52 protein-coding genes, 2 tRNA genes and 1 pseudogene (1 of these 55 running past the window's edge) are annotated in these 56487 nt (G+C 66.4%); 12 read left to right on the top strand and 43 right to left on the bottom strand.

All coding sequences use genetic code 11. The annotated features are described in order from the left end of the window. The 4 genes from V1318_RS04495 to V1318_RS04510 form a co-directional block, all read right to left on the bottom strand. Window positions 1-1724, bottom strand: partial view of a calcium-binding protein gene (locus tag V1318_RS04495; RefSeq protein WP_332938046.1) — the 5' portion only. The gene continues 7444 nt to the left of window position 1, outside the view; the window shows 1724 of its 9168 coding nt (coding positions 1-1724); its start codon is at window positions 1722-1724; the stop codon falls past the left edge of the window. 626 nt (window positions 1725-2350) lie between these two features. Next, on the bottom strand, window positions 2351-3772 hold the full coding sequence (locus V1318_RS04500; RefSeq protein ID WP_332938047.1) for an HlyD family type I secretion periplasmic adaptor subunit: 1422 nt from the start codon (window positions 3770-3772) through the stop codon (window positions 2351-2353). Further along, the gene (locus V1318_RS04505; protein ID WP_332938049.1) at window positions 3769-5931 is read right to left on the bottom strand and encodes a type I secretion system permease/ATPase; all 2163 of its coding nucleotides are present in this window, start codon (window positions 5929-5931) and stop codon (window positions 3769-3771) included. The genes V1318_RS04500 and V1318_RS04505 overlap by 4 nt, the downstream gene beginning before the upstream one ends. 361 nt (window positions 5932-6292) lie before the next feature. Beyond that, window positions 6293-8737, bottom strand: coding sequence for an XVIPCD domain-containing protein (locus V1318_RS04510; protein ID WP_332938051.1), 2445 nt, complete (start codon window positions 8735-8737; stop codon window positions 6293-6295). 116 nt (window positions 8738-8853) lie between these two features. Here V1318_RS04510 and V1318_RS04515 point away from each other — a divergent pair, with 116 nt between their 5' ends. After that, complete coding sequence (locus V1318_RS04515) at window positions 8854-9846, top strand: ankyrin repeat domain-containing protein (RefSeq protein WP_332938053.1); 993 nt, start codon at window positions 8854-8856, stop codon at window positions 9844-9846. A gap of 26 nt (window positions 9847-9872) precedes the next feature. Here the strand turns inward: V1318_RS04515 and radA are convergent, their stop codons facing one another. From radA to V1318_RS04550, 7 genes are all read right to left on the bottom strand, one after another. Then, the gene (radA, locus tag V1318_RS04520; protein ID WP_332938055.1) at window positions 9873-11282 is read right to left on the bottom strand and encodes a DNA repair protein RadA; all 1410 of its coding nucleotides are present in this window, start codon (window positions 11280-11282) and stop codon (window positions 9873-9875) included. A 137-nt stretch (window positions 11283-11419) separates the two neighbouring features. Continuing rightward, entirely contained in the window at window positions 11420-11707 is a 288-nt protein-coding gene (locus V1318_RS04525) for a hypothetical protein (RefSeq protein ID WP_332938057.1), read from the bottom strand. A 173-nt stretch (window positions 11708-11880) separates the two neighbouring features. Further along, on the bottom strand, window positions 11881-12186 hold the full coding sequence (locus tag V1318_RS04530; protein ID WP_332938059.1) for a hypothetical protein: 306 nt from the start codon (window positions 12184-12186) through the stop codon (window positions 11881-11883). A gap of 283 nt (window positions 12187-12469) precedes the next feature. Further along, window positions 12470-12883, bottom strand: coding sequence for a hypothetical protein (locus tag V1318_RS04535; RefSeq protein ID WP_332938061.1), 414 nt, complete (start codon window positions 12881-12883; stop codon window positions 12470-12472). A gap of 135 nt (window positions 12884-13018) precedes the next feature. Further along, window positions 13019-13234, bottom strand: a complete 216-nt coding sequence (locus V1318_RS04540) for a hypothetical protein (RefSeq protein WP_332938063.1) — start codon at window positions 13232-13234, stop codon at window positions 13019-13021. Between the two features lie 320 nt (window positions 13235-13554). After that, complete coding sequence (locus V1318_RS04545; RefSeq protein ID WP_332938064.1) at window positions 13555-14676, bottom strand: hypothetical protein; 1122 nt, start codon at window positions 14674-14676, stop codon at window positions 13555-13557. A 57-nt stretch (window positions 14677-14733) separates the two neighbouring features. Then, complete coding sequence (locus tag V1318_RS04550) at window positions 14734-15021, bottom strand: hypothetical protein (RefSeq protein ID WP_332938066.1); 288 nt, start codon at window positions 15019-15021, stop codon at window positions 14734-14736. A gap of 417 nt (window positions 15022-15438) precedes the next feature. Here V1318_RS04550 and V1318_RS04555 point away from each other — a divergent pair, with 417 nt between their 5' ends. Next, window positions 15439-16047, top strand: coding sequence for a hypothetical protein (locus tag V1318_RS04555; protein WP_332938068.1), 609 nt, complete (start codon window positions 15439-15441; stop codon window positions 16045-16047). A gap of 91 nt (window positions 16048-16138) precedes the next feature. On the opposite strand, the gene V1318_RS04560 is transcribed toward V1318_RS04555, so the two are convergent. The 3 genes from V1318_RS04560 to V1318_RS04570 form a co-directional block, all read right to left on the bottom strand. Beyond that, window positions 16139-16792, bottom strand: a complete 654-nt coding sequence (locus tag V1318_RS04560) for a glutathione S-transferase family protein (RefSeq protein WP_332938069.1) — start codon at window positions 16790-16792, stop codon at window positions 16139-16141. An 81-nt stretch (window positions 16793-16873) separates the two neighbouring features. Then, window positions 16874-17218, bottom strand: coding sequence for a 5-carboxymethyl-2-hydroxymuconate Delta-isomerase (locus V1318_RS04565; protein ID WP_332938072.1), 345 nt, complete (start codon window positions 17216-17218; stop codon window positions 16874-16876). A gap of 63 nt (window positions 17219-17281) precedes the next feature. Then, window positions 17282-17776: a lipocalin-like domain-containing protein gene (locus V1318_RS04570; RefSeq protein WP_332938074.1), complete on the bottom strand. Its 495-nt coding sequence runs from the start codon at window positions 17774-17776 to the stop codon at window positions 17282-17284. A gap of 106 nt (window positions 17777-17882) precedes the next feature. Here V1318_RS04570 and V1318_RS04575 point away from each other — a divergent pair, with 106 nt between their 5' ends. Next, entirely contained in the window at window positions 17883-18722 is an 840-nt protein-coding gene (locus V1318_RS04575) for a LysR substrate-binding domain-containing protein (protein ID WP_332938076.1), read from the top strand. A 55-nt stretch (window positions 18723-18777) separates the two neighbouring features. Here V1318_RS04575 and V1318_RS04580 read toward each other — a convergent pair whose 3' ends face one another. After that, window positions 18778-19707, bottom strand: a complete 930-nt coding sequence (locus tag V1318_RS04580) for a LysR family transcriptional regulator (protein WP_332938078.1) — start codon at window positions 19705-19707, stop codon at window positions 18778-18780. Window positions 19708-19821: 114 nt separating this feature from the next. Between V1318_RS04580 and V1318_RS04585 the strand changes: the two genes are divergently transcribed. Beyond that, complete coding sequence (locus tag V1318_RS04585; protein WP_332938080.1) at window positions 19822-20586, top strand: 3-oxoacyl-ACP reductase family protein; 765 nt, start codon at window positions 19822-19824, stop codon at window positions 20584-20586. A 29-nt stretch (window positions 20587-20615) separates the two neighbouring features. Further along, entirely contained in the window at window positions 20616-21218 is a 603-nt protein-coding gene (locus V1318_RS04590; RefSeq protein ID WP_332938082.1) for an NAD(P)-binding domain-containing protein, read from the top strand. A 62-nt stretch (window positions 21219-21280) separates the two neighbouring features. On the opposite strand, the gene V1318_RS04595 is transcribed toward V1318_RS04590, so the two are convergent. From V1318_RS04595 to V1318_RS04615, 5 genes are all read right to left on the bottom strand, one after another. Further along, window positions 21281-22489 (bottom strand): nuclear transport factor 2 family protein, encoded by a 1209-nt coding sequence (locus V1318_RS04595; protein WP_332938084.1) that lies wholly within the window; start codon window positions 22487-22489, stop codon window positions 21281-21283. Between the two features lie 244 nt (window positions 22490-22733). Next, window positions 22734-23870, bottom strand: a complete 1137-nt coding sequence (locus V1318_RS04600) for a HAMP domain-containing sensor histidine kinase (RefSeq protein WP_332938087.1) — start codon at window positions 23868-23870, stop codon at window positions 22734-22736. Window positions 23871-24017: 147 nt separating this feature from the next. Further along, window positions 24018-24845 (bottom strand): N-acyl homoserine lactonase family protein, encoded by an 828-nt coding sequence (locus V1318_RS04605; RefSeq protein WP_332938089.1) that lies wholly within the window; start codon window positions 24843-24845, stop codon window positions 24018-24020. Between the two features lie 61 nt (window positions 24846-24906). Further along, window positions 24907-25506 carry a TetR/AcrR family transcriptional regulator gene (locus V1318_RS04610; RefSeq protein WP_332938091.1) on the bottom strand — a complete coding sequence of 200 codons (600 nt, stop codon included), beginning with the start codon at window positions 25504-25506 and terminating at the stop codon, window positions 24907-24909. A 131-nt stretch (window positions 25507-25637) separates the two neighbouring features. Continuing rightward, a complete protein-coding gene (locus V1318_RS04615) occupies window positions 25638-26531 on the bottom strand; it encodes a LysR family transcriptional regulator (RefSeq protein ID WP_332938093.1) in 894 nt (297 codons plus the stop codon). A gap of 93 nt (window positions 26532-26624) precedes the next feature. Between V1318_RS04615 and V1318_RS04620 the strand changes: the two genes are divergently transcribed. Both V1318_RS04620 and V1318_RS04625 read left to right on the top strand, forming a co-directional pair. Beyond that, entirely contained in the window at window positions 26625-27098 is a 474-nt protein-coding gene (locus V1318_RS04620; RefSeq protein ID WP_332938094.1) for a hypothetical protein, read from the top strand. Between the two features lie 282 nt (window positions 27099-27380). Continuing rightward, window positions 27381-27830: a hypothetical protein gene (locus V1318_RS04625; RefSeq protein ID WP_332938097.1), complete on the top strand. Its 450-nt coding sequence runs from the start codon at window positions 27381-27383 to the stop codon at window positions 27828-27830. Between the two features lie 322 nt (window positions 27831-28152). Here V1318_RS04625 and V1318_RS04630 read toward each other — a convergent pair whose 3' ends face one another. Beyond that, window positions 28153-29430 carry a hypothetical protein gene (locus V1318_RS04630; protein WP_332938098.1) on the bottom strand — a complete coding sequence of 426 codons (1278 nt, stop codon included), beginning with the start codon at window positions 29428-29430 and terminating at the stop codon, window positions 28153-28155. Between the two features lie 243 nt (window positions 29431-29673). Between V1318_RS04630 and V1318_RS04635 the strand changes: the two genes are divergently transcribed. After that, window positions 29674-29805, top strand: a complete 132-nt coding sequence (locus tag V1318_RS04635) for a hypothetical protein (RefSeq protein WP_332938100.1) — start codon at window positions 29674-29676, stop codon at window positions 29803-29805. A gap of 137 nt (window positions 29806-29942) precedes the next feature. Here V1318_RS04635 and V1318_RS04640 read toward each other — a convergent pair whose 3' ends face one another. From V1318_RS04640 to V1318_RS04660, 5 genes are all read right to left on the bottom strand, one after another. Further along, a complete protein-coding gene (locus V1318_RS04640) occupies window positions 29943-30734 on the bottom strand; it encodes an SDR family oxidoreductase (protein ID WP_332938102.1) in 792 nt (263 codons plus the stop codon). Window positions 30735-30785: 51 nt separating this feature from the next. Beyond that, on the bottom strand, window positions 30786-31634 hold the full coding sequence (locus V1318_RS04645) for an SDR family oxidoreductase (RefSeq protein ID WP_332938104.1): 849 nt from the start codon (window positions 31632-31634) through the stop codon (window positions 30786-30788). Window positions 31635-31715: 81 nt separating this feature from the next. Next, complete coding sequence (locus V1318_RS04650) at window positions 31716-34784, bottom strand: efflux RND transporter permease subunit (RefSeq protein WP_332938106.1); 3069 nt, start codon at window positions 34782-34784, stop codon at window positions 31716-31718. Next, window positions 34781-35890 (bottom strand): efflux RND transporter periplasmic adaptor subunit, encoded by a 1110-nt coding sequence (locus V1318_RS04655; protein ID WP_332938108.1) that lies wholly within the window; start codon window positions 35888-35890, stop codon window positions 34781-34783. The genes V1318_RS04650 and V1318_RS04655 overlap by 4 nt, the downstream gene beginning before the upstream one ends. An 82-nt stretch (window positions 35891-35972) precedes the next feature. Further along, window positions 35973-36590, bottom strand: coding sequence for a TetR/AcrR family transcriptional regulator (locus V1318_RS04660; protein ID WP_332938110.1), 618 nt, complete (start codon window positions 36588-36590; stop codon window positions 35973-35975). A 294-nt stretch (window positions 36591-36884) separates the two neighbouring features. On the opposite strand from V1318_RS04660, the gene V1318_RS04665 reads away from it, so the two are divergent. Then, window positions 36885-37490, top strand: a complete 606-nt coding sequence (locus V1318_RS04665; protein ID WP_332938111.1) for a hypothetical protein — start codon at window positions 36885-36887, stop codon at window positions 37488-37490. An 83-nt stretch (window positions 37491-37573) separates the two neighbouring features. On the opposite strand, the gene V1318_RS04670 is transcribed toward V1318_RS04665, so the two are convergent. The 3 genes from V1318_RS04670 to V1318_RS04680 all read right to left on the bottom strand — a co-directional run bounded on the left by V1318_RS04670 (window position 37574) and on the right by V1318_RS04680 (window position 40125). Continuing rightward, complete coding sequence (locus V1318_RS04670) at window positions 37574-37948, bottom strand: hypothetical protein (protein ID WP_332938113.1); 375 nt, start codon at window positions 37946-37948, stop codon at window positions 37574-37576. A gap of 615 nt (window positions 37949-38563) precedes the next feature. Then, window positions 38564-38836 carry a hypothetical protein gene (locus V1318_RS04675; RefSeq protein WP_332938115.1) on the bottom strand — a complete coding sequence of 91 codons (273 nt, stop codon included), beginning with the start codon at window positions 38834-38836 and terminating at the stop codon, window positions 38564-38566. Window positions 38837-39219: 383 nt separating this feature from the next. Continuing rightward, on the bottom strand, window positions 39220-40125 hold the full coding sequence (locus V1318_RS04680) for an alpha/beta hydrolase (RefSeq protein ID WP_332938118.1): 906 nt from the start codon (window positions 40123-40125) through the stop codon (window positions 39220-39222). Between the two features lie 276 nt (window positions 40126-40401). On the opposite strand from V1318_RS04680, the gene V1318_RS04685 reads away from it, so the two are divergent. Next, a complete protein-coding gene (locus V1318_RS04685; RefSeq protein ID WP_332938120.1) occupies window positions 40402-41280 on the top strand; it encodes an AbfB domain-containing protein in 879 nt (292 codons plus the stop codon). Window positions 41281-41600: 320 nt separating this feature from the next. Here the strand turns inward: V1318_RS04685 and V1318_RS04690 are convergent, their stop codons facing one another. The 11 genes and pseudogenes from V1318_RS04690 to murJ form a co-directional block, all read right to left on the bottom strand. Then, a complete protein-coding gene (locus V1318_RS04690; protein WP_332938124.1) occupies window positions 41601-41828 on the bottom strand; it encodes a hypothetical protein in 228 nt (75 codons plus the stop codon). Continuing rightward, window positions 41825-42814, bottom strand: a complete 990-nt coding sequence (locus tag V1318_RS04695; protein ID WP_332938126.1) for a hypothetical protein — start codon at window positions 42812-42814, stop codon at window positions 41825-41827. The genes V1318_RS04690 and V1318_RS04695 overlap by 4 nt, the downstream gene beginning before the upstream one ends. A 32-nt stretch (window positions 42815-42846) precedes the next feature. Further along, entirely contained in the window at window positions 42847-43329 is a 483-nt protein-coding gene (locus tag V1318_RS04700) for a hypothetical protein (protein WP_332938129.1), read from the bottom strand. Window positions 43330-43667: 338 nt separating this feature from the next. Beyond that, window positions 43668-43742: transfer RNA gene (locus V1318_RS04705), tRNA-Thr, on the bottom strand. 53 nt (window positions 43743-43795) lie between these two features. Then, a complete protein-coding gene (locus V1318_RS04710) occupies window positions 43796-45070 on the bottom strand; it encodes a VCBS repeat-containing protein (RefSeq protein ID WP_332938132.1) in 1275 nt (424 codons plus the stop codon). Between the two features lie 396 nt (window positions 45071-45466). After that, a tRNA-Thr gene (locus tag V1318_RS04715) sits at window positions 45467-45542 on the bottom strand. Window positions 45543-45671: 129 nt separating this feature from the next. Then, a complete protein-coding gene (ispH, locus tag V1318_RS04720; protein ID WP_332938134.1) occupies window positions 45672-46622 on the bottom strand; it encodes a 4-hydroxy-3-methylbut-2-enyl diphosphate reductase in 951 nt (316 codons plus the stop codon). A 20-nt stretch (window positions 46623-46642) separates the two neighbouring features. Continuing rightward, entirely contained in the window at window positions 46643-47146 is a 504-nt protein-coding gene (gene lspA / locus V1318_RS04725) for a signal peptidase II (RefSeq protein WP_332938136.1), read from the bottom strand. 118 nt (window positions 47147-47264) lie between these two features. After that, window positions 47265-50135, bottom strand: a complete 2871-nt coding sequence (gene ileS / locus V1318_RS04730; RefSeq protein WP_332938350.1) for an isoleucine--tRNA ligase — start codon at window positions 50133-50135, stop codon at window positions 47265-47267. Window positions 50136-50335: 200 nt separating this feature from the next. Then, a pseudogene (locus tag V1318_RS04735) lies at window positions 50336-51265 on the bottom strand (bifunctional riboflavin kinase/FAD synthetase); the annotation flags it as partial. A 96-nt stretch (window positions 51266-51361) separates the two neighbouring features. Beyond that, a complete protein-coding gene (gene murJ / locus V1318_RS04740; protein WP_332938139.1) occupies window positions 51362-52993 on the bottom strand; it encodes a murein biosynthesis integral membrane protein MurJ in 1632 nt (543 codons plus the stop codon). 149 nt (window positions 52994-53142) lie between these two features. Between murJ and rpsT the strand changes: the two genes are divergently transcribed. Next, window positions 53143-53412 carry a 30S ribosomal protein S20 gene (rpsT, locus tag V1318_RS04745; protein ID WP_332938141.1) on the top strand — a complete coding sequence of 90 codons (270 nt, stop codon included), beginning with the start codon at window positions 53143-53145 and terminating at the stop codon, window positions 53410-53412. Window positions 53413-53716: 304 nt separating this feature from the next. On the opposite strand, the gene cgtA is transcribed toward rpsT, so the two are convergent. From cgtA to rplU, 3 genes are all read right to left on the bottom strand, one after another. Next, a complete protein-coding gene (gene cgtA / locus V1318_RS04750; protein WP_332938143.1) occupies window positions 53717-54784 on the bottom strand; it encodes an Obg family GTPase CgtA in 1068 nt (355 codons plus the stop codon). Between the two features lie 193 nt (window positions 54785-54977). After that, window positions 54978-55232 (bottom strand): 50S ribosomal protein L27, encoded by a 255-nt coding sequence (rpmA, locus tag V1318_RS04755; protein ID WP_056175940.1) that lies wholly within the window; start codon window positions 55230-55232, stop codon window positions 54978-54980. A 12-nt stretch (window positions 55233-55244) separates the two neighbouring features. Continuing rightward, window positions 55245-55565 carry a 50S ribosomal protein L21 gene (gene rplU / locus V1318_RS04760; protein WP_036113830.1) on the bottom strand — a complete coding sequence of 107 codons (321 nt, stop codon included), beginning with the start codon at window positions 55563-55565 and terminating at the stop codon, window positions 55245-55247. A gap of 223 nt (window positions 55566-55788) precedes the next feature. Here rplU and V1318_RS04765 point away from each other — a divergent pair, with 223 nt between their 5' ends. After that, window positions 55789-56415 (top strand): YidB family protein, encoded by a 627-nt coding sequence (locus V1318_RS04765; protein WP_332938157.1) that lies wholly within the window; start codon window positions 55789-55791, stop codon window positions 56413-56415. Window positions 56416-56487: the final 72 nt, after the last annotated feature.

The following is a 56487-nucleotide window of genomic DNA, read 5'->3' on the forward strand; positions in this document are numbered from 1 at the left end:
GTCGCGGCCGCGCCGTCCTCGCGATAGACGAACCAGTTCTTTCCTCGCGCGATCACCGATGCGCCGCGCTGCGCAACTTCCTCGTCGAAGCGCTGCTGCTCGCTCTTGCCGCTGGCGTCGACGTCGGTGCGCAGGGCGCGCATGTTCTGCAGCTCCGAGCCATCCAGGATGATGTCGCTGCCGTCGCCGCCCATGATTCTGTCGTTGCCGCTACCGCCGAAGATCAGATCCGCTCCCGCCCCGCCGTCAAGCACATCGCCGCTGTCGCCGCCCTCGATGCCATCGTTGCCGCCTTTGGCCGCGATGGAGTCGACGCCGGCATTGCTGCCCGACTCGCCGAACAGGTCGTCGCCCTCACCCAAACCCAGGGTCGCGCCTACTTCGTCGTAACCCGGCAGGGAAATGCCCAGATCACCGTTGCGCCAGTTCTTGACCAGAATCTGCCCGCCGGACCGCCCGTCGGCGAGCTTGCGCACGATCAGCAGCGATTGGGTGGGCGTGCCCGCGCCGACCACGAGCAGTCGGAACTCGCCGTTCGCGGTATCCCAGGTACCGATGGCATTGCTGCGGATATTGTCGAAGCCGATGCCCGTGCCCGACAAATCCACACCGTTGAAGGTAATTCGGCCCGATCCGTCGCTGTCGGTGATCGTGTCGCGGGTACCGGCATTCTTCAGGTCGTCGGTCGAGAAACTGTAGGTATCGAAACCCGCACCGCCCTCGAGCCGATCGGTGGCCATGCCACCGTCGAGCAGGTCGTCTCCACTGCCGCCCAACAGGATGTCGGCGCCGTAGCCTCCGTGCAGCGTGTCGTTGTCGGCACCGCCGCTGAGGCGGTCGTCCCAGGAGCCGCCGAGCAGGATGTCGTCGCCGCCGTCGCCGATCAGCACGCTGCCGGGGTTCAGGGCGCTTGCCGGGTAATTGGGGGTAAGCGTGTCGGCCGCGTTCGTTCCGAAAGCCACGTAGTCGCCCAGCGTCGGCAACTCGGAGCCGCCAACGAGCCCTACCATGCTTGAAATCAATCGATGGGCGCGACTGCGCACGTCGCCCGGCTCTTGATCGAACTCAAGCAACTCCTCGACGAAGGAATCGATCTCGCTGCCTCCAACGACCATCGCGGCGACTCCAACCACGACAACCACGGCCGCCGTCAGCGGCCCACCCGTTATGCCGAGCCCGACAACGACGGCGTCAGCAAGCGCCGCCACCGCCGAGCCAATGAGCGCGCCGCCGAGAACGCCAATGAAGGCCGATACGTCGCCGTGCACCGTCTTCTCAATCAGTTCGGAAATCAACAAGCCCTTAGCCAATCCTTTGACGATCTTCTCAGCCGTAGCACCGAACGCGATATGGTGCGCTTGAGTCTCCAGCATATGGAAGGTACTCGAGGTCAACGTCAGGATGATCTCCAATGCCGGAGGCCCTCCCTCGACCATACGGAAGACCGAGGATTGCTCTTCGAAACGATGCTGCATATCGCGGCATATCGTCGCCAGCTTGGTCTCGCCCCGGGCTTCGAAGCGGTCCGCATAGGCGGCCGCGAGCTCGGCGTTTTGCCGGAACGCATCCCCGGCCACCGAAACCAGCTGCTCCAGGGGAGCGTCCTCCGCGCTGATATCGATCCCTGCGTTCGCCAGGCCTCGCGATACGTTCCCCTGGAACGCGGCGGAGAGCTCCGTCATCATCATCGCAAACTGCTGTTCTTCTGCATTGGCCTCGGACATACACCACTCCTTAAAATTATCGGCCGTTATGGCCATCGCGTTCTGGCCTGCGCGTCCGGCAGGCGAGGAATGGCGAACGGAAACAGGCGCTATGCGCGTCGCCGCGCTGGTCGTACGAAAAGCGGAGCGCAGCCGGCCGCCGCGGCGCTAACGCAGCCCGCGTTCGATCCCGAAAACATCCCCCTTTACGCGGATCAGGCGCGTCCCTGATCCGATCCCAGCGATCTCGCTGTCCTGTTCCGTCCGGCGCAACACGCGCCGTGCCATGTGGTCATTGTCTTCGCGATGACGCGCCATGTGTCGTCGCTTCGGCGCACTGCCGCCACGATTCGGCGCACTGCATTTGCATGAATGCGCAGCGCATCGCTCACGTCTTCGATGGCAGAAATGTGTGTCAAGTAAATGATTGCGAACGCTGATTGGTCACGCGCAAGCACATCGGCTTGGCATCGCGGCATCGGCGATAAATCCCGACGAACGGGTCGCCGGCCACCATGATCTCGTGCTGCCGTCTCCCGTCCGTCGAGCGGATCGCCGGCCGCAACCACCGCTGGGAATTTGCGCCGGAACTCGCGGCTCAGATCAGTCTCGGCGGAGCCCCGCCACTTTACGACCCGCGCGATACGCTACCGCTCGCGCATCGCCTCGTCGCCGTGCTGCTTCAGCGGACTCAGCAAGTAGTCGATCACGCGTCGCTTTCCGGTCTTGATCTCGACGCTCAACGACATGCCGGGGGTCAGGGCGACCTTCACGCCGTCCACGATCAGGTACGCGTCGCTCAGGCGCACGCGCGCGGGAAACACCAGGCCCAACTTCTCGTCCTGCGCGGCGTCGTGGGAGACGCTTTCCACCGTGCCTTCCAGGTAGCCGTAGCGGGTGTAGGGGAAACTCTCGATCTTCACCGTCGCGCGCTGCCCGGGGCGGACGAAACCTATGTCCTTGTTGAGGACGGTGGCCTCCACTTCCAGGGCTTCTTCGCTGGGCACCACCGCCAGCAGCGGCTGCGCCGGAGTCACCACGCCGCCGACGGTATGCACCGCCAGCTGCTGGACCGTGCCGGACACCGGCGCGCGCAGCTGCATCAGCCGGTCGCGTTGCCCGGCCTTGGCCCGCTCCGGCGTCGATTGCTGTACCTGTTCGCGCGCCTGCCGCAGGCCGTCCAGGGTCTGCTCGCGGGTGTCGGCGACCAGCACGCGCAGCTCCTCCTCCGCGCCGTCCAGCGAGGCGGATATCTCCTGGAGGCGGTTGCGCTGCGCGGCCAGGTCGCGCTCGGCGGCGATATGCTCCTGCTTGCGCAGCAGGTACTCATGACGCGCTACGTACTTGGCGTCGACCAGCTCGGCGTAGTCGTCGACGCGGCTCTTGGCGATGGCGGCGGCCTCCTGCATCGGCCCGACCATGGCCGAGCCGGTGCGCAGTTCGGCGCGCCGTTGCGCGGCGACCGCGCGCAGATTGTCGCGACGCGCGCGAAAGGCCTGGAACTGGCTGCTCGCGAGCAACTGCTCGGCATCGCGACGGGCTTCGGGCAAGCTGGGGTCGACCGCCAGCCGCGGTGGAAGGTCGCGATCCAGCGCTACGACCATCGCACTCAAGCGCAGCTCGGCCAGCCGCGCGTTCAGCAGGGCTTCGTCGGCCTTGGCGTAGTCGGCACCGGTGCCGGTGGCGTCCAGTTCGATCAACAGCTGACCCTTGCGCACGGCCTGACCGTCGCGCACCAGGATGCGCCTCACCACGGCGGTTTCCGCCGGCTGCACCACCTTGGTACGCGAACCGGCCACCGTCTTGCCGTTGGCCACGGCGACGATATCGAGCTGACCCAGCACCGCCCACAACAGCGCCACGCAGAACAAAGCCACGATGACGCGCATGGCCCAGCGCGCGGTCGGCGAGACCGGTGTGTCGGTCAGCTCCAGGTGCGCCGGCAGGAAGGCCAGTTCGTCGGCGTCGCGGCGCGGCGGTTCCAGGCGCTTGCGCTCGGCCCAGGCCAGTTTGAAGACCTGCGCATAGCGCGACAGAAATTCCGACAGCGCCGACAGCAGATGCTTCATGCGGCCCCCTGCTGCAGTTGGAGCAGGCGCGCGTAGTGGCCGTCGGCGAGGCCCGCCAACGTTTCATGGCGTCCGCTTTCGACGATCCGCCCCTTCTCCATCACGATGATGCGATCGGCCGTGCGCACGGTGGACAAGCGGTGGGCGATGATGAGTACGGTGCGATTGCGGCAGATTGCACGCATGTTGCGCATCACCGCGTGCTCGGACTCGTAGTCCAGCGCGCTGGTGGCCTCATCGAAGATCAGGATGCGCGGGTCGGCGATCAGCGCGCGTGCGATCGCCAGCCGCTGGCGTTGCCCACCCGACAAGGAGGCGCCCTGCTCGCCGACCACCGTGTCGTAGCCCTGCGGCAACTCCAGGATGAAGTCGTGCGCCCCGGCCAGCTGCGCGACCTCGATCACCCGCTGCAAGGGGGCACCGGGGTCGCTGAGGGCTATGTTCTCGCGCACGCTGCGGTTGAACAGGAAGTTCTCCTGCAGCACCACGCCCAGCTGACGCCGCAGCCACGCCGGATCGGCCAGCGCGAGGTCGTGTCCGTCGACCAGCACCCGCCCGCGCTCCGGCACGTACAAGCGCTGCACCAGCTTGGTCAGCGTGCTCTTGCCGGAGCCGGAACGGCCGACGATGCCGATGACCTCGCCGGCGGCGATGTCCAGGTCGATGCCGCCGAGAATCTCCGCGCTGTCGGGCCGATAGCGGAACACCACCTTGTCGAAGCCGATTCGGCCCTGGATAGGCGGCAGCGCCATGCGGCTGCCCGGCAACTCGGTGCGGGTATTGAGGATATCGCCCAGCCGCTCGACCGAGATGCCGACCTGCTGGAACTCCTGCCACAACTGGGCCAGGCGCACGATCGGCGCCGACACCTGGCCGGACAACATATTGAACGCGATCAACTGGCCCAGGCTCAGGTCGCCGGCGATGACCAACTTGGCGCCGAAGAACAGAATGCAGATAGAGACCAGCTTCTGCACCAGCTGGATGCCCTGCTGGCCCACGTTGGCCAGGCGCGAGACCCGGAACGAGGCCTCGACGTAGCCGGCCAGCTGGTTGTCCCAGGTGCGGGTAACCCGCGGATCCACCGCGGTGGCCTTGACGGTGCCGATACCGTTGACGGTCTCGACCAGGAAGGATTGATTGTCGGCGCCGCGCGCGAATTTCTCGTTCAGGCGCTTGCGCAGAACCGGCGTGATCGAGGCCGACCACAACGCGTACACCGGCAGGGAGATCAGCACGATCAGGGTGAGCCAGCCGCTGTAATAGATCATCACCGCCAGGAATACGGCGGTGAACAGCAGATCCAGCACCGAGGTCAGGGCCTGGCCGGTGAGGAAGTTGCGGATGTTCTCCAGCTCGCGCACTCGCGCGATGGTGTCGCCCACCCGACGCGACTCGAAGTAGCTCAGCGGCAGCGCCAGAATATGGCGGAACAACCGCGCCCCCAACTCGACGTCGATCTTGCTGGTGGTGTGGGAGAAAGTGTAAGCGCGCAGCCCGGCGAGCACCACGTCGAACACGGCAATCGCGATCAGGCCGACCACGACCACTTCCAGGGTGGTCAGGCTGCGGTGCACCAGCACCTTGTCCATGACGACCTGGAAGAACAACGGCGTGACCAGGGCGAACAACTGCAGGAACAGCGACACCACCAACACTTCGACCAGCAGGCGACGGTATTTGACGACCGCCGGCACGAACCAGCGGAAGTCGAACTTGGCCAGTTGGCCCAGGACCGAGGCGCGCGAAGTCACCTGCAACAGACGGCCGTGGTAGCGCTGCGCGAACGCATCGCGCGTCATTACCTTGGCCCGGCCTTCCTGGAGCTCGTGCACCAGCAGCGTGTCGTTCCCGGCCTTCGCGATCACGAAATGGCGCCCATCTTCGGTCAGCGCCAACGCCGGCAAGGCGGCCATGGCGACGCGATCGGGCGCAGTGCGGGTGATGCGGGCTTTCAAACCCAGCTGTTTGGCGACCAGGAGCAGCGAGGCGTCGTCGAAGGCCTCGCCGCTGCGACCGAACTGGTGCGTCAGTTGCGCCGGATCGGCGGCGACGCCGTGGAACTGGGCCAGCATCGCCAGTCCCAGCAAGGCAAGGTCGTGCGAAGGCGCGGCGGTCTCGCCAGGCGCAAGCCTGGGGGCAAGGGAATCCGGGGCCATCGTCTTTTCACATCCCAGCGCAAGCGTCGCAGCAATCGGTTCGAACTTCCGCCGCGGACGCGCGAGCGCACGCGGCAGCGAACGGCCGCACGCCGGTCGACTTCCCGCATTCGTTCAGGGCAATTCCGTTCGCGCACCCGACGGCACGCAGCGAAAGCGCAGGCGTTCGGCCTGCGCGTGCATTGTCGGCGCAAAGCCGCGCCGCGCCAGCTCGGCTCGCCGCAGCGCGAACACGGTTGGGCGCAGTACCGCTTCGAACGTGCAGGATTCGGCCGTACAGCCTGCGTCGGCAAGGGCCGGCAGCGCTTGCCGGCGCGACCGCAGGACCGGTCTAAGCCGACCGCGTCAGGGTGATACGCCGTCAGGCGCGACGCATCGCGCGATCGTTGTCCTGGGCCTGGTCCTGGCTCTGCTGCTGCGCCGTCGGCGCGCGCGCGCTTTCGATCTCATTGGCGCGCTGGGTACTCTCGCGCAAGGGCGTGTCCATGCCGCGCGCGGTTTCGACGCTGGCGTTGACGCGCGCCGGGTCGTCCAGCCGCCCCTGCACCGCGAACACGCGGCTGGCGTCGCGACTGAGTTCGACGTGATTGATTTCCTGCATGCCGCTGCGCAGGGCCGCAACCGCGAGCGAGCCGGCGAGCTGGTCGCTGCGCGGATCGGGCGTGCGGTCGAAGCGCGCGTCCAGGGCGTACACGCCCTCGGCCGCGCCGCGGTACAGCGGGTACTGTGAATGGCGCGGGTCATTGAGCAGCACGCCGTCGCCGCCCGGGTTCGCGCCGGCGCCGCGCGCGCCCGGTGCGGTTTGCGGCAGCACCGGGGCGTCCGGCGCCGGCGGCGCGACGGTCTGCGGCAGGCGTTGCGCCGCCGCGCGTTCCATCTCGCGGGTGCGGAAGTCCAGGCTGGGCAGCACGGTATCGACCATGCCGTGGCGCTGCACCGCCTCGCCCGCGGCCTGGCCGATGTTGTCGAACAGGACCTTGGTCTGGACGATGTTGCGAAAGCCGCCGGGATGGGTCGGGTCGAAGGTGACCGCGGCGCCGCCGACGCCGGCCACCGTCGCGCCGGTCAGGGCCAGGCCCAGCGGCGCGTAGCTGGTGGCGCGGCGGATCTGGTAGCCGCTGGCGTCGAGCGTGGCGTCGATGGAATGCCCCGCGCCGTCGGCGCCGCGGCGCAGGTTGCCGCCGACCGCGTCGGCGGTCCGCTCGATCGCGCGCGCGCCCTGGTTGGCGCCCGCACGCGTGTTGTCTGCGGCCTGCTGCGAACCGGTCAAGGCCGCGCGCGCTTCGCCGCGCTGGCTCTCGCAGTACTGCGCGGTGGCGCGGTCGCGCTGGTCGGCGATGTCGTTGAGCATCGGCACCCAACGCCCGGCGCCGCGCAGGAAGGTGTTGGTGGCGCTGTTGCTCCACTTGGCGCCTTCGCACTGGACCATGTCGACGGCGGCCGCGGCGCGGCCCGACACCAGTTGCACCTGGGCCACGGCTTCGCCGCCGGTGCGCACCTGCCAGCCGGCGATCTGGCCGACGGTATGGCTGCCGGCCTGGGCGGCCCGGCCGCTCATCTGCAGGCCCACGCGCGCGCCGTCGCCGGCCAGGTCCAAGCCGCGATCGGCCACGCGCCCCCCGCCGGCGACCACTTCGCCGGCCTGGCGCCCGACCTGGGCGCCGGCCAGGGATACCGTGGCCACGCGCAGCAGCGGCCCGGCGAACTCGCCGGCCTGGCCCAGCGACATCGCCTGCGGGCGGTCGATCAGGCTGCCCTGCGCATCGCGCGTCTTCGGCGTCAGCAGGGGCTGCACCTGACCCGCCGCCAGCGGCATGTCGCGCAATGCGCGGTTGCCCGACTGGGTCGCCAAGGCATCGACCAGGCCGCGCGCGTCGGCTTGCGCCTCGCGGCTGTACGGCAGGTGCTGCGCGAGCTGCTGGCCCAGCAGTTCTTTCGCGCCTGGCAGGCGCATCAGTTCCGAAGTCTGGTTGGCGACGCGGCCGAGTTCGGCGCGGCGCAGGCCGTTCATGCGGTCGATGCTGGTCTGCACGTCGGTCAGCACTTCGCCGGTGACCTGGTAGGCGACGACGGTCTGATTGGTGTTGTGGACGCTTAAGCCGTTCTGGTCGGCGTAGCGTTGCGCCGTGGCCTGATGCAGGCCGGCGGAATTGAAAGTGGTGGCGGGCACGCCGGTGATGGCGGAGCCGGCCGAAGCCATGCCACCGCCCAGGGAGTGGCCGACGATTTCGAAGTTGCCGCCGATGCCCGACTGATTGACCGCCGTGGCCAGGGTCATCGCCCGAGTGTAGTAATCGCTTTCCAGGCCCAGGCCCTGGCGGCCGTTATTCATCCAGTCTTCCGGCGCCGATTCGCGAGTAACCTGCTTGCCGCCCTCGTCGAATACGACCGGACCGTTGGAGCCCTTGTAACTGAGCACCGGCCTGGCGTCGGGGCCGAGCACCTTGGGATCGGGCAGATAAATTTCGGCGCGGAATGCGGAATCGTCGGGCTGCAGATAACGATCGATTTCGCCGTCGCTCATATCGAATCCGGCCTTGCGCAGCAGCTCAGGATGCTCGCTGCCGCGCAGCCATCCCGGCGGCGGTTGGCCGCTGTGTTCGGCAGCGCGATAGACGTCGGCGGCCAGGCCGGCCATTTCACGAGCGTGGTACTGACGCTGCAGAGCGTCGGCCTGGGTGCTCAGTTCACGATCGCCGCCGGCCCGCATCGACGCCAGCAGCGCCTGCTGCTCGCGCAGCTGAGCGATTTTTTCCTCGGCCGTGCGCGGGGTTTGCGACGGGAGGTCCTGCTCGGGCGTGGACATGGCGGTTCTATCCCTGAACGGCGCTAAGCTCGGCCCGAAACTGCCACTTCGACCCGCCCCTGTCAAACGTCGGCTTTGTTACATTCGGACCGCCCCAGCCAAGGACGACCGCCGCCATGACGCCGCCGCCTCCGCCCCCACCGCTGCGCCGCCAGCTGCTTGCCGGGCTGATGCTGGCCGGCCTGATGCTGTGCGCCCTGACCGCCTGCTGGGCGATGCCGCCCCCCAGTGGCGACCGGCTGCCCTGGGACCCGGGCGATTACTTCGAGGGCCCGGCCCTGCAACTGGCGGTGGCCAGCGACCGCCGCAAGGCCGAGCAGATCCGCTGGATGATCCATGAAAAAGGCATCAATCCTGATCATTTATTCGACAAGGGTGACATGCCGCTGGTGGCCTGGCCGGTCTTCAACGAGAACCCGGAAGGCCTGCGCCTGCTGCTGGAAAACGGCGCCAACCCGAACGCGCGCAAGCATCAGCCGGAGCGCAAGCGGGGCCAGTACCGCAACAACGCGATGGTGCTGGCCGCGCGCAGCAAGAACCCGATCTACCTCAAGCTGCTGCTCGACCACGGCGGCGACCCCAATACGCTCAACTCCAACGACGAGTCGTTGCTGTACGTGGCCTACCTGCGCGGGCAGTGGCAGAACGTGCAGTTGTTGGTCCAGCGCGGAGCGCGCATCAACGACGCCTTGTACTCCACGCTCAACGACAAGCGCGGCCACAACACCGTGCTCAACTGGTACGCCAGTCTGGGCAATTTCGACAAAGCCTATTGGCTGTTGCAGCACGGGGCCGACCCCGCACTGAAGATACGTGCCTCGGACGAAGCCAAATTCGCGACCGACCGCGACCGCATGCCCATCCTCGAGGAAATCTTCTGGCTGCCGGTGAAGCCGCACATGGCCGAATGGCAACGCAAATGCCAGATGTTCGCGCTCGCACGCGGCCTGAAACCACCGCCGATGCCCGACGGCATCAAGTTCAGCCGCAAAGGCCTGGGCCTGCCGACCGAGGAAAAGGACATCCCGCTGCCGACGCTGGAAGAGGCCAAGCGCGCGCAAGCATCCGCCACGACGCCGAATCCGCCGCCCGCCGCGCCGACGCGCTGAGGACGCCGCGCCGGCGGCCCGTGGCTTCAGTCTTCCGCCGACTCCAGGGCGTCGGCCAGGCGCTCGACGCCGATCACCGTCATCTCCCCCACCCGCCCGCTCTTGGGCGCATTGGCCTTGGGCACGATCGCGCGCTTGAAGCCGTGGGTGGCGGCCTCTTTCAGACGCTCCTCGCCGTTCGGCACCGGGCGGATCTCGCCGGACAGGCCGACCTCGCCGAAGGCCACGGTCTGCTCGGCCAGCGGCCGGTCGCGCAGCGAGGACAGCACCGCCAGCAGCACCGGCAGATCGGCCGCGGTCTCCTGCACGCGGATGCCGCCGACCACGTTGACGAACACGTCCTGGTCGCCCACCCCGACCCCGCCGTGGCGGTGCAGTACCGCCAGCAGCATGGCCAGGCGGTTCTGTTCCATGCCCACCGCGACCCGGCGCGGATTGGACAGCGGCGAGGAATCGACCAGGGCCTGCACCTCGACCAGCAGAGGCCGGGTGCCCTCACGGGTGACCATCACGCAACTGCCGGGCTGCGGAGTGCGGCTGCCGGACAGGAAGATCGCCGAGGGATTGGGCACCTCGCGCAGGCCCTTGTCGCCCATCGCGAACACACCCAGCTCGTTGACCGCGCCGAAGCGGTTCTTGAACGCGCGCAGCACCCGGAAGCGGCTGCCGCTCTCGCCCTCGAAATACAGCACCGCGTCGACCATGTGTTCGAGCACGCGCGGGCCGGCGATGCCGCCCTCCTTGGTGACGTGGCCGACCAGGAACACGGCCGTGCCGGTTTCCTTGGCGTAGCGCACCAGCCGCGCCGCGCTCTCGCGGACCTGGCTGACCGAGCCCGGCGCGGCGCTGAGCTGCTCGGTCCACAGGGTCTGCACCGAGTCGGCCACGATCAGCGCCGGCTTCATCCGCGCAGCGTGCTCCAGGATGCGCTCCACGCCGGTCTCGGCCAGCGCATGCACCCCGTCCAGCGGCAAGCCCAGGCGCGCGCCGCGCCCGGCGACCTGGGCCAGGGATTCTTCGCCGGTCACGTACAGGCCCGGCAGGGTCTGGGCCATGCGCACGATCGCCTGCAGCAGCAGGGTCGACTTGCCGATGCCCGGATCGCCGCCCACCAGCACCACCGCGCCGTGGACCAGGCCGCCGCCGAGCACGCGGTCGAACTCGCCGATACCGGTGCTGACCCGCGATTCCTCGCCGTGCTGCACGTCCTTCAAAGCGGTGACCGCCGGCGCGTCGGCGCGCCCGGTCCAGCTGCTGCGCCGCGTCGCCGCGACCCCGCCGCCCTTGGCCGCGGGCTCCACCACGAACTCGCTCAGGGTGTTCCAGGCCCCGCACTCGCCGCACTGGCCCTGCCACTTGTTGTGGTCGGCGCCGCATTCAGAGCAGACGTAGGCGGTGCGCGCCTTGGCGGCGGGCTTGCTGGCGGGTTTGGACATGAGGGCCGAGGTGCGGAAACCGACTGTCACTGTACCGGGATGGCGTCGCAGCGCGCGAGACCGGACCGGCCATGACGGGCGTAGGCCCATGCCGTACCGGCGGGTAGGATTCCGCTGGCCCCGGGGCGAGGCTGAACTCAGGCCGCCATCGGCCGATGGTGCTCCGGGTACAGCGCCGGCAGCCAACGCTGCGGCGTCGCCAGCAAGCCGGGCACGTCGGCCCTGGGCACGATGCCGTAACCGCGCGCATCGATATCGGCGGCGATGCTGCGCCAATCCAGGCGCGGCGCCGCCATCGCGCTCTCCAGGGTCCAGCCGAAGCGCAAGGGGCCCAGCGCGAACATCTCGTCCAGCGGCAACGGCCGTCCCGCGGGCGCGACCACATAACCTTCTTCATCGCCGACCACGAACACGTCCACACGCATCGACCGTCTCCTCGCCTGACTGCACCCGAGCGGCCGCGCCGCTCGATGGCGCGCCATGGTGGCGATCGCGCGAGAAAAATTTCGTGAAAGGAAGATGGCCGAATGGTGAAAAACCCGGGCCGCGCTCACGCCCGCTTCAGCACCGATGCTTATGCCGGTATGCGATACGCGCCTTACGCGGCCTCGAAGCGGTTGAGCATGCGCCGCACGACCAGGGCCAGGGTGCGGCGCGACATCTCCATCGCCGCCAGATAATCGCCCGGACGCTCCTGCCCCATCGCGTGCTTGGCCGCGTTGACGGTGTCCAGCACCAGCACCGCGCCGTCGGCGCCAACCATGTCGCTGAGCGAACGCCGGTGCGCATCGAGGCGGCGTTCGATCTCATAGTCCAGACCGCGCCCCGCGCGCGCGGCCACGCGCGCAAGCGTGGCGTCCAGGCGCTGGAGTTCGTCTTCGATCTGCACGGACGTGTAATGCATGGACGGCGGTTCCTGTGAGGGCGCGTCGGCGACGACGGACGAGCAGCCTAGGCAGCTCGCGTCTCAGCGGATGACACTGCAACGGCGGCGCGCACTTAGGCGATCGCGGATATGACCGGCGAAGCGCGGGCGGGTTCCGCGACGCGATACGCGGCGGTTCAGATGCGCGTCACGATCCGGCGCGAACGCGCGTTTCGCGCGCATGAATGCAGAGCGCGCACGGCATCGCCGAGCGCGTTGGCTCGCAGGCACCCTGACGAGCGCGGGGCCCTGCCCCGTACGCTCAACCTCCTCGGTTACGCAGCAAGTCGGAGTACTTGGCGATGCTCTGGTCGATCTTGTCGATGGCGAAGCCCGCCGACTCGGCTTCCATCGCGCCGGCCGCCGCGGCGACGGCGGCGGCCGCGCTCATGAAGATGTCCGTCGCCAGTATGCCGAGCGCGTCTTCCGCGGCGTTGTTAGGCGCCTGATCGGTCAGTTCCTGGGTCATCTGCTTCAGCAATACCGCCTGGCTGGCCAGGGCGAGCTTGGAGATGCCGTCGAAGTAAGCGGCCGCCGAGTGCGCGACCAGGTCGGCGGCGTCGGGCGACACGCGGCGCAGGGACGCGATCGCCTCCATCGCGGTGGCGGCGGAGTCCTGCGTCCGGGCCTGGATGTCCGCGTCGATAATCGGTGCGGGAGTGATCTTGTCGTCCATGATCGGTTCCTGGAGTTGGCTTGGAGTGGAAAGCTGAGCGCGGAAAGCGATCGTGCGGCTCGCGACGCCCGTCGCGCGCACGCACGCAGTGCGATTCAAGCATAGCGAATCGGCTCGGGCGGGACGCCGGCGCCGCTATCGGGAAAGTTTCCGGGCTGCCTTTGGACGGCGCGATTGCTTGCCCAGCTCGGCCAGCCGCTCAGGGGAGCCTTCGCCGTTGAGTTCGTCCAACACCGCCTGCGGATAGTCGGCGAATACGTTACCCCACCAACGTTTCAGGCTGTTGTCCCAAACACGCCAGCCGTCGCCGGGAACCGGCCGGCCCACGTAGCGTCGTTTACGGGCTCCCATGATCGGTCGCGTCCCCCTGTTTCCACCATACCTCGCGCATCGGCATCGCATCGGCGCAGGCGCCGCGAAGCCGGTCCTGCGCATACGGCGGCAGCTGATCCGATCACCGCGACCGTTTTCCCTGTTCGTACCGCTCTCCCCAGAGCATAGACATCCAAGCAGTCATCGCCATCCCTGGCCCGGTCAGGGAGCAGTGCGCAGGCGGTCGGCCGGCGCCGGGGCCTGCCGCCAAGTCTCCCGAACCGGCAGGACGGCCGATGGCGCGCCCGCGCTACGCGCGCAGTCCCGCGAACAGGCGCCCGCGGTGCGCGTCGCGGGCGCTAGCCCATCGCCTTGCGATGTTCGGGCTGCTCGGTGGTCTGCGCGGCCGCCAGCTGGGTCTGGGCCTGCGGGTTGGCTTGCACGTGCACCGCGACGGTCGCGGCATCCTGCTCGCGTACCCCGCGCGCCTGATTTTCGCTGACCATCGCGTAGTTCGGACCGGTCGGGCCCTTGCTGCCGTCGAACACGAACAGATTGCGGTCCGGCTGGCCGTTGGCGTCGACCACGGCGTTGCCGGGCTGGATCCCGGTCACCGTGTCGAAGCCTTTCAGCTTCGCGCCCGCATACAGATTGGCCGCCACCTGATCGTCGGCCATGCCGTGCGTGCGCATCGCGGCGACAACCTGTCCGTACATCGGGTCCTCGCGCATGCGCGCGACATTCGGATCCAGCGTAGCCAGCGCGGTACGCTCGCCGGGCGCCGCCTCGGGCGTATTCAAGCTGACCCGGCTGTCGGTGGATACCGCGCCCGGCGTCGGCAGCTTGGGGCCTATCACGTCTTCCGGCGACAGACCGTGCTGGCCCACGCGCACGCGGTCGCTCCATTCCATATTGCCGCCGCTGTTCATCACCACCAGCTTGCCCTGGTCCAGCGCCTGTCCGACCAGATTGGCCAATTCCGCCGGCGTCGCATTGCGGTTGGCCGCGCCGATCTGGTTGCCAATGGAATTGTTGTACAGGTCCATCGCCTCGCGGTTGGCCCAGTTGCCGGGCAAACCCTCGTGCGCGGTGGTGAAGGCCTTGCCCCACTCCGGGCCGTACTCCTGCGCCAGGCGCGCGCTCCAGTAGGCATGCCGGAAGGCGTCGCGGTGGCCGTCGTTGCCCTGCCACTCGCGCGCGCGGTCGGCGGGCACGCCGGCCGGCACCGGGTTGTCGGGGAAGCGTCGCTCGCCCTCGGCGAAGGCCTCGCGGGCGATGTCGCGGAAGCCGCTCAGGCCCATCAGGCCGCGATCTCGGGTCAGGCGATCCAGCAAGGCGCCTTCGGTCTTGGTCATCTCCCGGCCGTCGGTGAACGGGATATCGATCGCACCGAACGCGCGCGGACGATAGGTGATGACCTCATCGTCGGCGACCTGGTAATTGGTCCGGATGTCGTTGAGGTTGGGACGGGGATCCGACATCGCGCTCTCCTTTTCGCTTGCCTTCGTTCGCCGCCGCGCGCCGCGCGGCCGCCTGTCTTACCTGCGCGCCCAGCGGCGCGATGCCACGCGCCCGTCCTGGTAGCGGATCTCGTAATACTCTTCGTCGATGCCGGCGTCGGAGACGCCCAGCTCGTAGATGTCCACGCCGGTGGCGGCATTGCTGGAATCCGGCTCGCCCAGCACGCCGATCACGTCCTCGCGGGACATGCCCTCGGCGATCAGCTTGGCCAGCGCCGGCACCATCGAACCGCGTTGGTTGTCCAGCGGCTTCGCGCCGCGTTGCGATTTCCAGGCAGCCGAATCGAAGTTCGCAGTCTCTTGCATGGCGCAGGCCGTCAGTAGGAAGGGAATCAACAGGACGCCGATTCGCACGCGCTGCAGCGTGAGCCGTGGCGGAACTCCCGAGGTGATCGATGGCTTGCGCATGAACCGTCCCTGGAGGCGATGGGCGTCCGAACGGGGCGAGCCTAACACGGCTGCCTGCCACCGTCGTGAAGCCCGCGAACCCGCACTTTTGCCGCGATTTCCGCGCCAATCCCGGGTTGCGCTCGGCGAGTCGCGGAACAAGACTCGCCGGCGCCGATCACGCGTCGCGCAGAGGCAGCGCGAGCAGAACCTGCAGCCCGCCCTCCGCGCGGGATCGCATCGACCTGCCCTCCGTGCCGCCAGGATGCCGTTCCGATCTACACTCGGCCCATTCCGGCGTCAGGCCCTGCCCTATCGCCTAACCAGGACGGTCGCATGAAGCACGGCTTGCTCGCCCTTTCGATCCTTGGACTTTGCGCGGCCGCCAGCAGCCATGCGGAGAGCTTTTCGACCTACGGCCCCATCTATGCCAGCTACAAACAGTCGCCGGCCAAAGGCGGCGGCTGCGTCAGCGGCAGCATCGGCACCGAAGGCCCGAACAATGCCTATTCGTCCATCGTCTTCGTGTCCGAGGCCAATGCCGACAGCACCCTCAAGCAAGGCTCGTTCGGCTACGCCAGGGGAGGCAGCAAGAACGACTTCGCACCGCGCCTGAGCGCGTTCACTGTGTGCCTGAAGCCCGGCCGCTATCGCATCTTCGGCATCTCCACCAATAATGTTTACAGCACGCAGCGCGTGGCCATGCCGTTCGAGGTGGTGGCCGGCCGAAACGTCTACCTGGGCCGCTTCGTGTTCCAGGGCCCGGGCAGCCGCCCGCAGTGCCAACAGGGCGCGCCGGTATACGTGACGGTGAGCGACGAGTTCGAGCGCGACTCGGCCGCGATCCAGAAGCACCCGCAGGCGGCACGCCTGCCGCTCGACAAGCAGGTAGTCGATCCCGTGCAGGGCGCGCCCTACTTCGTGGCTTGCGCGCGCGGCCACTGAGGGCTTCAGCAAGCCAACCGCCACGCGGGCCGGCCATGGGCCGCTTTTCAACTGCCGCGCCGGACCGCAACCGCGCCCCAAAACGCAAGCATCAACCGGCGGACGGCGGCGCGGCGTTGACCGCCCATTGCGCCGCGAAAGCGCGCTGGTAAGCGGGCCGCGCCTCGCCGCGGGCGACATAGGCGGCCAGGCTGGGGAATTCGTCCAGCAGGCCCGACGGCCGCAGCCTCAGCAGCACCGAGGCCATCATCAGGTCGCCGGCGCTGAACGCGCCGTCCAGCCAGTCGGCATCGCCCAGGCGCGCCGACAGCTGGGCCAGGCGGGCGCGGATGCGGTCCTGCACCAACGGCAGGCGCTCCTGGGTCCAAGGCCGGTCGCCTTCCTGGAACTTGGCGATCGCCAGGTCGAGGATCGGCGGTTCCACGGTGTTGAGCGCGGCGAACATCCAGGCGATGGCGCGCGCCCGCGCATTGGCCTCGTCCGGCAGCAGGCCCGCATGGCTTTGGGCGAGATGAAGCACGATCGCGCCGGTTTCGAACAGGACGAGATCGCCCTCTTCCAAGGTGGGAATCTGGCCGAAGGGATGCAGGCGCAGATGTGCGGGTTCCTTCATGGCGCGGAACGACACCAGGCGGACCTCGTAGGGCTGGCCCAACTCTTCCAGCGCCCAGCGCACGCGCGTATCGCGCGCCAGCCCCTTGCCGCCGTCGGGCGAGCGTTCGAAGGCGGTGATGGTGATGGTCATGATGAATCCTTCCTGGTGAAAGCCGGTGGTGAGCGGCCCTTTCACCCTTACGACGAACGGCCGGACGCGATTTCGACATGGTCACAGCATGGCCCGATTGAAATAGCTCGCCCGTTCGAACTCGGCGACATTGGCGGCAATACGGCCAAGCCGCGGAAACATGGCAGCCAACTCGCCGACGATCGCCTTCGACAAGGCCGCGCGTTGCTCGACACTGCGCCCCTGCATGATCCAGGCGAAGGTGTGGATGAAATCTTCCCGCCCGCCGCCGACGGCATAGGTCGCGAAAGGATGCATGCGGATCTTGATGTCCGATTCTTCGAACAGCCCCGACGCACTCACCGCCCGGTGCAGGCTGGCGATGATCGATGCTTCATCGTGGATCTGAAGTATTGCCTGAGAACAGTCGACTACGAAGTGCGGCATGACGGCTCCATCGCTTGATGCATGAGTCGAAGGCCCGATCGCCCCCGAACGGAAATCAGGGGTTCAATCCAGCCTGCGCCACACGGAAATCGGGATGCTCCCATCCGCCCGCGGCGGCACCTTGTAACGCAGTTCTGCGCCGTCGAACTGGTACTGGCGCTGCTGGGTCGTGCCTTCCCAGTTCGGAAAGGACGAGCCCTCGATGGAGAACACCAGCAGCCCTGCCCCTTGGTCGATCCTCATCGTGCCGTAGTGGGTGCTGCTGCCCATGACCGCGGACCTGAATTCGTCGACGCTGCCATCGGCCTTGCTGTCGCTGCCGAAACGCAGGCGCTCGGACTTGAATATCTGCAGCGAATACCGCCCTTGGCCATCGACGACGAGCCTGCCCTTCGGGTGCTCGCCGTAGTCCCGCGTCGTCGCGCCGTCGGGCAAGACCTTGTCCGCAGCGACCAGGGTCCAGGTGCCTTGCAATGGGAACGCAGGTGTCGGTCCTTGCGCGTCGCGCGTGGCCATCCCCGCCAGCATGGCGACGAGTGCGCCGGTCAGTGGTTTCATCGCGCTGAGTCCTCAGGGTGGGATCGATGACCCATCCTATGCCGCTTGATAGATACGAAAAACACATCTATAAATATATCTGTCATTGGAAAATCGAATCATCAAGATGAAGGCGATGGACGTGGATGCGGTCAGGGCGTTCCTGCTGGCCGCCGACTTGCAGAGCTTCACCCGGGCCGCCGACGTGCTGGGCACCACCCAGTCCGCCGTCAGCATCAAGCTGCGGCGGCTGGAAGAGCAGCTCGGCCGCCGCCTGCTGGAACGCACGCCGCGGCATGTACGCCTGTCGGCCGAGGGGCTGGCCTTTCTCGGCGTGGCGCGCGAACTGGTGTCGTCCCACGACCGCGCGGCCGCCGCCTTCGAGACGGAGCAGCGCCGCCTGGCGATCGGCATCAACCAGCAACTGGTCGGCAGCGAACTGCCGTTCCTGTTGCGGCAGATGCGCGACCACGACCCGAACCTGCGGGTCGAGATGCGCATCGCCGGCACCAACGAACTCATGCGCGGCCTGGAACAAGGGGAACTCGACGCCGTGCTGGTGCTGCGCCCCGAGGATCGCGGCAAGCGCGGCAAGGCGGTGTTCGCGGAGTCCTTTTCCTGGTTCGCGGCGGCCGGCTGGGAACCGCGCGCCAGCCAGCCCTTGCCGCTGGCGACGCAAGGCGAGTCCTGCCGCATCCGCATCGAGGCGGTGCGCGCGCTGGATCGGGCCGGCGTCGAATGGCGCGAAGTCTTCGTCGGCAAAGGCGCCGCGATCCTGGGCGCCGCCGCGGCCGCCGGCCTCGCGGTGGCGGTGCTGGCGCGGCGCGCGGCGCCGGCGGGCACGGTCGACGTTGGCGGGCCGCTGTCGCTGCCGGCGATCCGCGCGCAGGAGGTGATGCTCTACAGCAACCTCAGCGACCGGCGAACGCGAGAGGCTTTGCGCGTTCTTACGTTGGCGTTCCGGTGAGGAACCGCGCCCCGTGGCAACCACACCCCACTTTCGAGTGACGCGGCTGCGTCGCCTAGGCCAAGCTCCCTGCAAAGCGCGCGGCGAGCTTCCGCTGCTGGAACTGCTCGACCACGTAGTCGACGAAAGCTCGCGTCTTGGCCGGCATCAGCGTACGGCTGGCGTAGTACAGCGAAATCGGGCCGGCATCGGCGTACCACTTCGGGACGAGCCTTACTAATTCACCGCTATCCAGGTGCGGCAACGCATCGGGCACGGAGATCATGCTCACGCCTAGGCCCAAGACCGCCGCCCGCGTCATCGCCGCCGGATCATTGAACACCAGGTGATGGCGCAGTTCGGCGGCCTGGGTCGCGCCGGCCGCGTTGCGCAGCGTCCACTGGCGGATGCGGCCGGTGCGCGCGGAGCGCATCGCGATCCCGTCCAACTCGGCCAGATCCTCCGGCGCGGAAGGTTTGCGGCGCCCCTTCATATAAGCCGGTGAGGCCACCGCGATGATGTGCGCCGGCGCGAGCGCACGCGCCACCACGCCCTGCGAGAGTTCGAATCCGCCGCCTATGGCTGCGTCGAATCCTTCGGCCACCAGATCCACCTGGCGATTGTCGAACTGCCAGTCGATGCGGATCTGCGGATAGCGCTGCATGAAATCCGACAGCAGCGGCAACAGGTATTCCATGCCGAAGGCCAATGGGACGCTGACCTTGAGGACACCCGCCGGCTCGCCGCGATCGCTGGCCACTTCGGCGATGGCCGATTGCAGGCCATCCAGATGCCCGCGCACGCCCACCAGGAATCGCTCGCCCGACTCGGTAAGCGTCAGTTTGCGGGTGCTTCGGTGGAACAGACGGGTGCCGAGGTTCTTCTCCAGCAGCGCCACGTTGCGGCTGACCGCCGCCGGCGTGAGGCCCAATTGGCGTGCAGCGGCGGAGAAGCCGCCCAGCTCCGCGCTGCGGACAAAGGACTCCAGGTTGGCCAGGGTTTCCATGAGCGGCTCTTCAAGTAGAACTTGAAACTGATTCTAAGCATTACCGGCTACTTGAAGGGAAGTGGCGAGCGCATCGTTCGCAGCACGCAGCCCCTTCCTTCCACGGAGCCCACCATGAACACCCAGACCCAAAATTCCCTTCCCCTGACCGGCAAGGTCGCCCTGGTCACCGGCGGCTCGCGCTCCATCGGCGCCGCGATCGCCAAGCGCCTGGCCGCGGACGGCGCCAAGGTCGCCTTCACCTACGTCGGCTCGGAGCAGCTGGCCCTGGAAACCGCCGGCGCCATCGAAGCCGCTGGCGGCGTCGCGCTGCCGATCCAGGCCGACGCGGGCAATCCCGACGCCGTTCGCGGCGCAATCGCCAAGGTCGTCAAGACCTATGGCGGCCTCGACATCCTGGTCAACAATGCCGGTATCGCCCTCGGCGGCGGTCCGATCGACCAGATCAGCTTCGAGGACTACCAGCGCATGATCGCGGTCAACGTGACCGGCGTATTCGTCGCAACGCAGGAAGCCGTGCGCCACATGCGCGAGGGCGGCCGCATCGTCCACATCGGCAGCTCGATGACGCGCTACGCCTCCTTCCCGGGCGCTTCGCTCTACACGCTGACCAAGGGCGCCGTCACCGGCTTCAACCGCAGCCTGGCGCGCGACCTCGGCCCGCGCGGCATCACCGTGAACACCGTGCATCCGGGGCCCACCGATACCGACATGAACCCGGCTTCCGGCGATCTCGCCAAGGCGCTGATCCCGAACATGGCGGTCGGCCGCTATGGCCAGACCCGCGAGATCGCGAATGTGGTGGCGTTCCTGTCCAGCCCGGACGCGTCCTTCGTCACCGGCGCCGACATCGTGGCCGACGGCGGTTTCACGTCCTGATTCATACCAACACTACTGAGGACACCTTCATGAAGACCATCGGCATCATCGGGGCGGGCAACATCGGCGCGGCGTTCGCCCGCGCACTGGCCAAGCACCACATTCCGGCCGTCATCGCCAACAGTCGCGGCCCCGAGTCGCTGGCCTCGCTGGTGCGGACGCTCGGTTCGTCCATTCGCGCCGGAACGCGCGAGGAAGCCGCGGCGCAGGACATCGTGCTGGTGGCGGTGAACTGGTCGAAGCTGCCCGCCGCACTGGCGGGCCTGCCGGACTGGCAGGATCGCATCGTCATCGACGCCAACAACCCGATCGAAGCGCCGCTGTTCCAGCCTGCCGACTTGGGCGGTCGCGTGTCGAGCGAGATATTCTCGGGCCTGGTGCCGGGCGCTCGCGTGGTGAAGGCATTCAACCACCTGCTGCCGCCGTTGCTGTCCGGCGACCCGCGTTCGGAAGGCGGCCAGCGCGTGCTGTTCTATTCCGGCGACGACGCCCGCGCCAAGGCGGACGTGGGCGGCCTGATCGAGCAACTGGGCTTCTTCGGAATCGACCTGGGCTCGCTCGCAAGCGGCGGCCGCCTGGTGCAGTTCCCGGGCGGTCCCTTGCCCGCCCTGAACCTGGTCAAGTTCGACTGAAAGCCCAAGCCCAATGCGCCGCGCCTCCCACAACGGGGCTGCGGCGCCTGTGCCGATGCCCCTCAGCGTTGGGCTGCCGCGCCGGCTTGCACCGCATCGGCCTGGGCTTCCAACCTGCGGACAATGGCGGCGACCACGTCGCGGGTGGACTGCCAGTTCATGCCGGTGATGAGCCGGCCGTCGACCTCCACATGCGAGGTGTTGCGCTCGCCGTGACGGAACAGCCCCCTGCGTCCGAGCAGGCGCTGCTCGATCGAGAACGGAAAGGTCTTGTAGTAGGCCGCCTCCTTGTTCTCGAAGGCATCGGGATAGCCGGTGACGCGCTTTCCGCTGACCAGCGCCGTTCCGTCCGACAGCGTCAGGTCCACCAGCCCGGCGCTGCCGTGGCATACGGCGGAGACGATGCCGCCCTGCTGCTCGTAGATGCGCACGGCCAAGGCCTGCAGGCCCGGGTGATCGGCGACGCCGAACATCGCGGCGCTGCCGCCGATGTACATCAGGGCGGCGTAGTCGCCGGCGTCCAGCTCCTCGGGCTTGCGAGTGTGAGCCAAGGCCCACATGAAGTCGCCGTCGTAGACCTGGGCCTTGTGCTCGGCGTCGCTGGTGTCGATGTAGGCCAGCGGCACGGCGCCGCCTTCGGGGCTGACGAACTGCACGCCGTAGCCGGCCTCGCGGAATGCGGCATAGGCGTGGATCAGTTCGGCGAAGCTGTTGCCGGCGCTGAGGCGGGTGCCGGGCATGGTGTCGACGTTGGACACGGCCAACAGCACCTGCCGGCCGTGCACCGGCCCCGGGTAGCGGGTGGCGGTCTTGCTGATGATCTGCCAGCGCCCGCCCAGCTTCTTCAGCAGGAACAGGTCGACGAAGCGCGCCTGGTCCTTGACCACCAGGATCTCCGCCTTCGCGGTCGCGATGCCGCCATCGACCTGGGTGCCGAGCAGACGGCCGATACGGCCGTTGAACTGCCCCGGATTCTTGCCGAACCAGCTGGCGTACTCGGCGATGCTCACCTCGCGCATGCCGTCGGCTTGGTCGCTCAGGTACAGGCGGGCCTCGGGATGAAATGCGCGCTGCAGCTGGTCGGCCCGGTTGTAGGAACTCCCTTGCAGGTAGTCCTGGATAACGGCGGCGACCTCGCGGTCGTCGGCGGCCGCGGCCTGCGCGGTACCGCCGAACAGCAGCGCGAAGAAGGCGATTGCCAACAGCTGGATGAGGCTGGCGTGCAGCGGTGTCGCACCGGCGGTGGCCGACTGGGATAGCGTTACTGACATGGGGGGCTCCGCTTGATGGATGCCCCGCATCCTGCCCGTTACCCTTGTGGATCAATATCTTGGAGCGTGTTTCCGAATTCCTGAAACGCGTTTCAGGAGCCGCAGTCCCGAACGCCGTCGGGCCTGCTGCCGCCCGGCCGACGGCGCCCCCACCACCTTCTTGAAGCCGCTGCAGAAGGCCGACATGGACAGGAAGCCTTCTACGCCAACTCCGATGCGACCAGTCCTGCGTACACCTGCCGCTCTACATAACCATGGCGTGGCGCGGCAGGTTGATGGTGAAAATGCATCCGATGCCGGGCGCGTTGCGGACACTGAGCGTGCCGTTGTTGGCCTCGACGCTGCGGCGCGCGATGGATAAACCCAGCCCCAAGCCACTGCGGTCCTGCGCGCCCTGGAGGAAGGGGATGAACATCTGTTCGGCCATTCCTGGCGGCAGTCCGCCGCAATGATCCTGCACATCGATGAAAATTCGGTCCGCCAGAGCGTAGACGTTCAAGATCACTTCGCTATGCGGATGGGTGAACTTGAACGCGTTATGGAGCAGATTGCCGGCTGCGGCCAGCAAAAGGTCGCGATCCACGTCCGCGGCCAGCAAGGGATCCACTTCCGATACGTTGAGCGTGCATCCGTGCACCCGCGCCTCCAATGAGGCGGATTGCTTGAGCTCGGCGATGAAATCGGCCATCGAGAACAGACGGTTCTGGACCGGCAGCCCCGCCACCATCCGCACCTCCGCCAGCGAGCGATCGATCAGGTTGCCCAAGCCGACCAGCGCGCGATCCAGGACACCGCCCGTGGCGCCCGACAAGCCCACGTTGCCCTGCTTGATGATCGAAAGGGCCAAGGTGGCGGTGCACAGTTGATTGCGCAGCTCATGGGCCAGGAAGCCCAGCCGCTCGTTCAGATGCATCGCCTGCTTGTCGGCGATGACGAAGTCGCGCTGATAGCCGAACTCGGTGACCGCGCTGGCGATCGCATTGTCCAAACAGCGGTTGAGAGTGCGAAACTCGTCGACCTCGATGGCCTGGCCTCGCTCGACGGCCAGGTCCGAAATGGATTGGCAAAGGTCGCCGTAGTCGTACACCACTTGCTCGGCGGTAAAGCCGTGGCGTTGCAGCTCCCGGCCATGCTGTGTCGCGGACTCTCCGATCTCCGACAGGTTCGGACGCCCTCCTCCGGAGGGCCCCGAGACCTGGCCACTCTTCATCGGCGTTGCCGCCTTTTCCACGACCAAGGTCTTGATCAGTTGATCGAGGAAGGTACTGATCCCGTAGGCCAATTCGTCCCCGGACGCTCCCGGCGCCGCCCGTTGCGCCACCTTCTCACGACACCGCGCGATCAGCTCGGTCCGGTTCTCGGTAAGGAATAGGTGCATCATGCATCGACCATACGCCATACGTAGCGGCTTTCCGTACCGCCGATCGCCTGAAACCGCCTAAACGGCCTGACCTGGCCGGGAAAGCGGCATCAGCGCGCCCAGGCCGGGCCGAATCCCAGGAAACAGGCAGGCACCGACAGGCGGAAGCTAGTCGAGATAGGCGGGGAACGCCGGCATGGCGCGGAAATCCTCCAGCGAATGCTGGATCACCACCCGGGCGCGCCTGTTCTTCACTATCTTCTCGACCCGGTCGATCGACGCGAGCGTCTCGCTGCGACTCACGTTGAATACGGGCATGCGCTTTTCCGCGCGGTTCTCGCGCGAATGGAACAGATCACCGGACAGCAGGACGTCCCCCGACCGAGGCAGCCGCAGCAGCAACACCTGGTGGCCCGGGGTATGGCCGGGCGCCTTCAGGATGCGCACGCTGCCATCGCCGAACACGTCGTGATCGCCGTCGATGAGCACCGTGGTCGCTTGCTTCTGGGTCTCGATCAGTTTGGCGTTGGTGCGCGGCGGCGACGGAACCGCATTGATCCACTCCAACTCCTTGCGATTCACGATCCAGGTCGCCGCCTTCAAGGCATTCGCATTGCCCAGATGATCGCCATGCCCGTGCGAGAAGGCGAAGAACTCGATGTCGTCGAAGCTCAAGCCCAATTCCTGCAGCTGCGAGGCGACGGTCTTATTGACGATGGCACGAAAGAGGGGCAGCTGCGTACCACCGGCCGGCTCGGCGTAGCGGTCGCCCAAGCCCGACTCCCACAGCATGTCGCCCTTGGGATGGCGGATCAGGAAACACGGCGCCATCAAGGTCCCGGGGTGGCCGTCGTATTCGCCGGTATCGGAGAACGGCGCCAGGTCCTCGAATTGCGCGCGCCCGCAGTCCAGGGCATAGAGCTTGATGGCCGGCTCCGCCGCCGGTGCCTGGGTAAATGCGCCGCAAAGCGCCAGCAGCAACGCCAGCCGATTCAACAAGCTTGTCATAACGTCGGTCCGAATCAGGTTTGAGTGGGGGTACGGGGAAAGCGTCGTATCACTTGCGAACGGGCGGCTTGGCGAGCCCTTGCGCGATCAGGGTGCGGGCGATCGCCTTGGCGGACGCCGCCGCCGCCGGAGAACCGGTGCGCAGCGCCGTGACAATGGCGCCGTCCATCAACATCATCCATTGCTCGGCCAGCGCCTTGCTCGGCCGCACTTGCGCCGCCGCGAGCAGGGATTGCAGGTAGGCGGTCACCCGCTGCTTGTGATCGTTCGCGACCTGATGCCCTGCACTGTCCGGGTCGGCCAGCTCGACGATCGAGTTGATGAAGACGCAACCGCGGAATCCGGCGCTAGCCAGGCGTTCGGCCAGCGCATCGAAGACCGCCAAGGGCCGCGTGCGTGGATCGTCGGACAAACGGTCGACGGCATCGGCCAACCATTGCCGCCAGGCGACGCCCAGTTGGCTCAGCACTTCGGCCACCAGGATGTTCTTGGAGGGGAAGTGCTTGTAGAAGCTGGCCTTGGCCACGCCCGACTGATCGATGATCGTATCGACCCCCACCGCGCGTATTCCGTGCGCGTAGAACAGCTGCGAGGCGACGGCGAGGATGCGCTCGCGTGGGGGTGGCGGTGCTTGCTCGGTGGCCGGCATGGGCAGGACTATACAGACAGATCTGTCTGCGTCAAGCGGCGGACTGGAACGCTGGCGCCCATGGCAGTTCCCGGAGGGCCCAACAATGCATCAGCCGGAGCCGCCTCACGAACTGGCGGCTTGTCCGCCACCTAGCCTTCGCCCTTCCATGCATCGGCATGGCCGGCCAGGCTCTGCTTCAGATTCGCCGCCGCCTTGGACAAGCCGCCGTTGCGATGGAACAGGAAGTACTGCAAGGCGGGCAACTCGGGAATGGGCCGGCCAGCGACACCGGCCGGTAAGCGGCAGCAGGCATTCACCACGGCCAGGCCCATCCCCAGGCGCACCAGATGCAGCATGACCTCCCAACCGGTGGCCTCGACGGCCACGTTGAAGTCCACCTGCGCGGATTGCATCAACTGCGAAAGCATCACCCGATGCGGTCGCCCCGCAGGCGGCACGATCAGGTCGGCGCCCTGGAGGTCTCCAAGCCGGATGCTTCGGCGTGCGGACAAGGGGTGCTTCCTGGGCATCGCCAGGACCTGCCCCACCCGCGTAAGCGGCGTCACCGTCAAATCCTTAGGAACCGTCTCCAGGCACGCAACGCCCAGGTGCGCGCGCCCGGACCGCACGGCTTCGATTGCCGCCGAACCATCCGCAGTAAGCAGCTGCAGTGCATGCCGGCGATCCGACAGGTGGCCGCGGATTCCGGGGCCGAGCAGATACAGATACGAGCCCTCGCCCGCCGCCAATACCACGGTGGGCTCCGCATCCTGCCCCAACAGCTCGCTCTGGAAGGCCGTCGTCGATACGGCCAGTTCGCGGGCGAATCGCTGAACCTGCCTACCGGCCTGAGTGATCTCGATCGACCGCCCGCGCCGTATGTACAGCGGCAATCCGATCGTGCGGCCCAGCTTGGTGATCTTCGTATGCAGGGCGGGCTGCGATATGTGCAGGCGAGCGGCCGCTCGGCTGAAGTTGCCGTCCTCGGCGAACTCGGCGAAGGCGACCAAGGCATCCAGCGTGACATCGCGCAAGAGATTCATTATCCAATATTTCTATAGACGATTCGAATAATCAAGTTCCTATCTATAGATGCCCCGTGTGGAATGCGCTGCAACAAACACGGAGAAATCATCATGAAGCTCGGAATTGACGTTGGACGTGTACTGATCAGCCCTGGCGACGATTCACGCCCAGACACCTCGTTCATAGGCGGTTCGATCGAGGACGCATTGCGCACTCCGCCCTACGACGGAATGTTCGAAGTGGTCCCGGCGCTAGTGACTCGCTTCGCCGGAGAAGCCTGGATCGTCTCCAAGTGCGGACAGCGGGTGCAGGACAGGACCCTGCAGTGGTTCGCCTATCACCGCTTCTTCGAGCGGACAGGCATCAAAAGAGGGAATGTCAGGTTCTGCCTCAAGCGCCCCGACAAGGCCGTGCACTGCCGAGAGCTCGACATCACGCACTTCATCGATGACCGCATCGATGTGCTCCAGGCCATGGTTGGCACTGTCCCCAACCTCTACCTGTTTGGGCCCCAGCGGACTGCGGTGCCGGCAGGTATGCGCCACGTCATGACGTGGAGTGACGTCGCACGGGCACTGCTGTAGAAGTCCGACAGATTACGTTCGGAGCCGGATCGGCGCCTTCGAATCCCACTGGCCGGCTGTCCGCTTCCAATCCGAAGCGGACAGGCACTTCCACGGCCAAGCCTCCCGCGGAAGGCATCCGCCCTGTTCGCTGGATCCGGCTATACGTCGGCTTGTTAGCCGCCACCAGCGCCCCTAAGATCGAGCCATATCAAGGGGGTAGCCACCAGTACGGCGCCGCGATCAAGTCGTATATCTGGCCCCAGGGATCCGGCAATCAGATAGCAGGCATCAGAGGCCAATATGCCCCAGGTTTTCGATGTGCTAAGTGTCACCCAAACGCCATTGCACTACGAAATCGACGACAAGCCAGCGAGTTGTCAGATCGCGGAGTTCTCAATCAACGGTAGCCCGCTGTCATCTCTTCTGGGCATCGCCAGAGGCCTTGGCTCTAGCGAATGCAACTTCGATATCGAGGAGCTTTCGGCACAGCAGCCCTCCTCCAACCAATTGGGGACAGGCCGTGTCGTGCTGTACCGATGCCATTGCGGCAGCGACTACTGTGGCGTCGTCTCATGCGGCATTGTCGACCGAGGCGATTCCATCGAATGGCAAAACATCTCGTTCGAGGACGACTCAGGCATACACGTGTCGGGCCACAGCGCTGTCTGGCCGAATCTCCTGCCCATAGAGAAGCTTGTCTTCAATAAAGAGGCCTACCTTTCCGAGATACGCGCTGCTCGGCAGGCCTGACTGGCCGTTCAGCGGATCAGCTTCGCTGCCCGCTGAGTTTCAACGTTAGCCCCATGCCCGATACCGCATCGACGCTTGGCAAGGCTCTCGGTTACGTGCTCTTTTTCCCACCCTTCATCGGCATGCATTGTCATAGCTGCCTTCTTCAGTCTCCTGGTCTCCGCCGGAATCGCCACTGCTGGACGCAGGGGCTGAGCAGTGACCCATGGGTTCGTCACGCAATAAGGCCTAACAGTTCGTTCAAGCCGATGCACCGCTTGGCGATGTCCTCAGCCGACCGGAGCCCCCGATACTGCCGTCGAGTGATTATTCTCTCGACCCATTACGGTTGAGCGGTCAGCGGTTGGTGCAGCGTCGGCATGGCATCGAATCCGCCGACCAAGAATGCCTGGCGGATTGCGCGGTATCCGGCTGGATCATGCTGCAGACGGTGCCCGTCGTCGAAGAACAATAGGCGCGAATCCGAATAGGCATCGCGCAGCCTCTGGTTGATTGCATCGCTAAAGACGACATCGTCGCGCCCCTTGAGAATCAACACTTCACCAGGAAATCCGCGGTCGATGGCAAAGCGCTTTGGAGCGATGTGGTTGCGCCGATGCCAGTCCAGCACGTCGGACACCGCAACTTGCGATATGTCGTACAGCAGATTGGTTCCCGTATGCGACTCATAACTCACCAGATCCGTGCCGACCAACTCAAACCACCGCACCCGCGCCATCAACGATTTCGGTGTCTTGATCATATAGTTCAGAAGCCAAGGGTTCCGCATCGGCTTCAGCTGGTACTTGGCGAGGAAGGCGCCTTCACTCAGGTCTTCTAGGGTGCGCAGTTGGGCGCCCCTCGGGTCAGGGCTCGATCGCCCAAGCTGGTACAGCACATTGGCCAAAGCGGCGCGACGCGACGGGTGCTCGGTCAAGTAGGTGGTCAGGAGTCGATCTGCAGGCGGATTGAACTCCCGGAAGCTGGGTGAGTACGGAAGCCCGGCCTTCATCGCCAGATCGGGGGCGCCAGTCGACTCCAGAAGCAACCGATTCACGTGATCCCCATGCGCCGACACGTACTGTTGCGCCAACACGCCAGCACCCGAAGCCCCGAACACGTTGATCCGACCATCGGCAGGCAATAGCCCTCTTCGTTGCATGTCACGCCGGACAGCCTCGATGTCCTCTACCTGTTGATCCGAGCCGTACAACTTCATTGCCAGTGCGTAGTCGATAGCTCCGTTCGGGTAGACCTCGGGCAAGAATGTCGGCGCTTGGCCGCGGACGCCGATCAGCACATACGGCACCTCACCGAACAGCGCGTCGAAGAAGCCGAAATCTGTTTTCGTGCTGACCAGTTCCATCTGCCCATCCGTCAACACGAAAGTGACGTTCTCGCTGGGCTTGAAGCGGGGACTCAGGAGGTAGAAGCCACGAAACGTGCCGGACGTGTAATCGCCATGATCGAGCGGCAGGTTGATGTAATGGTGGCGCTCGTCGGCCTGCATTTCCGCGTAAGTCGTGCCCGGCGAAAGTCGTTTATCCGGCATGGCGTACATGTATGCATGAGCGGCAGCAAGCACCCCGCACGCCAGCAACAGCCCCGCCGATGCGATCAAAGCGCGTTTCCCGGGAACCCGAAGTAGCGGACGTGACATACGTCTCCTAGCGTGCCGCTGTTATCGCATACTGAATCGTTGCGACGTATTGTACTGTCGTACAGGACCGAATTCAGTTTCACGATGCAATGACCGCCACGGCTGGAAGCGGGTATTCGAGCAAGACTGAAGCTGAAGCAGTCCTTCGGGCTATGGCTGTCGCCCCACACGTTCCTGCCGTCGGAAAAGCCGACGATCGAACTCGTGCAGGATCTCTACGTCGGCAAGGCCGTTGAGATGGCTTTCGAACTTCATGAGTTCACGGAAACGCTGATGCTGGCCACCGGCGAGCTCGAATCCTGGGTCGCGAACTTAAGCAGCCAGGAATCGAGCTAAGGATTTGGCCTTGGTCGCAACAAGCAGCTTATAGTGCCCGCCCCTGACCGGAGTCATACGGTTAGGAACGCCCCGTACGAGCGCTGGAAGCGAATTCCGGCTCAGACCGAGCGGCCGAAGTGAGCTTCTTATGAGAATCACCCGTTCCCAGCCATGATCCAGCGAAAAATTCGTTGATGCAGCCAGTTCGGTGTTGCCCAAACCAGTGCTACGGCCATCTTGTTGTTGAATCCTGCGGTCACGCTCATGCGGCCGGCATCCAAGGCCCGGATGCCGGCTTTCACCACGGGCTCCGGCTTCATCATCAGCCGACTCAACGCCCAAGTGATCTTCTGCTGCGCCGTTCGCGCAAACTCCGTATCTGACATCCCGGGAGACAGGGATGTCACCGTGACTCCATATTCGGCAAATTCGCGATGCAGGGCGTCACCGAGTCGAAGCACATAGGCCTTGGATGCGGAGTAGACCGCCATATCCTGCACGCCGAAATTGGCCAGGATGCTGGCCACCAACAGGATCTGGCCGCGTCCGCGCTGGCGCATGTCATCTCCGAAAAGCCGGGTGAGTGCCGTCAGCGCGGCAATGTCGACTTGCACCATCGACAGGGCGGAGGCGAGCGGAGCATCCAGGAAAGGCCCCTGCAGGCCATGGCCCGCATTGTTGATCAGCACGTCGACGATCACGCCTTGGGCGTGCAGGCGCGCATGCAGTTGCTCGATGGCGTCGATGTCCGCCAAGTCGACGCGTTCGACCAGCACCTTGATGCCATACTCGGCACGCAGGGCATCGGCCAAGGACTGCAAGCGATCCAGGCGACGGGCGACGAGTACGAGTGCCCGGCCACGGGCGGCATATTGGCGGGCGAACTCTTCGCCGAAGCCGCTAGACGCGCCGGTGATCAGCACCCAAGTTGTGGAGGTGGTGGACATGGGACTTTCCTGGTCACACGAACCAAAAAGAGGATGGGCGCAAAGGAGCATTCACAATGCGGCGCCTATTGCTGCTGCCAATGTCGAGGTCGGCCTTCCGATCAGCTCGCTCAGTTGCTTGCCGTCATCGAACAGCGCGCCCTTGGACACTGCGGCATCGGAATCTGCCAGCAGTTCGGCCAGGGATTGCGGCAGGCCCGCGTCGAGCAGAGCTTTCTTGTACTCCGCCTCTGGCAGGTTGACGTAACCGATGCTTTTCCCGCTCTGACGCGATATTTCGGCGGAAAATTCGTTTAGGGTGTACGCCGTGTCGCCTGCGAGTTCGTAAACCTTGCCTGCCTGATTGCCGCTGGTCAGTACGACGGCGGCGGCTTCGGCGTAATCGGCACGGACAGCGGAAGAGATACGCCCCTCACCCGCGCAACCGTAAACCGCACCCAAAGATAGCGCATTGGGAATTCCCATCGCGTAGTTTTCGGTGTACCAGCCGTTACGCAGGAGGACGAACGGCAAGCCGGAATCACGGAGAGCTGTCTCGGTTTCCCTGTGCTCGCCGGCGAGCCCGAGCGAGGATGTGTCCGCATGCAGCACACTCGTATAGGCCAGCAGCTTTACTCCCGCACGCTTGGCGGCGTCGATGACGACCCGATGCTGCTCGGTGCGCTGGCCGATTTCACTGGACGAGATCAGCAAAACCTTGTCCGCGCCTTGCAGAGCGGCATCCCAACTTGAAGGCTGGTTGTAGTCCGCTTGACGAACCTGGATGCCCAGCGCGGCGATGTCCTTGGCCTTTTCTACATTGCGCACGGCGGCGACGAGATCGGCTGCGGGAACCTTCTTCAATAGCGAGCCGATAACGAGGCGGCCCAGTTGTCCGGTAGCTCCGGTGACGACGATCATGGTTTTTCCTGCTGTTTCGCATAGTTAGTGGATAGAGCGCAAAGCCACTTCCCGTATGGGTGAATCTGGAGCCACAGTGGATCAGCCTTGCAAGGCAGTGGGCCTGATCCTGAACCAGATGGAGTACATGGCCGGCAGGAACACCAAGGTCAGGATCGTTCCCGCGAACGTGCCGCCGATCAGCGTGTAGGCGAGCGTTCCCCAGAACACCGAATGAGTCAGGGGAATGAAGGCCAGGATCGCCGCCAATGCGGTGAGGATCACCGGCCTGGCGCGTTGCACGGTCGCCTCCACCACGGCTCGGAAGGGATCCAGTCCGGCCTGCGCGTTTTCACGGATCTGCCCGATCAGAATCAGCGTGTTGCGCATCAGGATTCCCGACAGCGCAATCAGGCCGACCAGCGCATTGATGCCGAAGGGCTGCTGGAACAGGATCAGGGTCGGCACGACGCCGATCAGTCCCAACGGGCTGGTCAGGAAGACCATGACCATGGCGGAGATCGAACGCACCTGCAGGATGATGATGATCAGGGTGACGGCCAGCATGATCGGAAACAGCGGCAGCATGGCCTTGGTCGCCTTGCCCGACTCCTCGATGGAGCCGGCCTGCTCGATGCGGTAGCCGCTGGGCAGCCTGTCGATGATCGGCTGCAGCTGCCGCAGGATCGCAGCGGAGACGTCGGGCGGCTGCAAGTGGTCGGCGATGTCGCCGCGCACGGTGATGGTGGGCATGCGGTCGCGCCGGCGCATGATGGGTTCCTCCATGCGCATATCCACCCCGCCCACCTGCGACAGCGGGATGCGCTGCCCGTTGGCGCCGGCCAGCGTGAAATCCGCGACCCGGTCCGGATCGAGCCGGATGTCGCCGGATGAGCGCGCGACGACTTGCACGGTACGGATGTCCTCGCGCACCGCGGTGATCGGTATGCCGGTCAGCAGGAACTGCAACTGTTGCGCCACGGCGCTGGAGGTCAGCCCCACCGCCTGCAGCCGATCCTGCTGCAAGGCGAAGTGCAACACGGGCGTGCGCGTGCCCCAATCGGTGTTGACCGTGCGCATCATCGGGCTCGCTTCCATGACCTGCCGCACGTCGGCCGCGATCCCCCGCAGCTTGTCGGGATCCGGACCGACCACCCGGTAGGCGACCGGGAACGGCGAATAGGGGCCGAACACCAGCTGGGTGACGCGTACGCGCGCCTTGGGCACCAGGCCATCGGCGATCGCCCTGCGCAGCCGGTGCTTCAACGCTTCGCGCTCGTCCTGGTCTTCGGTGCGCACGACGATCTTGGCGAACGACGGATCGGGCAGCTCCGGCCCCATGGCCAGGTAGAAGCGCGGCGCGCCCTGCCCCACATAGGCAGTGACGATCCTGGCTTCCTTCTGCTTGGCCAGCCATACCTCCACCTTCGCGGTGGCGGCGCTGGTCTGGCCGATGGCGGTGCCGTAGGGCATCTGCACCTCCACGAGCACCTCGGGCCGATCGGAGATCGGGAAGAACTGCTTCTTGACGATGCCCATGCCGAGGATCGACAGGACGAATAGGCCTACCACCGAGCCGGCCACCAGCCACTTGCGTGCGATCACGCGTTCGAGCACGCGACGGAAACGGTTGTAGCGCGGCGTATCGTAGATGGCGTCGTGGCCGCCCTCGATCTTTTTGAGATCGGGCAGCAGCTTGACGCCCAGGTAAGGCGTGAACACCACCGCGACCACCCACGAGGCGATCAGCGCGGTGCCGACGATCCAGAACATGTTGCTGGTGTATTCGCCCGCGGTGGACCGGGCGAAGCCGTTGGGCATGAAACCCACCGCCGTCACCAGCGTGCCCGACAGCATGGGGGCGGCGGTGTGGCTCCAGGCATAGGCGGAGGCTTTGATGCGGCTATAACCCTCCTCCATCTTCACCACCATCATCTCGATGGCGATGATGGCGTCGTCCACCAGCAGGCCCAGCGCCAGGATCAGCGAACCCAAGGTGATGCGGTCGAAGTTCTTTCCGGTCGCCGCCATCACCACGAAGACCGCCGCCAACGTCAGCGGCACCGCCGCAGCGACCACCACGCCCACGCGCCAGCCCATGCTGATAAAGCTCACCAGCATGACCACCAGCAGCGCGACGAAGAACTTGACCATGAACTCGTCGACCGCCGAGCCGATATTGACGGCCTGGTCGGTGACCTTGGTCAGGCTCATGCCCAACGGCAGCCCATCGCCGATCGCATCGACCTCGTGATCCAGCGCTTTTCCCAGGTCGAGCCCGTTCCAGCCGTCGCGCATGACGACGCCCAGCAGCAAGGCGGGCTCGCCGCCGTTGCGGATCAAAAACGTCGCGGGGTCTTCATAGCCGCGGCGGACGGTGGCGATGTCCGACAGCTTCAGCGTGCGGCCCTGCGCCACCACGGGCGTGTCGCGAATCTTCTGCAGCCCGTCGAACGCGCCATCCAGGCGAACCAGCACCTGCGGCCCCTGGGTTTCCACCGACCCCGCCGGGGTCAGGGCATTCTGGCCGTTGAGCGCGGCGAACACGTCCTGCGGGTCGACACCCAGCGTCGCCAGGCGCTCGTGCGAGAACTCGACATAGATGCGTTCGGGCTGCTCGCCGATGATGTTGACCTTCTTCACACCCGGAACGTGCAGCAGCCGCTGGCGCAACGTCTCCGCTTCGCGCGCCAGCAGCCGCTGCGGTTCGCCTTTGGCCTTGAGCGCGAACAAGGCGAAGGTGACATCCGCGTACTCGTCGTTGACCATCGGCCCGATCACGCCGGCCGGGAGATTGTTCGCCTCGTCGCCGGCTTTCTTGCGGGCCTGGTAGAACTCCTCTTGCACGGCCGAAGGCGGTGTTTTGTCGAGCAGGGTCAAGGTGGTGAAAGCCAGGCCCGGCCGCGTATAGGTCTCGCTACGGTCGTACCAGCGCAACTCTTGCAGGCGCTTTTCGATCTTCTCGGCGACCTGGTCCTGCATTTCCTGCGCGGTGGCTCCGGGCCACGCGGTCACGATGGTCATCACCTTGACCGTGAAGGCGGGATCTTCGGCGCGGCCCAACTGGAAGAACGCGATGAGCCCGGCCAGCGAGATCAGGCAGATCAGGAACAGGGTGACGGCGCGCTCGCGCACGGCGAGCGCCGACAGATTGAAGCGGCTCGCGCTCACGGCCCGGCTCCCGCGGCCGCGGCGGCGGGCCGTCCGGCGATCCGGACCGGCTGGCCCTCACGCAGCAGATGGGCCCCCAGCGCGACGATGCGTTCGCCTTGCTTGAGCCGGCCGGCGACGCGCGCGCTTTCATCGCTCACGCGCAGGACCGTGACCGGTCGCCAGGCCACCTTGGCCGGGTTGCCGCTGACGACCCACACGCCCGGCCCCTTGCCCGCATCGAACAAGGCGCCGACCGGCACCTGCAGGCCGTCGTGTCCGCCGGAATGCCCATCCGCAATCTGGACGGTGACCGTGGCGCCCAACGGCGCGTTGGCCAGCTCCCCTTCGAGCACGTATCGCGCCTCGAAGGTGCGGGTCAGCGGGTCGGCGGCGTCCGACAGCTGCCGGAGTCGCGTCGGTACGGTGATGCCGTCCTTGCCGAAGAGCGCGGCCTGCCCGGCGGACCCGACCGCAGGGCGCAGGGTCTCCGGCAACTGGATGCGGGCCTCGCGGGGGCCGGCGTGCGCAACGCGCACCACGGCCTGCCCGGCGCCGACGACCTGCCCGGGTTCGGCCAGCGTTTCCATGACGACGCCGTCGCCGTCGGCCACCAGCTCCGCATAGCGGCTGGCGTTGCGAGCGACCTCGGCCTGGGCCTCGGCGGCGCGGAGCCGCGCCTTGGCCGCGTCCGCCGCGGCCTTGGCCTGCTCGTAGGCCGAGGCCGATACGGCACCGGTTCCCAGCAGGTTGCGGTAGCGGACTTCCTCTTGCGCCGTCTGCTGCGCCTGCGCCCGCGCGGCGGCCGCGGCTTGCTGCTGCGCATTCACCGCGAGCCTGAGATCGACCGGGTCGATGCGCATGAGCGGCTGACCGCGCCTGACCGTTTGCCCCGCATCCACAAGCCGTTCCAGCACCTTGCCGGAGACGCGGAAGCCCAGATCGCTCTGTACCCGGGCGGCTACGGTCCCGGTGAAGGACCGCGATGCGGCATCCGCCCCTTGAACGACGGCCACGCGCACCAGCGGTGCCCGGGTACGCGGATCGGACGCAGCGGTATCGCCGCAGGCGACAAGCACAAACGGCAATGCACAAAGGACCGCGGATAAAACGAGGCGCCGGAGCATGTGAGTCCCACAGACGAGCTGATCTGGGACCGGATCATGGTACTTGTGACTAATTTAGTCAATAGTCACTACGGCTCGTTCATCAGGGAGACAGGCTGCGCAGGATGAGGCCAGACAGCCGGGCCGGCGCTTCGTCGGTGTAGTCCAGGCTGTGCTGCAGCAGCAGCGGGTTCAGATAGGGCCGCATGACCAGATAGATCGCCGCCGTGGCTTCATCCAGCGGGGTCTTGCGTTCGAAGTCGCCGTTCTGCCGGCCTTCCTGGACGATGTCCTGAAGCAATGCCTGGATGCTCGCTTCATAGGCGGAAGCCGCCTGCCAACGTTCGCTGGCCGCCGAGGCCGCGATTTCGTAGAGCTTGCGATCCTGGAAGAGCAGACGCAGGCTGGCCTCGACGATCGCCTTGAACATCCGCCGCAGCTTCTCCGGCGGCCGGTCGGCTTCTTCGATGGCAGCCCTCACCTCGGCCTCGATCTGGCGCAGGCAGTTGGCGCAGATCATCTCGCCGATCGCCTGCTTGGACTCGAAGAACTTGTAGATATAGGCCTTGGAGAAGCCCACCGCCCTCGCCAGGTCGGAAACGGTCGTCTTCTCGTAGCCGTACCGGCTGAAATGCTCGGTCGCTGCCGCGACGATCTGATCCCGCACGTCGTGGTCGGCCGGGCCGCGCGCCGAAACTGAATAAGGGGCTGATGTGTTCATGTCCTAAGCCTACCGCTTGGCCTGTGAACAGACAACAAGTGACCAATACGTAATATCGTCACACCATGCGGCAGCTCGATGCCGAACAGCATGCAGAGCCACAGAGCCGCAGCGGATGTCTCCGATCGATTGTGCTGACCGGACTCGATACGCATAAAGTCAGCGAAAATCGAATCCTGCCTTAGCAAGCCCGAGCCATTCAGGTGCGGTACGCCGGAGAACCTAGTGCGAATCGCCGTACCTCTCCTCCTCGTTCTTGGGCTAGTCGCTGGCGCCTCGGATGACGAAACATACGTGTTCGTCGGGAAAGCCCTGACCGTCTCCCACGACAAACTCGAGTTTGATCGCAACGAAGTGTTTAACTCGATCGGGTTCGTGGCGGATCCGGCGGTACTCGCCAAGCTCGACGAACTGAAAGCGGGCGACGAAGTACGCGCCGTCTTCGGGAGCACGCCCAACCCTGACGGGCGCGGGCGCATCAACAAGCTACTCTCGATCCGCCGCTGCGAGAAGATCGACGCGCAGTGTGCCGCCGAACTCAAGGCTCAGGACGCGATGTTTGCAGAAGAAGCAAAAGTTCGCGCGCTCTTCGAGGCCAAAACGGCGCAATGCAAACTTAAGATGGAGCAAACCCTGCTCAAGGACGCTCGGTACATACCAGGGACCACAAGGATTCCAGAAATTCAGGCGCAAGCGAATTTTCGCTGGTTCGATAGGCTGACAGGCAAGCGCAAGAAATGCGCGGCCGCCGTCGTGGCCGACCACCGGAAGGCAGTTCATAAAGCCTGCGAGCTTCACCATTGCGGCGATCAGATTTGGGGCGGCTGTTGGCACATCGTCGGGCCTTCAGTTTCAGACGCCCTCATTGAGCGGGCCTATGCTGTTTGCAAAGACCAGTGAGGGCTTTGGCCTGTCCATACCATGCCGGCACTCACCCGGCGTTGGCGCAGACGGGCGCTGACTTGACTACACTCGCCACGAGTTCAGTTGAACACGCTGTAAGTTTTGTGCGACCAAGCACTGCAAGCAGCCTCGGTAATCGCAGGGCCCCAGCCTTGTCCGTCTGCGGAATGCAGATCAGCAGCCACCGCAACGACCCGAGCCGGCTCCAAACCGGCCAGCTCCGCCGCCCTCCTCAGTTGGGCGTTGACCTGTTCGGGCGTCCAAGCGGCATGCATCTGGGTAGCCGTCACCTCCCTGGCCGCGCATAGCAACTCGTTCAGACCGGACACGGCGTCCAACGGCGGCGGCAACGCGTCGCCCAATCCCGTGATCACCAGTGCAGCGCTCTGCGCGTCCCAGTCAACCACCGACTCTGCTGTGGCGGCCCTCTCCAAATGCCGGCAGAAGGCCTCCACATCGGGATGCGACAGGTCGCGCGCGCGGCAGAAATGTCGTACGCATTGCGCGGCGACCCAGGAGGCTGCGCGTATGGAGGACGGAGACTGACCGACAAGTTTGTGCCTCTAGGGACCGACCGGTCTGGCTCGCATAATTCCACAGCGCGACCGTACTCAGCTGATCACTTGAAAAGGTGGATGTCCCGGCCTTCGTCGGCAGCGGTCACCAATCAAGTGACCTGCCCCCCTATCAACCCCCATCTCTAGCGCTGGAATTCGAGGAATGTGGCAATGACCGCAAACCGACAACTGCCGCCTTCCACGCACCAACAGCCAAAAAATCAGCAGAATCAGAAGAGGAATTGCCGGCCAATCGTAGACTCCATTTCCGACCGCAACACTATAGATGGCCAACATCAGAATAAGGCTTGCAACAAGCACTACCATGAGAGCAGAGATACGTATCGAGACCAGTACGAATCGACGGTAAATGTGCATTGGGAGCCTGCTGATTTCCCGGCAAACAGATGGAGCAAAACATAATAACGGGAGCACCGCCCCTCAATAGCCGTCCTCTGGGCCGGCGTTTTTACACCGACCACACCAAAAAATCAGAAGCCGCAGAAATTCTAACTATCGACCTGCGGCAAAGGCGACTATCGCCATGCCAATGAGTTGACTTGTCACCACCAAGGCTACTGGCCGTTGACGAATAAGCGCCGCCGCTATCCCTCCCGAGATCAGCGCCGCCAAGAAAGCCAAGCCGACTATTATAAGAATTAGCTCCAGATCAAGCTTTCCAACGGCCCTCATCGCCAGATTGTAAAATGATAAAGTCAGCCAGGTTATTCCAGCAGCACTTATCATGCGAGAAATATAACCTTTAGTACTTGCCTGCTGGTCCATGCAACATCTCCCTTCGAAAGTTGAACCAATTGCTCCTACCTTCGCTTATAGCATTGTCAATGCATCACATTCGGAAGATCATATAGCTTGCGCATCTGAGAATACTTTAGATAAACGTAACTAAGATACCTAAGCGCTTCCGAATACGAGATGTTTCGCCGTCTGAATTTCATATCCTCATAGTCTTTGAGCAACTTGGCATCAAGCAACGCGCACTCCAAATGGTCTCTTGCGGGGCGCTTTGCGCAACAGGGGTCAGAGAACTAATTTCTACAAACGCAGCACGGTGATCGGCGAAAGAGGTGACACCCCTTCCGTTGAAGGCCGCCACCTGCCAGAAAGGCACCCCGGCCCCTGTTTCGCTCCCGAGGTGAAACCAGGACTCAGGGCCCCACTCTGCCGCCGTTCTCGTCCAGAAACCCGTCGATCATCGGCACAAGCCAATCGACGCGCGCCGTTACCTGCATGTGATCGGTCCCTGGAAGCACGGCGAGCTGCGCCTTCTGCAGAAGCCGGAACGTGTCCACGGCGTGTTCGGGCCGTATCACGTCGGCGTCGCCGACCACTACCAGCATGGGCACAGCGATGCCGCGAATCGCCTCGGTCGGGATGTCCTTGAAGTCACGCATCCGCTGGGCGGCCTTGTCGTGGAACAGGCGCAGATTTTCCGGGTGCGGCGCTACTTTCAGGTACTCCTCCTGCAATTCCTTCGGCATGTTTTCCAACTTGGCATTGTCCATGGCCTGCCATAGCCACGGATACGCGCCATCGCGCGTCAGCAGCGCCGACGCGAGTACGAGCTTGCGCACGACCTCCGGGTGCCTGATCGCCACTTGCACCGCGATAGTGCCGCCGTTGCTGAAACCAAAGAGATCCGCCTTTTCGATCTTCAGGTAGTTCAACAAAGCCGCGGTGTCGTCGGCCGACTGCTCGAAGCTGAAGGCTCGCTCGACGATGTCGGCCGTGTGCCCATAGCCCTGCTGCTCGAATGCGATGACCTGACGGTGGCGGGAGAGCTTCGGCAGTATCTGGCCGAAGCTGGTGCCGATGGTGTCGCCACCGCCGTGCAGCAGCACCAGCGGCGGTTGCGCGGGGTTCGCGACGCCGTGGATCTCGAAGTAGATCCTGAGGCCGTTGACTGGGGCGTAGCCGGTTTGCACGGCCTGTCTGCTCTGGGTCATTGCGGGGTTCTCGTCATTGTGTGTCGCCGCCGGCGCGGCGGTGCTCAAGGTCAAGATGGCGGCTGTTGCGGTGAACTGAAGCATTTGCCTGATGACGCCCTTGCTCATTGCCCTTGCCCTCTACTGAGGGAGCGACGCCCCGGCCGACTTTGACCGGTTAGCTGCCGTCCCTCCAACAAGGACGAATGAGCGACTCAGGAATCGACAAGCTCCGCTGAGGAGTCGAGCGATAGGTCGACAGACGCTGGGACACTGCGCTCCGCGATCATGACTCCGGATAGAACAGCCGCCCCCAATCTCCAACACGCGAGAGACTGCACCGCCTTGGCCGATGCCCCGAAGTCGCTGCGTTGGCCCTAAGTGCCGCAACTACAGGAGGTAGTCATGGCACACATCCACCCCACCGTTGGCTTCGGTCACGAAGGCCGCCCCGCCGATACAAGACCCTTCCACCGCAGACTCGGCGCTTACCTGGCCACGCTCTTTCTCGCGCCCTTACTGCTGCTGGGCGCTACCCCCGCTGTCGCATACGGCGATGAGGCGCCGTCCAACGTCGTCGCGTTCGCTAATTCGCCCCGATGGGCCACGATTTCGTGGGCGCATTCAGGGAACGATATCTATTGGTTCGTGCTGGAGCAGGAATCGCCCTATCAATTCCGTCAGGTGGACGCAGATAAACGCGCCTGGACCGTGCCGGAATTGCAACCGGCCACGACCTATCGCTTCCGTGTTTGTGCGGTGTACGCCTACAACCGCGCTTGTTCGGACTACGCCGCCGTTACCACGCATGCCCCACAAGCGCCGCCCCCGGGGCGCTTCGTGGCACCGGCCGGCAGCACGGCCTTCCAGTCTCAGAACTATCCGGACCGCTTCATCCGCCACCGCAACTGGTTGGGCGAGCTGACGCCCGTGGCCAGCGACTTGGACCGCGCCGACGCGACGTTCTTCATCCGTCGCCCGGGCTTGAGCGGCACGGCGGGGTCGGTCAGCCTGGAGTCGGTGAACTATCCCGGCCACTACCTGCGCCATCAGGGGTATCGGGTGAAGCTGGCCAAGAACGACAACAGCGAGTTGTTCCGCCAGGACGCGTCGTTCGTGATGCGCGAGTACGACAGCGTCGAGAGGGGTTGGTGGTACTTCGAATCGGTCAACTACCCGAACCACTACATCCGCCATCGCAATTTCGAGATGTGGCTGGACCGGACCGACCGCAGCGATCTGTTCTTGCGCGATTCGATGTACAAGCAAAGGGCGGCGCCGTAAGCACGGGCCGCCACGTGCGCAGGCCGCGTTAAACCTGCACAGACGGCGGCAGCGCGGGGCTGCTGCCGTCTGGATGCTGCAGTGGGCCTTCGGCAGAGCCCGCGCCCTTACCCCTCGATGCGATACGAGTAAAACCCCAACCCGATCGATATGTACGACGCGCCCGAACCGGTTGGCCGAAGACCGGGACACCCACTATCTGACTCACCTCGCCGCCTTTTAGATAGAGCAGGTGTCCCTGCGACGTTTCGGAACTCCCACCCGCCAACTGCCTTAATCATGCACTCGCCTCCCAGCGGTACATGCAGGGCGAGATAGACCTATTGCTTGCCTACCATCGGTTCGGCGGCCGCCAAGAAATCTTGGAGCGCCGCCGGATCGGCGGTCTGCCCATCCGCCGTCTCACCGGCATAGGCGTGCAGGAAGTCCGAAATGGCGGTATCGCCGTGGGCCAGATACGCCGACGCGAAGCGTTCCATGATGCGGTAGGCATCGCGTAGGGACACGACGTGGTCGAAGGCGGGATCAGTCAGTGCAGACGAGATCATGGGGTGGCCCTTGGAAGTGGCTGAAGACGAACCGACGGCTTCTTGAGCCCATCGCCCGCTTCCGTCTGCCCAGGCTCGCACACATGTCTGGCCACATCGCGCAGCGCAGCCAGGGCATGGCGCATCGCCGCGGCGGTCTGATCGTCCGGCTTGGGCCTGACGTACGACAGGCGGATCTTGACCAGGCGGTCGGCGGTTTCGCCCAGCCACAGGAGGGAGCCGATGTCGTCGCCGTCTTCGGTCCACAGGTAATGCGCGAGCTTTCCTTCGCTGGGCCGGCCCGGGAAAGGCAGTGGCACGGGGCCGCGCTTGGTGGATTCGGTGCCAGGGTGGATGGCCGCGATTTGGGACTCGGCGGCGAGGAATTCCTGTTCGAGGCTGTCGGCCTGGGCCTTGTCCAACAGGTAGACCGTCACCGCCGTGCGATATGCGGGCGCGTTGTAGCCGAACACCTTGCCCGCGCGCTGCCGGCGCATCGCGTCGTGGACTTCTGGCGGGTAGGTCTGGGCCTGCAGGTCGCCGATGCGCGCGGGGAAACATGCGCTGGGCGCGGGCTCCGCTGCGGCCGCAGCCGCCTGTGCCACGCCGGCCAGGGCCCAGAGGGCGATCGCCCCACTCCACTGCTTCATCGTGCCCCCTGCCCGATCGCGGCGTGGACGCCGCACCGGCCTACTCTGCCACCCACTCCCGATGCTCGGGAAGCATGGCTGCTCGGCCCAGGCGTCCAGGCTGGCGTAGACCGCCATGCTGGGCCATGGCAGCCGTTCCGGCGCGCCGGCCCAGGTGAGGTGGACCTGGGCGACGCGGCCCGATCCGTCCCGCAGGGCGAACAGGGCGTCGTCGCCGTTTCCGCGCGCGATCAGCCGAACCGGCAGGCCGTACAAGATGTGCCCGGGCGCCAGTTCGCGCCGCAGCTGCTGGTGGAAACCGTTGCGGTAAGCGTCGTCGCGGTGTTCCGTCGACCACCAGGGTTCCAGCCAAATCATGGGCTCAGCCTTCCTTTGCGTATCGGCCAACCTCAGCCCCTGCTGCAGGGCACCTGCACTTCGGTGCGCTGGTCCGCCGCGACCGCGGGCACGGTGAGCATGCTCTGCCCGTCGAACTGGAGGATGCGCTGGGTCTCCGTGTTCTTGCGCGCCCTCATGGCGTCCAGCGTCGCCTGCCCGTGGGCGACCGAGAACGCGGGATGGTCGGAGGACAGGAACTTCGATGTGTTGAACCGGACTTCGATCAGGTCGCCCTGCAGCGACCAGGTGCCGGTGTTGCGGGTTTCGGTGCGGATCTGCAGGCCTTCGCGGGTGTAGGTGACGAAGCTGTGTTCGGTGAAGTAGCCGTCGTCGGAATAGACGCGGCGGTCGATGGTCGACGCCGAGAGGTCGGGGCCGGGCGTTTCGTAGGGGCCGCAGGTCCAGGCGCCGACGAGGTCGGGGGCCTGGGGAGCGGCTAACGCTGCGAGAGGGAGCGTCAGCCCCAGCGTGAACGACAGGAATCGAAAACGCATGAGAGCTCCTGGATGGATTGGGTGATGCGTTTTGGGAGTGTAGCGACAGGGTGGTGCGATGGGCGGCGGCGCGGGGGCGTGAAGGTTCCGAGGCGGGTCTAAGGCGCGGCTTTGGCTTGGCAGTAGGTGGGGCAAGAGCAAATCCTCCCCAGCCCTCCTTTTTCAAAGGAGGGGGCTTGAAGCGCGAAGCGAGCGATCGGTGTTTTTGCGGCCGTTGGGGTTCGTGGTCGCGGCTTGCGCCGCTCCTACCCGGGGACCGGGAGCATTCGTTGGTGAGTGCGGCCGGTGCGGCGGCAAGCCAGAAAAGACAAAGCCCCGCGTCGCGGGGCTTCGAGGCGTGGTGCCGGATTAGGAATCGGACCTTCGACCTGCGCATTACGAATGCGCTGCTCCACCAATTGAGCTATTCCGGCGCTGGTGGAAGGCGTCCGCGACTCGCTCGGTCATGGCCCGGCAAGAGGAGGCGTCAGTGCTGCGCGCCTTGCCGGGTCGCGATGCGGAGCGGCGTCGGCGGCTTCGCCTTACCCACTTGGCCCCTGACGGACGCAGGCGCCTGCAAAGACGCAGCGCCGGCCGATGCGCCGGTGCCCGCCGCCAGCAGCTCGGCCGGCAAGCGCCCGCCGGTCGTCATCGGCGGCTTGCACTGGGCCCGGTACAGGATCAGTTGGGTGCCGCTCGTGGCGGCCAAGTCGGCGCAGCCGTCGCCGGTAAAGTCGCCGGCGGCCAGGCCGCGCGGGCTGATGCTGTCCATCATGCGCGGCAACGGGAACTGGATCTCGGTGTCGAAACCGCCTTCGGGCAATTGCCGCGAATAACCGATCCAGGCATTCATGTTGGTCGGGCAGCGTACGGTGACCAGGTCCTGGCGGCCGTCGCGGTCGAGGTCGGCGCCGATCATGCCCGAGCCCACTTCGTACACGCCCCAGCGCAGCGGCTCCAGCAATTGGCCGTGGGACTGGCGATACAGCTGATGCCTGGCCAGCGGAATGTAGCGCTCCGTCTGGCGCGCGGCCAGCATCAGGTCCTGGTCGCCGTCGGCATCGAAATCCGCTACCGCCAGCGCAGTGAAGTACGCCGAAGGGTACGGCCCGAAGCTGTACGACCAACGTTCAAACGTACCGCTGACGGTCTGTACGAACACCACGCCCTGGTTGTGCCCGTCGTAGAAGGCCAGGTCGGTGCGGCCGTCGCCGTTGAGGTCGCCGGGCGCCATGTGCGCGTTGAGGTTGGTCAGGCCCACCGGCGAGGTGGAGAAGGTATAGCTATGGGTCAGATTGCCCTGGCCGTCGCCCAGGAACATGCGCACGCGGAAGCCATCGAAGGCGGCGATGTCGGCGTGGCCGTCGCCGTTCACGTCCAGTGCGGACACGGTGAAGATTTCACTGGACAACCCAGGCACGGCGCGGCCGCTGAGCTGACCGGTAGCGGCGCCTTCGTAGATGTAGATGCCGCCGCCGTAGGCCAGCACGATGTCGCGCAAGCCGTCCTGATTCAGATCGACCAGGGCGATGCCCTTGCTGGGCAGGTGCATGATGAAACCGGGGAACCCGGCCTGCAGCGGCGCGGCCAGACTGCCATCGGTTTGCTGCACGAACACCGACACCTTGAAGTCGCCCGCGGTGGAAGCGCCCGAACCCGCGGCGTTCTGATGGGTGGACACGACGATGTCGTTGCGGCCGTCGCCGGTGACGTCGCCGATGGCCACGGCGTCCACGGGGCTGCCGAGTTGCAACGGCGTCATCGGGCTCAGCAACGCTGAGGCATCGGACGCCGCCAACGCCGGTTGGCGCTCGGCCAAAGGCGGACGCGGCGCGCGCGCCTGGGGCGCGGCGCTCGGCGCTCCCGGCGTTTGCAGCGGCCGGTCGCGGCGCGGCGCGGGCCGCTGCGTATCGGATGGCGGCGCCACCCACTGCCAGCCCGCCACGGCGCCCAGTCCGCATGCCAGGACCGTCGCGATCAAGCGCATTCCCATGATTGTTTCCCCTGCTCCTTTTCCCCTGCGCGATTCTAGGGCGGACGCGGGGCAAACGGGCCATCGCGCAAGCCCGAATGGGCACCGTTCTGCCGCATGCCGGCGCGCCTGCGTTTTGCGCCGCGCAAAAAACAAAAGGCCCGCGCGAGCGGGCCTTTGAAATATTGGTGCCGGAAATAGGAATCGAACCTACGACCTACGCATTACGAATGCGCCGCTCTACCAACTGAGCTATTCCGGCGGTGTTACGGGTCCCGGCCTTGCGGCGTGGGCGTCCGCGGGCAGGCCGCGGGGTGTGAATTGTAGGGTTGGGCGCCGGGGCGGGTCAATTCGAGCAAGGCCTTGGGGGCGCCCTGCCCGGCCGCGTGCCTTAGCCGACCAGCCGCAGGCGCAGTTCCTTGGGCAGGGCGAAGACCATGTCCTCGGGCTCGCCGTCGAGTTCGTTCACGCGTTCGGCACCCAATTCGCGCAGGCGCTCGATCACGCCGCGCACCAGCACTTCGGGGGCGGAGGCGCCGGCGGTGATGCCGATGCGCTTGCGGCCCTGCACCCATTCGGGGTCGATCTCGACGGCGCCGTCGATCAGGTAGGCCTCGACGCCTTCGCGCTCGGACAGCTCGCGCAGGCGGTTGGAGTTGGAGCTGTTGGGCGAGCCGACCACCAGCACCAGGTCGCACTGGGCGGCCAGTTCGCGCACGGCGTCCTGGCGGTTCTGGGTGGCGTAGCAGATGTCGTCGTGGCGCGGGCCCTGGATGGCCGGGAACTTGGCGCGCATGGCTTCGATCACGCTGCGGGTGTCGTCCACCGACAGCGTGGTCTGGGTGGTGTAGGCCAGGTTTTCGGGCTGGTCCACCACCAGGGCGGCGACGTCGTCGGTGTCTTCGACCAGGTAGATGCGGCCGGAGCCGGCTTCGCGCCGCCACTGGCCCATGGTGCCTTCGACCTCGGGGTGGCCCTCGTGGCCGATCAGGATCACGTCGCGGCCGGCGCGGCAGTGGCGCGAGACTTCCAGGTGCACCTTGGTGACCAGTGGGCAGGTCGCGTCGAACACCTTCAGGCCGCGGCGCTCGGCCTCCTCGCGCACGGCCTTGGACACGCCGTGGGCGCTGAAGATGACGGTGGCGCCGTCGGGCACTTCGTCCAGTTCTTCGACGAACACCGCGCCGCGGTGCTTGAGGTCGTCGACCACGAAGCGGTTGTGCACGACTTCGTGGCGCACGTAGATGGGCGCGCCCAGGGTCTCGATCGCGCGCTTGACGATCTCGATCGCGCGGTCGACGCCGGCGCAGAAACCGCGGGGATTGGCGAGCAGGACGTCCATGGGGCGATTGTACTCCTGCCCTAGGCCTGGGGCTTGGCCGCAGGGGTCGCGAACAGGCCGACCAGGGCGATGCCGATGGCGCCGGCGACGATGGCCGAATCGGCCAGGTTGAAGGCCGGCCAGTAGTGCTCGCGCCAATGCCATTGGATGAAATCGACCACGTGGCCGTGCAGCAGGCGGTCGATGACGTTGCCCAGGGCGCCGCCGATCACCAGCGCGTAGGGCAGCGCGGTTTTCCAGTCGCCGCGCGCGGTGCGCCGCAGCCAGCTGGCCAGCAGGCCGCTGATGGCCACCGCCAGCACCACGAAGAAGTACTTCTGCCAGCCGCCGGCGTCGCTGAGGAAGCTGAAGGCGGCGCCGGTGTTGTAGGTGCGATACCAGTTCCAGAACCCGTCGATCACCGGGATGGCGGTGTACTCGGGCAGCGAGGCCAGCACCCAGGCCTTGCTGATCTGGTCGAGCACGATCACCGCGACCGAGACGATCAGCCATGGCAGGGCGTTGTTGTTATGCGTCTGCGACATCAGTGTTGCGCTCCTGGTTCCGGCCGGGGGCCGGAAGCCGGGTGGGTGGCCCGCGTGCGGGCCCGGGAAATCGGCCGCCGGCCCGCGCCCAGGCGCGGACCGGCGGAGGGACGGCGGCTCAGAACCAGCGACGGTCCTCGCCGGCGCCGGCGACGTTGCTGACGCAGCGGCCGCACAGCTCCGGGTGGTCGGCGTCGGCACCGACGTCGGCGCGGTAATGCCAGCAGCGCACGCACTTGCTCTTGGCGGTGGGCGCGGCGGTCACGGCGATGTCCTTGATGGCGTCGTCGGCGACGATTTCGACGTCGCCGCTGATGAACAGGAAACGCAGTTCGTCGGCGAACGGCGCCAGCCAGTTCTGGTCGGCCACGCCGCAGCGCAGGGCGATCTCGGCCTCGAGGGCGGCGCCGATCTTGCCTTCGGCGCGCATCGGTTCCAGGGTCTTGCTGACGTCGTCGCGCAGGGCCAGCAGGCGCACGAAGTCCTCGGCCGAGAGCGCGGCGTCTTCCGGCAGCAGGGCCAGGCCGTCGTACCAAGTGGTGAACAGCACGTTGCCTTCGCGCGCGCCGTGCTCGGTGGTGGCCGGCAGGTGGCGCCACATTTCGTCGGCGGTGAAGGCCAGGATCGGCGCGATCCAGCGCACGAAGGCCTCGGCGATGCGGTACATCGCGCTCTGCGCCGAACGGCGGCCGCGCGAGTCCTCCTGCATGGTGTACAGGCGGTCCTTGGTGACGTCCAGGTACAGCGAGCCCAGGTCGACGCTGCAGAAGTTGGACAGCGCCTGCACGATCTCGGCGAAGTCGTAGCGCTCGTAGGCGGCGGCGATGCGGTCCTGCAGTTCGGCGGCGCGGTGCACGATCCAGCGGTCCAGCGCGACCATGTCGGCGGGCGCGACCAGGTCGCGGGCCGGGTCGAAGCCGCTGAGGTTGCCCAGCAGGAAGCGCGCGGTGTTGCGGATGCGGCGGTAGACGTCGGCGTTCTGCTTGAGGATCTTGTCGGAGACCGTCATCTCGTTGCGGAACTCGGTCGAGGCCACCCACAGGCGCAGCACGTCGGCGCCCAGGGTGTCGGTGACCTTGTCCGGCGCCAGCGCGTTGAACATCGACTTGGACATCTTCTTGCCGTGCTCGTCCACGGTGAAGCCGTGGGTCAGCACTTGCCGGTACGGCGCCACGCCGTCCATGGCCACGCCGCTGAGCAGCGCGCTGTGGAACCAGCCGCGGTGCTGGTCGGAGCCTTCCAGGTAGAGGTCGGCGGGCTTGTGCAGGCCGTCCTGCGGGCGCTGGGCCAGCACGCATTCGTGGCTGGTGCCGGAGTCGAACCAGACGTCGAGGATGTCGTTGACCTTCTCGTAGTCGCCGGCTTCGTCGCCCAGCAGCTGTTCGGCGGTCATCGCGTACCAGGCGTCGGTGCCTTCGCGTTCCACCGCGTCGGCGACCTGACGCATGATCTCGCCGGTGCGCGGATGCGGCAGGCCGGTCTCGCGATGGAAGAACAGCGCGATCGGCACGCCCCAGTAGCGCTGGCGCGAGATCGTCCAGTCCGGGCGGCCTTCGATCATGTTGTAGATGCGCGCCTCGCCCCAGCCCGGCACCCAGGACACGCCCGGGATGGCGGCCAGCGCGTCGCGGCGCAGGCCGGCCTGCTCCATCGAGATGAACCACTGCGGGGTGGCGCGGAACACCACCGGCGTCTTGTGGCGCCAGCAGTGCGGGTAGCTGTGCTTGATGCGGCCGGCGGCGAGCAAGGCGCCGCGCGCGCGCAGCACCTCGACGATCAGCGGATCGATCTTGAAGATGTGCTGGCCGGCCAGCGCGTGGCCGTCGGCCGGCGGCGTGGACGGCAGGTACAGGCCGCGCGCGTCGACCGGGTTGATCTGGGCGGCGCTGTAGCGCTCGATCAGGCCGTACTTCAGGCCGACCGCGTAGTCCTCCTGGCCGTGGCCGGGAGCGGTGTGGACGGCGCCGGTGCCGGCGTCGACGGTGACGTGGTCGCCCAGCAGCACCGGGATTTCGCGGTCGTAGAACGGGTGCTGCAGGCGCAGGCCTTCGAAGGCGACGCCCGGCTGCGGGCCCCACTCGGCCGCCTGCACGCTGGCGCCCTGCTTCAGCGCCTCGCGGCTGGCCAGGGTGGACAGGAAACCGGCGGTGAGGTCGTGCGCGACCAGCAGGTATTCGGGGCGCTGGCCGTCCTCGCGGAACAGGCCTTCGCTGCCCGGCTCCAGCTTGACCAGCATGTACTCCACGTCCGGCCCCAACGTCACCGCCAGGCTGGCCGGCAGGGTCCACGGCGTGGTGGTCCAGATCGGCACCGACAGCGGCGCGCCGTCGTCGGCGATGCCGAAGGCGTCGAACACGCGCTTGCGGTCCAGCACCGGATAGCGCACGTAGATTTCGGTGGATTCCTTGTCCTGGTATTCGATCTCGGCCTCGGCCAGGGCCGAGCCGCAGTCGAAGCACCAGTGCACCGGCTTGGAGCCGCGCACCAGGTGGCCGCGATCGACGATCTTGGCCAGCGAACGCATGATGTCCGCCTCGTAGCGGAAATCCATGGTGCGGTAGGGGTTGTCCCAATCGCCGGTCACGCCCAGGCGCTTGAAGCCGCGGCGCTGGATGTCGATCTGGCTGGTCGCGTACTCGCGGCACTTGGCGCGGAATTCGGCGGCGTCGAGCACGCGCCCGTCGACCGTGCTGCCGACCTTGCCGAACTCCTTCTCGACCTTGTGCTCGATCGGCAGGCCGTGGCAGTCCCAGCCCGGCACGTAGGGCGCGTCGAAGCCGGCCAGCAGCTTGGACTTGACCACGATGTCCTTGAGCACCTTGTTGACCGCGTGGCCGACGTGGATCTCGCCGTTGGCGTAGGGCGGGCCGTCGTGCAGCACGAAGCTGCGCTCGCGGCCGCCGGTCTTCTCGCGAATGCGCTGGTACAGGCCTTCGCTTTCCCAGCGCGCCAGGGTTTCCGGCTCGCGCTTGGGCAGGTCGCCGCGCATCGGGAAATCGGTCGCCGGCAGCAGCAGGCTGGCCTTGTAGGCGTTGCCGGGGGCGGGTTGGCTGGGGTCGTTGGTCACAGCGGGTCTCAGGCAGTTTTCTCGGCCGCGTCGGCGGCCCGAGCTGGCGACGTAGACGCACGTCGAGGGTCGTGTTGCGGAAGATCGGTGGGCGGCGCCGCCTGCAGCGAACGGCGCTGCGCGTCCAGCCGCAGGTGCTCGCGCGCCTGGGCGGCGTCGCGGTGCATCTGCTGGGTGAGCGAGGCCAGGTCGGGGAACTTGAGCTCGGCGCGCAGGTGGGCGACGAACTCGACCTCGATGCGGCGGCCGTACAGGTCGCCGTCGAAGTCGAACAGATGCGCTTCGAGCAAGGGCTCGACGCCGTCGACGGTGGGCCGCGTGCCCAGGCTGGACACCGAGGCGTGCGGGCGGTCGCCGAGGCCGTGCACCCAGGTCGCGTAGATGCCCGACAGCGCCGGGGTCTTGCCGCCGAAACGCAGGTTGGCGGTGGGAAAGCCGAGGGTGCGGCCGAGCTGCCGGCCGCGCACCACCCGCCCGCCGATCGCGTAGGGGCGGCCGAGCAAGGCGGCCGCGGCGGCGAAGTCGCCGGCCAGCAGGGCGGTGCGGATGCGGGTGCTGGAGACGCGCTCGCCGTCGTGGTGCACGGGATCGATCTCGTGCGCCTCGAAGCCGTGGTCCTGGCCGAGCCGGCGCAGCAGTTGGATATCGCCGCCGCGGGCCTTGCCGAAACGGAACTCCGGGCCGACCCAGACCTCGCGCGCGCTCAGGCGCTCGACCAGCACCCGGCGCACGAAGTCCTGCGCGTCCAGGCCGCTGAGGCGGGCGTTGAAACGCAGCAGGCCGACCTGATCGGCGCCCAGCGCCAGCAGGCCCTCGGCCTTGGCGCGCGGCAGCAGCAGGCGCGGCGGCGGCGCCGACGGGGCGAAGAATTCGCGCGGCAGCGGTTCGAAGCTCAAGGCCACCGCCGCCAGGCCCAGCGCATGCGCACGCGCGACCGTGTGGCGCACCAGCGCGCGATGCCCGAGGTGCAGGCCATCGAAGGCGCCGATGCAGACCACACTGCCGTGCGGGCAACGGGGCCCGCCCTCGACGTCACGAAACAGCCTGCTCATTGGATTGCGTGGGGGACCGGCTCGCTGGGAGCGTTCAAAAGGATGAATCAGGAAGTATAGCCGCCGCGGGCGACTCTCAAGCCGCCCGCGGTGGACTCAGTGCCCGCGCAGGTCGCGCGGGCGGATGCCCTGCAGCCACAGCATCGCGGCATAGGCGGCGCCGCCGGCGCCGACCACCACCGCGAGTTTCCAGCCGCGCTCCCACCAGGGCCAGGCGGTCCAGCCCTGCCACAGCCACAGCAGGGCCAGCACCACCGCGCTCATCGCCAGCGCGGCCACGCCGATCTGGCGCAGGAAACGGCCCCAGCCGGGTTGGCGCGCGTAGACCCGCGCGTGGCGCAGGTACCAGGCCAGCTGCAGCGCGTTGACCCAGCCGGCGATGGCGATCGCCAGCGCCAGGCAGGCGTGCGCGCCGGGCAGATAGCCCAGGGCTTCGCGCAGGCGGCCGCCGCTGCGCGCCAGCGCGGCCTGGCCGGCGTCGGTGAAGTACAGCGCGGCCAGCAGCAGGGTCAGCGTCGCCAGCAGGTTCACGATCACCGACACCACCGCCGACTTCACCGGGGTCTTGGTGTCCTGGCGCGAATAGAACGCCGGCGCCAGCACCTTCACCAGCAAGAAGGCCGGCACCGCGGTCGATTGCGCCATCAGGCTCAGGCGGATCATCGCAGTGTCGCTGGCGCTGAGGCGGCCGTACTGGAACAGGGTCGCGATCAGGGCCTCGGCGCACAGCACCAGGCCCAGGCAGGCCGGGATGCCGATCAGCAGGCACAGCCGGAAACCCCAGTCCAGGCCCTTGGAAAAACCCTGCGGATCGGTGGCGGCGTGGCGCTTGGACAAGTGCGGCAGGATCACCGTGCCGATGGCGACGCCGAACATGCCCAGCGGGAATTCCAGCAGGCGGTCGGTGAGGTAGAGCCAGGTCACGCTGCCGGCGATCAGGAACGAGGCCAGCGCGGTGTTCAGCAGCAGGTTGAGCTGGGCCACCGAGGAGCCGAACAGGGTCGGCACCATCAGCCGCATGATCTTGCGCACGCCCGCATGCGCCCCGCCCCAGCGCGGGCGCGGCAGCAGGCCCAGCTTGGCCAGCGCCGGCAGCTGGAACAGCAACTGCAGGATGCCGGCCACGAACACGCCCCAGGCCAGCGCCAGCACCGGCTCCAGGCCCAGCGGCTGCATCAGCGGCGCGGCGCAGGCCGCGGCCGCGATCATCGACAGGTTCAGCAGCACCGGCGACAGCGCCGGGATCGCGAAACGCTCGTAGCTGTTGAGCACCCCGCCGACCAGCGAGGCCAGCGAAATGAACAAGGCGTAGGGGAAGGTGATCTGCAGCATCCGGGTCGCCAGCCGGTACTGCTCGCTGCCCGGCTCGAAGCCCGGCGCGAACAGCTGCATCACCCAGGGCGCGGCCAGCACCACCACCGCGGTCAGCACCAGCAGGGCGGCGGCCAGGGTGCCGGTGACCCGGTCGACCAGGTCCTTGACCGCGGCGTGGTCCCGGTTTTCCTTGTACTCGGCCAGGACCGGCACGAAGGCCATCGAGAACGAGCCCTCGGCCGAGAGCCGGCGCAGGAAGTTGGGAATGCGGAAGGCGATGAAGAAGGCGTCCATGGCCGGGCTGGCGCCGAACTGCCAGGCGTAGACCTGGTCGCGGACCAGGCCGGAGACCCGCGAAATCAGGGTCATGGCGCTGAAAACCACCGAGGAGCGCAGCAAACCGCCCCGGCTCATCGCCCGCCCCCGGCCGTTCCCGGCGCGGCGGCGGCCCAGTTGACGCAAGTCACTGAATCGGCCATACTTTTGGGTCTGATTTTCCGCAATTGCATTTTTGCACCCAGTTCCATCCAGCTTTCAACCAAATTTTTTCCAGGAAACCACCCGTGGCAAACATCAAGTCCGCCAAGAAGCGCGCCAAGCAGACGGTCGTGCGCAATGCCCGTAACGCCAGCCAGCGTTCGATGCTGCGTACCGCCGTGAAGAAGGTGCTGAAGGCCCTCGGCGAGAACGACGCCGCTGGTGCCAAGACCGCGTTCGACGTCGCCCAGCCGATCCTCGACCGTTTCAGCTCCCGTGGTCTGATCCACAAGAACAAGGCCGCGCGCCACAAGAGCCGCCTGTCGGCCCGCATCAAGGCGCTGTCCGCCGCCTGATGTCGACGCGGCTGCGGCCTGCGCCGCAGCAGCATGCGAAAACCCGGCTTCGGCCGGGTTTTTGCTTTTGAGGCCCGCGCGAAAAACGCCGCACGCGCCGACCCGGTCGACGGCGATCGCGGCGGACGCCGCATAGCGTGAGGGATCCGGCATGCGGCGCATCGTCGGCGCCACCGGTGAAGCGAGTAAGAAGTCACGCGCGCCCTCGCCTTGCGTGGCGACGGCGCGGCCCGCACTGCGCGCGACGACGGTCGGCGCGCGACGGGCGCCGGAACGGATCGGAATTGAACGCCGAGCCCGCGGCTCAGGGCGCATGGTCGCCGGCGGCGTTCGCGGCTTCCAGCGCCTCTTCGCGCTGACGGTCGAAGAAGGCCATCACCTCGAGCATGATCGGCCAGGTGCCGTCGCGGCCGATCGCCGAGACCAGGAACCAGCGGTCCTTCCAGCCCAGCTCGTCGATGACGGCCTGGGCCGCGGCCTGCTGCTCTTCTTCCAGCAGCAGGTCGGCCTTGTTGAGCACCAGCCAGCGCGGCTTGGCCAGCAGTTCGGGATCGTGCTTGGCCAGCTCGCGCTCGATCGCGCGCACCTGCTCGGCCGGGCTCACGCCCTCCACGCCGCCTTCCATCGGCGCGATGTCGACCAGGTGCAGCAGCAGGCGGGTGCGCTGCAGATGGCGCAGGAACTGCGCACCCAGGCCGGCGCCGTCGGCGGCGCCTTCGATCAGGCCCGGAATGTCGGCGATCACGAAGCTGCGGTGCGCCTCGACGCTGACCACGCCCAGGTTCGGATACAGGGTGGTGAAGGGATAGTCGGCGACCTTGGGGGTGGCCGCCGAGACCGCGCGGATCAGGGTGCTCTTGCCGGCGTTCGGGAAACCCAGCAGGCCGACGTCGGCCAGCAGCTTGAGCTCGAGCTTGAGCTCGCGCTGCTCGCCCGGCAGGCCCGGCAGCGCCTTGCGCGGCGTGCGGTTGGTCGAGCTCTTGAAATGCATGTTGCCCAGGCCGCCCTTGCCGCCGCGCGCGACCAGCAGACGGTCGCCGTTGCTGGTGAGGTCGCCGATGACTTCGTCGGTTTCGACGTTGGTGACCACGGTGCCGACCGGGACGACGATGACCAGGTCGTCGCCGCCCTTGCCGTAGGCCTGGCGGCCCATGCCGTTCTCGCCGCGCTGGGCGCGGAACTGCTTCTGGTGGCGGAAATCGACCAGGGTGTTGACGTTCTCGTCGGCGACCAGCCAGACGCTGCCGCCGGCACCGCCGTCGCCGCCGTCCGGCCCGCCCAGCGGGATGAACTTCTCGCGACGGAAGCCGATGCAGCCGTTGCCGCCGTTACCGGCGATGACTTGGATTTCTGCTTCGTCGACGAGTTTCATAGGAGCACGGGAATCGAGAATGGGGAATGGAGAATCGGCAAAGCGTTACAGCAAGATCTTAGCGCTACGAAGCTTCGAAGCCGGAAATGGAGAGCGGGGGCTTTGACGATTCCCTATTCCCCATTCCCGATTCCCGGCTTAGAAACGAAAAGCCCCGCCGAAGCGGGGCCCTTCGCGTACCGCGCGTCGCGCTTCAGGCGACGACGCTGACGGTGCGGCGCTTCTTCGGACCCTTGGTCGAGAACTCGACCTTACCGTCGACCAGCGCGAACAGGGTGTGGTCGCGGCCGAGACCGACGCCGGCGCCCGGGTGGAACTGGGTGCCGCGCTGACGCACGATGATGTTGCCGGCCTCGATGGCCTGGCCGCCGTAGATCTTCACGCCCAGGTACTTCGGGTTGGAGTCGCGGCCGTTGCGGGTAGAACCTACGCCCTTTTTATGTGCCATGGCTGCTGCTCCTTACTTGTTGTCACCACCGGCGATGCCGGTGATTTCGATTTCGGTGTAGTGCTGACGGTGGCCCATCTGCTTGCGATGGTGCTTACGACGGCGGAACTTGACGATGCGCACTTTGTCGGCGCGGCCGTGGCCGACGACCTTGGCGGTGACGCTGGCGCCCTTGAGCGCGTCGCCGAGTTTCACGCCTTCGCCATCGCCCAGCATCAGGACGGTGTCAAACTTGATCTCGCTGCCGGCTTCGACATCGAGCAGCTCGACGCGGAGCGTCTCGCCTTGCATCACGCGGTATTGCTTACCGCCGGTGACCAGTACTGCGTACATGACCGGTATTCCTCTGTAGTTATTTTGGTCGCTGCCGCACCCAATAGCGGGCGGACAGAAGCGGAATTGTAGGTGCTTCAGCGGCTTAGGGCAACTATCCCGGTCCGCCGGGACCGCGCCCCGCCCGCCCCCGGGGCCGCTGGCGCGGCCTTAACGCGTCTCATGTTGTATTGAGTGGGCTGCGAAGGACCCCGTGGCCGCCCCTCACCCCCGGGACCGCCGTATGTTCGAACATCTGCTGGACCAGGTCGGCAGCCGCCATGGCCTCAGCCCGGACCAGGCCCGGCGCCTGCTGGCGGCCTGGCTGGACCGCATCTTCGACCCCGCCCGCGGCGGCACGGCCGGCTTCGTCGAGGCCTTCCGGGCCCAGGGCCTGGAGGAGCTGGCGGCGTCCTGGATCGCCCCGGGCCCGAATCGGCCGCTGACCGCCGACCAGTTGGAGCGGGTATTCGGCGAGGCCGAGATCGCCGCCCTCGCCCAGGCCCTGGACCTGCCCGCGGCGGCTGTGGCCAGCGCCTCGGCCGCGATCCTGCCCGAGGCGGTCGACACCCTGGGCGAGGACGGGCGTTGGCACGGCGGCGGCCTGGCCGTGCATGCGCCTGGACCGGATCCGCAGCAACCTGCGCCGGCCGGCGCGGAACCGCCGGCCGAACCGCCCGCGTACGAACCGATCGGCCTGCATCCGATCCGCGACGCCGCGCCGGGCCCGCTCTCCAGCGAACCGGCGCCGCTGTATCGCGCGAACGACGCGCCGCCATCGAGCTCGCCGTCTTCGTTCCTGCGCCGCGTGTGGCCGTGGCTGGCCTTGTCCCTGCTGCTGATCGCGCTGGTCTTGCTGTTGCGCGCTTGAGTGCGGGTTCGCCGCGTGGCGACGCGGCGTGCGCCGCAATTGCACAGCGACGCAGTTCACACTATCGACATG

The sequence above is a fragment of the Lysobacter sp. CCNWLW3 genome, assembly GCF_036697405.1.
In the GTDB taxonomy this organism is placed as follows: domain Bacteria; phylum Pseudomonadota; class Gammaproteobacteria; order Xanthomonadales; family Xanthomonadaceae; genus Lysobacter.

Bases quoted from the DNA above. Each gene is read 5' to 3' on its own strand.
- ispH (WP_332938134.1), bottom strand. From the start codon at position 46,622: ATGGACGTCCTGCTCGCCAATCCCCGCGGTTTCTGCGCCGGCGTCGAC.
- V1318_RS04505 (WP_332938049.1), bottom strand. From the start codon at position 5,931: ATGGCCCCGGATTCCCTTGCCCCCAGGCTTGCGCCTGGCGAGACCGCC.
- rpmA (WP_056175940.1), bottom strand. From the start codon at position 55,232: ATGGCACATAAAAAGGGCGTAGGTTCTACCCGCAACGGCCGCGACTCC.
- V1318_RS04545 (WP_332938064.1), bottom strand. From the start codon at position 14,676: ATGTCGGATCCCCGTCCCAACCTCAACGACATCCGGACCAATTACCAG.
- cgtA (WP_332938143.1), bottom strand. From the start codon at position 54,784: ATGAAACTCGTCGACGAAGCAGAAATCCAAGTCATCGCCGGTAACGGC.
- V1318_RS04695 (WP_332938126.1), bottom strand. From the start codon at position 42,814: ATGATTTGGCTGGAACCCTGGTGGTCGACGGAACACCGCGACGACGCT.
- V1318_RS04700 (WP_332938129.1), bottom strand. From the start codon at position 43,329: ATGCGTTTTCGATTCCTGTCGTTCACGCTGGGGCTGACGCTCCCTCTC.
- V1318_RS04595 (WP_332938084.1), bottom strand. From the start codon at position 22,489: ATGTCAGTAACGCTATCCCAGTCGGCCACCGCCGGTGCGACACCGCTG.
- V1318_RS04645 (WP_332938104.1), bottom strand. From the start codon at position 31,634: ATGATCGTCGTCACCGGAGCTACCGGACAACTGGGCCGCCTCGTTATC.
- V1318_RS04610 (WP_332938091.1), bottom strand. From the start codon at position 25,506: ATGCCGGCCACCGAGCAAGCACCGCCACCCCCACGCGAGCGCATCCTC.
- V1318_RS04560 (WP_332938069.1), bottom strand. From the start codon at position 16,792: ATGACCATCACCATCACCGCCTTCGAACGCTCGCCCGACGGCGGCAAG.
- V1318_RS04530 (WP_332938059.1), bottom strand. From the start codon at position 12,186: ATGCATTACACGTCCGTGCAGATCGAAGACGAACTCCAGCGCCTGGAC.
- V1318_RS04675 (WP_332938115.1), bottom strand. From the start codon at position 38,836: ATGGACCAGCAGGCAAGTACTAAAGGTTATATTTCTCGCATGATAAGT.
- V1318_RS04525 (WP_332938057.1), bottom strand. From the start codon at position 11,707: ATGCGTGTGGACGTGTTCGTGGTCGGCGATGAAGAAGGTTATGTGGTC.
- radA (WP_332938055.1), bottom strand. From the start codon at position 11,282: ATGTCCAAACCCGCCAGCAAGCCCGCCGCCAAGGCGCGCACCGCCTAC.
- V1318_RS04570 (WP_332938074.1), bottom strand. From the start codon at position 17,776: ATGAAACCACTGACCGGCGCACTCGTCGCCATGCTGGCGGGGATGGCC.
- V1318_RS04685 (WP_332938120.1), top strand. From the start codon at position 40,402: ATGGCACACATCCACCCCACCGTTGGCTTCGGTCACGAAGGCCGCCCC.
- V1318_RS04585 (WP_332938080.1), top strand. From the start codon at position 19,822: ATGAACACCCAGACCCAAAATTCCCTTCCCCTGACCGGCAAGGTCGCC.
- V1318_RS04710 (WP_332938132.1), bottom strand. From the start codon at position 45,070: ATGACGCCGTTGCAACTCGGCAGCCCCGTGGACGCCGTGGCCATCGGC.
- V1318_RS04690 (WP_332938124.1), bottom strand. From the start codon at position 41,828: ATGATCTCGTCTGCACTGACTGATCCCGCCTTCGACCACGTCGTGTCC.
- murJ (WP_332938139.1), bottom strand. From the start codon at position 52,993: ATGAGCCGGGGCGGTTTGCTGCGCTCCTCGGTGGTTTTCAGCGCCATG.
- V1318_RS04535 (WP_332938061.1), bottom strand. From the start codon at position 12,883: ATGGACGACAAGATCACTCCCGCACCGATTATCGACGCGGACATCCAG.
- V1318_RS04765 (WP_332938157.1), top strand. From the start codon at position 55,789: ATGTTCGAACATCTGCTGGACCAGGTCGGCAGCCGCCATGGCCTCAGC.
- V1318_RS04590 (WP_332938082.1), top strand. From the start codon at position 20,616: ATGAAGACCATCGGCATCATCGGGGCGGGCAACATCGGCGCGGCGTTC.
- V1318_RS04565 (WP_332938072.1), bottom strand. From the start codon at position 17,218: ATGCCGCACTTCGTAGTCGACTGTTCTCAGGCAATACTTCAGATCCAC.
- V1318_RS04515 (WP_332938053.1), top strand. From the start codon at position 8,854: ATGACGCCGCCGCCTCCGCCCCCACCGCTGCGCCGCCAGCTGCTTGCC.
- V1318_RS04600 (WP_332938087.1), bottom strand. From the start codon at position 23,870: ATGATGCACCTATTCCTTACCGAGAACCGGACCGAGCTGATCGCGCGG.
- V1318_RS04615 (WP_332938093.1), bottom strand. From the start codon at position 26,531: ATGAATCTCTTGCGCGATGTCACGCTGGATGCCTTGGTCGCCTTCGCC.
- V1318_RS04625 (WP_332938097.1), top strand. From the start codon at position 27,381: ATGCCCCAGGTTTTCGATGTGCTAAGTGTCACCCAAACGCCATTGCAC.
- V1318_RS04510 (WP_332938051.1), bottom strand. From the start codon at position 8,737: ATGTCCACGCCCGAGCAGGACCTCCCGTCGCAAACCCCGCGCACGGCC.
- ileS (WP_332938350.1), bottom strand. From the start codon at position 50,135: ATGCGCGGCGACCTGCCCAAGCGCGAGCCGGAAACCCTGGCGCGCTGG.
- V1318_RS04575 (WP_332938076.1), top strand. From the start codon at position 17,883: ATGAAGGCGATGGACGTGGATGCGGTCAGGGCGTTCCTGCTGGCCGCC.
- V1318_RS04500 (WP_332938047.1), bottom strand. From the start codon at position 3,772: ATGAAGCATCTGCTGTCGGCGCTGTCGGAATTTCTGTCGCGCTATGCG.
- V1318_RS04555 (WP_332938068.1), top strand. From the start codon at position 15,439: ATGAAGCACGGCTTGCTCGCCCTTTCGATCCTTGGACTTTGCGCGGCC.
- lspA (WP_332938136.1), bottom strand. From the start codon at position 47,146: ATGTCGCAGACGCATAACAACAACGCCCTGCCATGGCTGATCGTCTCG.
- rplU (WP_036113830.1), bottom strand. From the start codon at position 55,565: ATGTACGCAGTACTGGTCACCGGCGGTAAGCAATACCGCGTGATGCAA.
- V1318_RS04620 (WP_332938094.1), top strand. From the start codon at position 26,625: ATGAAGCTCGGAATTGACGTTGGACGTGTACTGATCAGCCCTGGCGAC.
- V1318_RS04640 (WP_332938102.1), bottom strand. From the start codon at position 30,734: ATGTCCACCACCTCCACAACTTGGGTGCTGATCACCGGCGCGTCTAGC.
- V1318_RS04540 (WP_332938063.1), bottom strand. From the start codon at position 13,234: ATGGGAGCCCGTAAACGACGCTACGTGGGCCGGCCGGTTCCCGGCGAC.
- V1318_RS04660 (WP_332938110.1), bottom strand. From the start codon at position 36,590: ATGAACACATCAGCCCCTTATTCAGTTTCGGCGCGCGGCCCGGCCGAC.
- V1318_RS04680 (WP_332938118.1), bottom strand. From the start codon at position 40,125: ATGAGCAAGGGCGTCATCAGGCAAATGCTTCAGTTCACCGCAACAGCC.
- V1318_RS04550 (WP_332938066.1), bottom strand. From the start codon at position 15,021: ATGCAAGAGACTGCGAACTTCGATTCGGCTGCCTGGAAATCGCAACGC.
- V1318_RS04580 (WP_332938078.1), bottom strand. From the start codon at position 19,707: ATGGAAACCCTGGCCAACCTGGAGTCCTTTGTCCGCAGCGCGGAGCTG.
- V1318_RS04655 (WP_332938108.1), bottom strand. From the start codon at position 35,890: ATGCTCCGGCGCCTCGTTTTATCCGCGGTCCTTTGTGCATTGCCGTTT.